The organism is Bradyrhizobium sp. CCBAU 11430 (assembly GCF_028128855.1).
GTDB lineage: Bacteria > Pseudomonadota > Alphaproteobacteria > Rhizobiales > Xanthobacteraceae > Bradyrhizobium > Bradyrhizobium ottawaense.
Window position 1 is genome coordinate 1 of sequence record NZ_LBJV01000053.1, and the last position, 57,671, is coordinate 57,671.

Annotated in this window: 45 protein-coding genes, 1 other RNA gene and 1 pseudogene (1 of these 47 running past the window's edge); 34 read left to right on the forward strand and 13 right to left on the reverse strand. The window is 65.8% G+C overall.

Going from position 1 to position 57,671, the window contains the following annotated elements:
• A pseudogene (locus XI04_RS15005) lies at positions 1-355 on the reverse strand (DUF2147 domain-containing protein); the annotation flags it as partial.
• Positions 356-737: 382 nt separating this feature from the next.
• Between XI04_RS15005 and XI04_RS15010 the strand changes: the two are divergent.
• Both XI04_RS15010 and XI04_RS15015 read left to right on the forward strand, forming a co-directional pair.
• A complete protein-coding gene (locus XI04_RS15010) occupies positions 738-1,424 on the forward strand; it encodes a DUF2147 domain-containing protein (RefSeq protein WP_271609126.1) in 687 nt (228 codons plus the stop codon).
• A 326-nt stretch (positions 1,425-1,750) separates the two neighbouring features.
• Positions 1,751-2,956, forward strand: a complete 1,206-nt coding sequence (locus XI04_RS15015; RefSeq protein WP_212475192.1) for an extensin family protein — start codon at positions 1,751-1,753, stop codon at positions 2,954-2,956.
• Positions 2,957-3,082: 126 nt separating this feature from the next.
• Here XI04_RS15015 and XI04_RS15020 read toward each other — a convergent pair whose 3' ends face one another.
• Both XI04_RS15020 and XI04_RS15025 read right to left on the reverse strand, forming a co-directional pair.
• On the reverse strand, positions 3,083-3,418 hold the full coding sequence (locus XI04_RS15020) for a DUF6665 family protein (protein ID WP_038947698.1): 336 nt from the start codon (positions 3,416-3,418) through the stop codon (positions 3,083-3,085).
• 44 nt (positions 3,419-3,462) lie between these two features.
• Positions 3,463-4,098 carry a TetR/AcrR family transcriptional regulator gene (locus XI04_RS15025; RefSeq protein ID WP_038947696.1) on the reverse strand — a complete coding sequence of 212 codons (636 nt, stop codon included), beginning with the start codon at positions 4,096-4,098 and terminating at the stop codon, positions 3,463-3,465.
• A gap of 196 nt (positions 4,099-4,294) precedes the next feature.
• Between XI04_RS15025 and XI04_RS15030 the strand changes: the two genes are divergently transcribed.
• The 5 genes from XI04_RS15030 to XI04_RS15050 all read left to right on the forward strand — a co-directional run bounded on the left by XI04_RS15030 (position 4,295) and on the right by XI04_RS15050 (position 12,443).
• Entirely contained in the window at positions 4,295-5,608 is a 1,314-nt protein-coding gene (locus tag XI04_RS15030) for an HlyD family secretion protein (protein ID WP_028145549.1), read from the forward strand.
• Positions 5,609-5,637: 29 nt separating this feature from the next.
• Complete coding sequence (locus XI04_RS15035; protein WP_271609125.1) at positions 5,638-7,221, forward strand: DHA2 family efflux MFS transporter permease subunit; 1,584 nt, start codon at positions 5,638-5,640, stop codon at positions 7,219-7,221.
• Positions 7,222-7,740: 519 nt separating this feature from the next.
• Positions 7,741-9,540, forward strand: a complete 1,800-nt coding sequence (locus XI04_RS15040) for an ABC transporter ATP-binding protein (protein WP_271609124.1) — start codon at positions 7,741-7,743, stop codon at positions 9,538-9,540.
• 67 nt (positions 9,541-9,607) lie between these two features.
• A complete protein-coding gene (locus tag XI04_RS15045) occupies positions 9,608-11,014 on the forward strand; it encodes an MATE family efflux transporter (RefSeq protein ID WP_271609123.1) in 1,407 nt (468 codons plus the stop codon).
• A 73-nt stretch (positions 11,015-11,087) separates the two neighbouring features.
• Positions 11,088-12,443, forward strand: coding sequence for an O-antigen ligase family protein (locus XI04_RS15050; protein ID WP_271609122.1), 1,356 nt, complete (start codon positions 11,088-11,090; stop codon positions 12,441-12,443).
• Between the two features lie 12 nt (positions 12,444-12,455).
• Here the strand turns inward: XI04_RS15050 and XI04_RS15055 are convergent, their stop codons facing one another.
• Positions 12,456-13,199, reverse strand: a complete 744-nt coding sequence (locus XI04_RS15055) for a sulfite exporter TauE/SafE family protein (RefSeq protein ID WP_038947689.1) — start codon at positions 13,197-13,199, stop codon at positions 12,456-12,458.
• Positions 13,200-13,425: 226 nt separating this feature from the next.
• Here XI04_RS15055 and XI04_RS15060 point away from each other — a divergent pair, with 226 nt between their 5' ends.
• On the forward strand, positions 13,426-13,689 hold the full coding sequence (locus XI04_RS15060; RefSeq protein ID WP_038971261.1) for a hypothetical protein: 264 nt from the start codon (positions 13,426-13,428) through the stop codon (positions 13,687-13,689).
• A 1-nt stretch (position 13,690) separates the two neighbouring features.
• On the opposite strand, the gene XI04_RS15065 is transcribed toward XI04_RS15060, so the two are convergent.
• Positions 13,691-15,061: an aminotransferase-like domain-containing protein gene (locus tag XI04_RS15065; protein WP_271609121.1), complete on the reverse strand. Its 1,371-nt coding sequence runs from the start codon at positions 15,059-15,061 to the stop codon at positions 13,691-13,693.
• 49 nt (positions 15,062-15,110) lie between these two features.
• On the opposite strand from XI04_RS15065, the gene XI04_RS15070 reads away from it, so the two are divergent.
• The gene (locus tag XI04_RS15070; protein WP_370154366.1) at positions 15,111-15,569 is read left to right on the forward strand and encodes a DUF983 domain-containing protein; all 459 of its coding nucleotides are present in this window, start codon (positions 15,111-15,113) and stop codon (positions 15,567-15,569) included.
• A 188-nt stretch (positions 15,570-15,757) separates the two neighbouring features.
• Here the strand turns inward: XI04_RS15070 and rnpB are convergent.
• Positions 15,758-16,183, reverse strand: an RNA gene (gene rnpB / locus XI04_RS15075) — RNase P RNA component class A.
• Positions 16,184-16,333: 150 nt separating this feature from the next.
• Here rnpB and XI04_RS15080 point away from each other — a divergent pair.
• Positions 16,334-16,687, forward strand: a complete 354-nt coding sequence (locus XI04_RS15080) for a YciI family protein (RefSeq protein WP_026202052.1) — start codon at positions 16,334-16,336, stop codon at positions 16,685-16,687.
• A gap of 22 nt (positions 16,688-16,709) precedes the next feature.
• Entirely contained in the window at positions 16,710-17,942 is a 1,233-nt protein-coding gene (locus XI04_RS15085) for an RNA polymerase sigma factor (RefSeq protein ID WP_028145541.1), read from the forward strand.
• A 149-nt stretch (positions 17,943-18,091) separates the two neighbouring features.
• On the opposite strand, the gene XI04_RS15090 is transcribed toward XI04_RS15085, so the two are convergent.
• Positions 18,092-18,874 (reverse strand): N-acetylmuramoyl-L-alanine amidase, encoded by a 783-nt coding sequence (locus XI04_RS15090; protein ID WP_038971256.1) that lies wholly within the window; start codon positions 18,872-18,874, stop codon positions 18,092-18,094.
• A 523-nt stretch (positions 18,875-19,397) separates the two neighbouring features.
• On the opposite strand from XI04_RS15090, the gene rsmH reads away from it, so the two are divergent.
• From rsmH to ligA, 19 genes are all read left to right on the forward strand, one after another.
• Entirely contained in the window at positions 19,398-20,387 is a 990-nt protein-coding gene (rsmH, locus tag XI04_RS15095) for a 16S rRNA (cytosine(1402)-N(4))-methyltransferase RsmH (RefSeq protein ID WP_271609120.1), read from the forward strand.
• A 3-nt stretch (positions 20,388-20,390) separates the two neighbouring features.
• A complete protein-coding gene (ftsL, locus tag XI04_RS15100) occupies positions 20,391-20,783 on the forward strand; it encodes a cell division protein FtsL (protein ID WP_028145538.1) in 393 nt (130 codons plus the stop codon).
• Positions 20,780-22,522: a peptidoglycan D,D-transpeptidase FtsI family protein gene (locus XI04_RS15105; protein WP_028145537.1), complete on the forward strand. Its 1,743-nt coding sequence runs from the start codon at positions 20,780-20,782 to the stop codon at positions 22,520-22,522. Before ftsL ends, XI04_RS15105 begins: the two co-directional genes overlap by 4 nt.
• An 84-nt stretch (positions 22,523-22,606) precedes the next feature.
• A complete protein-coding gene (locus tag XI04_RS15110) occupies positions 22,607-24,076 on the forward strand; it encodes a UDP-N-acetylmuramoyl-L-alanyl-D-glutamate--2,6-diaminopimelate ligase (protein WP_271609127.1) in 1,470 nt (489 codons plus the stop codon).
• Positions 24,073-25,452 (forward strand): UDP-N-acetylmuramoyl-tripeptide--D-alanyl-D-alanine ligase, encoded by a 1,380-nt coding sequence (locus XI04_RS15115; protein ID WP_028145535.1) that lies wholly within the window; start codon positions 24,073-24,075, stop codon positions 25,450-25,452. Before XI04_RS15110 ends, XI04_RS15115 begins: the two co-directional genes overlap by 4 nt.
• A 178-nt stretch (positions 25,453-25,630) precedes the next feature.
• Positions 25,631-26,734, forward strand: a complete 1,104-nt coding sequence (gene mraY, locus XI04_RS15120) for a phospho-N-acetylmuramoyl-pentapeptide-transferase (protein ID WP_018318673.1) — start codon at positions 25,631-25,633, stop codon at positions 26,732-26,734.
• 7 nt (positions 26,735-26,741) lie between these two features.
• The gene (murD, locus tag XI04_RS15125) at positions 26,742-28,139 is read left to right on the forward strand and encodes a UDP-N-acetylmuramoyl-L-alanine--D-glutamate ligase (RefSeq protein ID WP_271609118.1); all 1,398 of its coding nucleotides are present in this window, start codon (positions 26,742-26,744) and stop codon (positions 28,137-28,139) included.
• Positions 28,140-28,366: 227 nt separating this feature from the next.
• Positions 28,367-29,518 (forward strand): putative lipid II flippase FtsW, encoded by a 1,152-nt coding sequence (gene ftsW, locus XI04_RS15130; RefSeq protein WP_028145532.1) that lies wholly within the window; start codon positions 28,367-28,369, stop codon positions 29,516-29,518.
• Positions 29,519-29,727: 209 nt separating this feature from the next.
• Positions 29,728-30,828: an undecaprenyldiphospho-muramoylpentapeptide beta-N-acetylglucosaminyltransferase gene (gene murG, locus XI04_RS15135; protein WP_271609117.1), complete on the forward strand. Its 1,101-nt coding sequence runs from the start codon at positions 29,728-29,730 to the stop codon at positions 30,826-30,828.
• A gap of 121 nt (positions 30,829-30,949) precedes the next feature.
• On the forward strand, positions 30,950-32,353 hold the full coding sequence (murC, locus tag XI04_RS15140) for a UDP-N-acetylmuramate--L-alanine ligase (RefSeq protein WP_038971253.1): 1,404 nt from the start codon (positions 30,950-30,952) through the stop codon (positions 32,351-32,353).
• 210 nt (positions 32,354-32,563) lie between these two features.
• Entirely contained in the window at positions 32,564-33,484 is a 921-nt protein-coding gene (murB, locus tag XI04_RS15145; RefSeq protein ID WP_271609116.1) for a UDP-N-acetylmuramate dehydrogenase, read from the forward strand.
• A 132-nt stretch (positions 33,485-33,616) separates the two neighbouring features.
• Positions 33,617-34,603 carry a D-alanine--D-alanine ligase family protein gene (locus XI04_RS15150; RefSeq protein ID WP_271609115.1) on the forward strand — a complete coding sequence of 329 codons (987 nt, stop codon included), beginning with the start codon at positions 33,617-33,619 and terminating at the stop codon, positions 34,601-34,603.
• Positions 34,604-34,952: 349 nt separating this feature from the next.
• On the forward strand, positions 34,953-35,975 hold the full coding sequence (locus XI04_RS15155; protein ID WP_038947675.1) for a cell division protein FtsQ/DivIB: 1,023 nt from the start codon (positions 34,953-34,955) through the stop codon (positions 35,973-35,975).
• Complete coding sequence (gene ftsA, locus XI04_RS15160; RefSeq protein ID WP_271609114.1) at positions 35,972-37,294, forward strand: cell division protein FtsA; 1,323 nt, start codon at positions 35,972-35,974, stop codon at positions 37,292-37,294. The genes XI04_RS15155 and ftsA overlap by 4 nt, the downstream gene beginning before the upstream one ends.
• Before the next feature lie 87 nt (positions 37,295-37,381).
• A complete protein-coding gene (ftsZ, locus tag XI04_RS15165; protein ID WP_028145525.1) occupies positions 37,382-39,181 on the forward strand; it encodes a cell division protein FtsZ in 1,800 nt (599 codons plus the stop codon).
• 363 nt (positions 39,182-39,544) lie between these two features.
• Positions 39,545-40,507 (forward strand): UDP-3-O-acyl-N-acetylglucosamine deacetylase, encoded by a 963-nt coding sequence (gene lpxC / locus XI04_RS15170; protein WP_028145524.1) that lies wholly within the window; start codon positions 39,545-39,547, stop codon positions 40,505-40,507.
• A gap of 245 nt (positions 40,508-40,752) precedes the next feature.
• Positions 40,753-41,643, forward strand: coding sequence for an outer membrane protein assembly factor BamD (locus tag XI04_RS15175; protein ID WP_028145523.1), 891 nt, complete (start codon positions 40,753-40,755; stop codon positions 41,641-41,643).
• A 13-nt stretch (positions 41,644-41,656) separates the two neighbouring features.
• Entirely contained in the window at positions 41,657-43,327 is a 1,671-nt protein-coding gene (gene recN / locus XI04_RS15180) for a DNA repair protein RecN (protein ID WP_038971245.1), read from the forward strand.
• A 161-nt stretch (positions 43,328-43,488) separates the two neighbouring features.
• Complete coding sequence (gene ligA, locus XI04_RS15185; protein ID WP_038971244.1) at positions 43,489-45,642, forward strand: NAD-dependent DNA ligase LigA; 2,154 nt, start codon at positions 43,489-43,491, stop codon at positions 45,640-45,642.
• Positions 45,643-45,809: 167 nt separating this feature from the next.
• Here the strand turns inward: ligA and XI04_RS15190 are convergent, their stop codons facing one another.
• Positions 45,810-47,084, reverse strand: coding sequence for a multidrug effflux MFS transporter (locus XI04_RS15190; protein WP_028145520.1), 1,275 nt, complete (start codon positions 47,082-47,084; stop codon positions 45,810-45,812).
• A 187-nt stretch (positions 47,085-47,271) separates the two neighbouring features.
• A complete protein-coding gene (locus tag XI04_RS15195) occupies positions 47,272-49,101 on the reverse strand; it encodes an aminopeptidase P family protein (RefSeq protein WP_038971243.1) in 1,830 nt (609 codons plus the stop codon).
• A gap of 186 nt (positions 49,102-49,287) precedes the next feature.
• On the opposite strand from XI04_RS15195, the gene XI04_RS15200 reads away from it, so the two are divergent.
• Positions 49,288-49,467 (forward strand): hypothetical protein, encoded by a 180-nt coding sequence (locus tag XI04_RS15200; protein WP_028145518.1) that lies wholly within the window; start codon positions 49,288-49,290, stop codon positions 49,465-49,467.
• 116 nt (positions 49,468-49,583) lie between these two features.
• Here the strand turns inward: XI04_RS15200 and XI04_RS15205 are convergent, their stop codons facing one another.
• Entirely contained in the window at positions 49,584-50,471 is an 888-nt protein-coding gene (locus XI04_RS15205) for a 50S ribosomal protein L11 methyltransferase (RefSeq protein ID WP_028145517.1), read from the reverse strand.
• A gap of 163 nt (positions 50,472-50,634) precedes the next feature.
• On the opposite strand from XI04_RS15205, the gene XI04_RS15210 reads away from it, so the two are divergent.
• Positions 50,635-50,790, forward strand: a complete 156-nt coding sequence (locus tag XI04_RS15210; RefSeq protein ID WP_018322539.1) for a Flp family type IVb pilin — start codon at positions 50,635-50,637, stop codon at positions 50,788-50,790.
• A 273-nt stretch (positions 50,791-51,063) separates the two neighbouring features.
• Here XI04_RS15210 and XI04_RS15215 read toward each other — a convergent pair whose 3' ends face one another.
• On the reverse strand, positions 51,064-52,674 hold the full coding sequence (locus tag XI04_RS15215) for a phytoene desaturase family protein (RefSeq protein WP_271609113.1): 1,611 nt from the start codon (positions 52,672-52,674) through the stop codon (positions 51,064-51,066).
• 227 nt (positions 52,675-52,901) lie between these two features.
• Here XI04_RS15215 and XI04_RS15220 point away from each other — a divergent pair, with 227 nt between their 5' ends.
• Positions 52,902-55,181 (forward strand): spermidine synthase, encoded by a 2,280-nt coding sequence (locus XI04_RS15220; protein ID WP_271609112.1) that lies wholly within the window; start codon positions 52,902-52,904, stop codon positions 55,179-55,181.
• Between the two features lie 171 nt (positions 55,182-55,352).
• Here XI04_RS15220 and XI04_RS15225 read toward each other — a convergent pair whose 3' ends face one another.
• On the reverse strand, positions 55,353-56,336 hold the full coding sequence (locus XI04_RS15225) for a glycerophosphodiester phosphodiesterase (RefSeq protein WP_271609111.1): 984 nt from the start codon (positions 56,334-56,336) through the stop codon (positions 55,353-55,355).
• A gap of 67 nt (positions 56,337-56,403) precedes the next feature.
• Positions 56,404-57,198: a L,D-transpeptidase family protein gene (locus tag XI04_RS15230; protein ID WP_442868724.1), complete on the reverse strand. Its 795-nt coding sequence runs from the start codon at positions 57,196-57,198 to the stop codon at positions 56,404-56,406.
• Between the two features lie 304 nt (positions 57,199-57,502).
• Here XI04_RS15230 and XI04_RS15235 point away from each other — a divergent pair, with 304 nt between their 5' ends.
• Positions 57,503-57,671, forward strand: the 5' portion of a protein-coding gene (locus XI04_RS15235; RefSeq protein WP_028145512.1) for a hypothetical protein. 158 nt of this gene lie beyond the right edge of the window; only the first 169 of its 327 coding nucleotides appear in the window; it begins with the start codon at positions 57,503-57,505; its stop codon lies beyond the right edge, outside the window.

Here is a 57,671-nt window from a genome sequence, read left to right on the forward strand (position 1 = left end):
CGGCGGGAGCCGTGACCGCGGGCGCGGCCGGCGCGGTCGCCTGCGCCGGCGCCTGCTGCACCGGCTGCTGCTGCACCGGAGCTGGCGCGGGCTGCGCAGTCGTCGTGCTTGGCGTGGTGTCGTCATCGTCCTTGGAGCCGCCAAGGCCCTTCAGGTTGATGTTGTTCAGCTTGATCGGCTTGTCCGACAGGCCCGGCGCAACGATGGTCACGCAGTTGAGCGAGGCGCAGTTGCGCGGCGTCTCGATGCGGATGTGCTGGCCTTCGATCTGGAACGAGATCGTGTTGCCGCCGGCATGGGCGGCGGCGGTCGACGCCAGAAAGAGCGCGGTGGCGACGATGGTGAGCTTGTTCATGACAGCCTCCGAAAATGGCGTGGTCCCGATGGACTGAAGTCGCTGGTGGATGAAGCGTGGTTCGACCCTACGCCGGACTGGCCGGGCGTTCTGTGATGGGGGTCACAACGGTGCCGCGCCGTCTGGGTGAGGCAGCGCACATTCAGCCGTGCCGCCTCTGCGTAAGCTCGCGGCGGCACTCAGGGAGGTGTGGATGAAACGGCTCGCGACTTCGCTTGGCACCTTGATCGCACTGATAGCGATCACGCCCGCGGCCGTGGCCGGTTCCTATTCCTTCTCGATCGGCGGTCACCGGTTCCATGTCGAGTCACCGCGCAATTGCCGGGCGGCCTCTTGTGTTTCGGTCTCCAGCCGCAGCCTTCGATCGACAGACGATGTCAACATGACATCAGCCGCACCGCCTGCGGTCGCACCGCTGCAGCCGGCCTATCCCGGAGCTCCCGTCCGACCGGCGCAAGCAAGCATCGTCGTGCCGCCACCGGCGCCGACCGGCCCTGTTGTCGCCGCGACGACGTCGCAGCCTGTTGTGCTGCCGCCGCCAAGGGTCGAGGCGCCGACACTCGTCGCGCCGAGCCTCAATCCGCCACGGATCGACCCGCCGCGAATGGATCCGCCGCAGATCGTTACGCTCGATCCGCCGCGCATGGAGCCGTCACCCTTCCCAAGTCCCGAGATCAAGCAGACCGCAACGGTCGCACAGCGCAGCGACGATGAGCCGGCTTATATGCCACTGGGCGAATGGGAGAGCCCCGGCGCCAAGGGCACGGTTCGCATCGAACGCTGTGGCCCCGCACTGTGCGGTTACGCGCTGACGGAGGCGTCGAGCCGCGGCGAGAGCGTGCTCGTCAACATGAAGCCGAAGTCGCACGACGTCTGGACCGGCAACATCTACAGCCGCTCCAGCGGCAACACCTATTACGCGACCATGACGCTGAAGAGCTCCGGCCGGCTCCACGTCGAAGCCTGCGCGCTCGGCCGCTTCTGGTGCTCCGGCAACGACTGGACGCGGATCGAGGCGCCGCGAGAGCAAATGCTCACGACGTCGCGGCAATGGAGCGCGCGGTCGTAGTTTTTCTCCCCCTCTCCCCTTGCGGGAGAAGGGACGAAGAGCGTGTATCGGAGCGATAAGCCGCTAAATCATGCCGAGCACGATGGCGCCGACGAAGGCCATGGCGAGGTATGCGGCGACAACGCTCAGTCTCCCGGCGAACGTCATGAGGTCGCTCCCTCCATGCGCGCCGCTTTGCGCGCAGGCATCATGGTTAACAGAGAGTCTCCTTGCGAAAAAGTCAGGCTTGCTGTCGCTCAGCCTGCCGGCTCCGGGCCCGTATGGTTAAAGAACTCTGAAATCAACGTGTTGAAGAGTCTTTAAGTAAATTCACCGAACGTGCGTGCATGACGCGCGGAGTTCGTTTGTATCTCGTCGGCTCCATCGTCCTTGTTTCGCTAGCGGGTTGCGGACGCGGCTTCTTCCAGGCCGAACGCGAACCGTGGCGAGCCGAGGCCGAAGCCGCATGCCTGAAATCGGGCGCGGTGAAAGAGGGGCCGGATCTCGTCCGCATCGACCCGATCTCCGGGCCCGGCATGTGCGGCGCCGAGTTTCCGCTCAAGGTCGCCGCCATCGGCGAAGCCTCGAGCAGCTACGGCTTTGCCGACGAGGAGCTGCGCCCGCCGGGCAGCATCGGCGGCCAGCCGCGCTGGCCGGTGACGCAGCCGCGGTCGACTACGCCGCAGAGCCAGAACTATCCGGCATCGTCCTATCCGCAACGATCGAACTATCCCGAAAGCGCGGTGCGCCAACCCTCCGGCTATGGCAGCTCAAGCGGGCCGGTGTCACTGAACGCGCCCGGCGTGGCGGCGCAGGAGGACGAGATCGACCTGCCGCCCGACGGCACCGATGCCGCGGGCGCGGCGCGCTACATGAATTCGCCGAGCTATCCGGCGCGGCCGGCACCTTACTCGCAGGCGCCTGCGCAGCAGCCGCCGCCGCGCCTTGGCCCGGCGCAGGGCAATCCCGTCACGGCCGTCGGTCCGGTCGCGATCAAGCCGACCGCGACGCTCGCCTGTCCGATCGTGTCCGAGCTCGACCGCTGGCTCGCCGACACCGTGCAGCCTTCGGCGATGCGCTGGTTCGGCGTCCGCGTCGCCGAGATCAAGCAGATCTCCGCCTATTCCTGCCGCGGCATGAACGGCAATCCGCATTCCCACATCTCCGAACACGCCTTCGGCAACGCGCTCGACATTGCCGCCTTCGTGCTCGCCGACGGCCGCCGCGTCACCGTGAAGGACGGCTGGCGCGGCATGCCGGAGGAGCAGGGATTTTTGCGCGACGTACAGTCGGGCGCTTGCGCGCATTTCACCACCGTGCTCGCGCCGGGGTCGAACGTCTATCACTACGATCACATCCACGTCGATCTGATGCGCCGTGCCAGCCGCCGCCTGATCTGTCAGCCCGCCGCCGTCTCCGGTGAAGAGGTGGCCTCGCGCGCGCAGTCGCGCAGGCCGTACGCGAATGCGCGCGAGCCTTCCGTGACCGGCTCGCTCGGTGTGCGCAAGAGCACGGGGCACAAGCGCGAGGAAGACGATTACGCCGACGATTAGACGGACGCAGCTGCTCTTGTCGCCCGGATGAGCCAACGGGTCGGCGCGAAGCGCCGCCCGATGACAGGCTCCGCGATATCCGTGGATAATGGTCCCGCATGTCGCTGCACTCACGCGGGCTACGATCTACGTCCGCTTCGCCGGTGCGGGGACCAACCCCATGCAGAGCTGCACCTCGCCCGGGACATTGTAGGTGCGCATGATATGGCGGCTGTCGCGCAGGCCGGTCGCCTCACGCTGCACCACGAACATCCAGAGCGCCTGACCGGCTTCCATCACCAGCTTGCGCCTGGCCGGTTGCATCGAGGCCGGCAGCTCCGAGAGCGCGTGGGCGGCGTCGAACTCGCGCAAGCGGGTTAGCGCCTGTTCGAGTGTGCGGCCCATCCGTCCAAGCGCCGAGGCCTGTTCCTGAACGATCTCGTAATGGAGGATATCGACGGGCGGGCGAAGATCACGGGACATGACCGCAAATATAGTGCCGCCTGACGGGCCTGCGCAACGCGCAGCTACTTCGCCTTGTATGCCGCCATAAACATCCGCGTCGCACTGTCGACGACCTCGGTCATGCGCTGTTCCGACGGCGCGGGCGCGGCCTGGAACACGAAGGGCAGGAAGAGGGACGCCTTGCACAGCTCCATGAACTGGGAGGCGGCAAGGTTGCAATCGTCGATCTTGAGATGGCCCGACGCGACATGGGCTTTGAGATAGTCGGAGAGGCGGTTGATCGACTTGTCCAGCACCCGCGCATAATAGCGGCGGCCGACATCGGGCATGCGCTCGGCGATCGCCATCACGGTGCGGATCGCCGATCCGCCGCCGGGCCGGCAGAGCAGATGGATATAGGCCCGGCCGAACTCCTTCAGCGTGGTCTCGGCATCGCGCGCCGGATCGAAATTGAACACGACCTGGCCGTACTGGAGCGCCTCCTGCTCGAGGATGGCTTCAAACAGCGCGCTTTTGTCGGCGAAGTAGACGTAGAGCGTGCCCTTGGAGACCTGCGCGGCGCGCGCGATCTCGCCCATGCTGGCGCCGTCGAAGCCAAGATCCATGAACACTTTGCGGGCGCCGTCCAGGATCTGGCGACGTTTGGAGCCGTCCTCCTCCTGGATGACGTGCAGATGATCGCGGCCGGCTACAACCATTGGTTCAGGGTCTCGGCAGGTTTTTGAGTCGGGTCTGCGGCCATGAAACCCGAATAAAGGATTCTCGTCAGTAGGGTCCGGCCGGGATTATTATGTATATTGACCGAACCGTTCGGTCAATGATATTTGGATTAGCGAGAGGGAACAGGCCGCACGCCGGCTGTCTCTTTGATCGCGCTTTTTTGGGGAGGCCTTTATGGCCGTATCGAGAGACCAGGCTGCGCGCGTCCTTCGCCAGGAAACGGTGGAGGAGCACGCGGACGGTGATGCTGCGATCGAGAACGCCGCACCCCTTGCCGAGCAATTGCGCTCTCACGTGGCCGAGGAAGCCAGGCGCCGCACCGCCGAGGCGCCGGAGAAGCCCGTGACCGACAAGCCGGCCGCGCCAGCGCCGGAGGCACCTGCCGCCGGCGCTCCCAAATCCGGCAAGCGCAAGTTCGTCCTGATGGGCGTCGGCCTCGTGCTGGCGCTCGCGGCCGCGAGCTATGCCGGCTACTACACGCTGGTTGGCCGCTTCTACATCTCCACCGATGACGCCTATGTCCGCGCCAACAACACCATGCTGGGCGCGCGCGTCTCCGGCCACATCGCCTCGATCCTTGCCGGCGACAACACGACCGTGAAAGCGGGCGACATTGTCTTCCGCATCGATGACGGGGATTACAAGATCGCGGTCGATGCCGCCGCGACCAGGATCGCAACCCAGCAGGCCACCATCGATCGCATCGGCCGCCAGGTCGCCGCGCTCGACAGCCAGGTGGCGCAGGCCAAGGCGCAACTCGTCTCGGCTGAAGCCGGCCTCAAGCGCGCCGATCTCGACTATGAGCGCCAGCAGGCCCTGAGCAACAAGGGGTTTGCCTCGCGCGCCACCTTCGAGAGCTCGGAAGCCGGACGCGACCAGGGCGCCGCCGCAGTCAAGGCCGCGCAGGCCGCATACGACGTTGCAATCAGTAATGTCGATGTCGCCAAGGCGCAGCAGGCCGAAGCGCAGGCCCAGCTCGCCGAGCTCAAGACCACGCTCGCCAAGGCCGAGCGCGATCTCAGCTTCACCGCGGTGCGCGCGCCGGTCGACGGTACGTTCTCCAATCGCCTGGTCAACGCCGGCGACTTTGTCGCGGTCGGCCAGCGCCTCGGCAACATCGTGCCGCTGGACGCCGTCTATATCGACGCCAATTTCAAGGAAACGCAGCTCAAGCGCATCCGTCCCGGCCAGTCGGTGACGATCAAGGTCGATGCCTACGGCATGCGCAAGTTCTCCGGCGTCGTCGACAGCATCGCGGCGGGCGCGGGCTCGGTGTTCACGCTGCTGCCGCCCGACAACGCCACCGGCAACTTCACCAAGATCGTGCAGCGCGTGCCGGTCCGCATTCGCGTGCCAAAGTCGGTGGCGAAGCAGAACCTGCTCCGCGCCGGCATGTCGGTCTATGCGACCGTCGACACCAACAAGGGCGCGGCCGACGCCGACAGCGAGGTCGACCTCGACGATCCCACCGCGATCCACCCGCAGTAGCCACAGCCTCAGCGCTGCGAGGTCAGACCATGGCCAACGCCACCACCGCTTCACCCGCCATGATGGCGGACCGCGATTCGGAGCGCATCGCGCCGAAGCGGTTGTTCGCTTTCATCATCATGGTGTTCGGGATGTTCATGTCGATCCTGGACATCCAGATCGTCTCGGCCTCCCTGAGCGAAATCCAGGCCGGATTGTCGGCGAGCTCCAGCGAGGTCTCCTGGGTCCAGACCGCCTATCTGATTGCGGAGGTCATTGCGATCCCGCTGTCCGGATTCCTGTCGCGCGCCTTCGGCACGCGGCTGTTGTTCGCGATCTCGGCGGCTGGCTTCACCGCCTCGAGCCTGCTCTGCGGCTTCGCCACAACCATCGAGGAGATGATCCTCTGGCGCGCGCTGCAGGGCTTTCTCGGCGCCGGCATGATCCCGACGGTGTTCGCCTCGGCCTACACCGTTTTTCCGCGCTCCAAATTTCACATCGTCGGCCCCATCATTGGGCTGGTCGCGACGCTGGCGCCGACTATCGGACCGACGGTCGGCGGCTACATCACCGACCTCATGTCGTGGAACTGGCTGTTCTTCATCAACGTCGTGCCCGGCATCGGCATCACCCTGGGCGTGCTGGCGCTGGTCGATTTCGACGAGCCGCATTTCGAGCTGCTCGACCGCTTCGACTGGTGGGGTCTGTTGTTCATGGCGGGCTTCCTCGGCACGCTGGAATATGTGCTGGAGGAGGGGCCGCAATATGAATGGATGCAGGATACCTCGGTCGCGATCTGCGCCTGGATCTGCGCGATCTCGGCGATCGCCTTCTTCTGGCGCGTCTTCACGGCGGCCGAGCCGATCGTCAACCTGCGCACCTTCTCCAACCGCAATTTCGCGATCGGCTGCGTGCTGCAGTTCTGCATCGGCATCGGCCTCTACGGCCTGACCTACATCTATCCGCGCTATCTCGCCGAAGTGCGCGGCTACAGCGCGCTGATGATCGGCGAGACCATGTTCGTCTCGGGGATCACCATGTTCCTGGTCGCGCCGCTGGTCGGCCGCCTCATGGTGAAAGTCGACATGCGCTACATGATCGCATTCGGCCTCGTCGTGTTCGCGATCGGCTCCTACCAGATGACATGGATCACGCGCGACTACGATTTCTACGAGCTGCTGGTGCCGCAGATCCTGCGCGGCATCGGCATGATGTTCGCGATGGTGCCCACCAACAACATCGCGCTCGGCACGCTGGCGCCTGATAGGGTGAAGAACGCTTCGGGTCTGTTCAACCTGATGCGCAATCTCGGCGGCGCCGTGGGCCTCGCCGTCATCAACACCGTGCTCAACGACCGCACCGATTTGCACATCACTCGCCTCCAGGAGCGCGTGACCTGGGGCAATGCGACCGCGAGCGAAACCCTGACCATGTTCATGCAGAAGTTCCAGGGCCTCGGCGATTCCACGTTGATGGCGATGAAGCAGCTCTCCCAGCTCGTGCACCGCCAGGCCGTCGTGATGAGCTTCGGCGATGCCTTCTTCGTGCTGACGCTGTTCTATCTCGGCCTCACCCTGCTGGTGACGCTGCTGAGCAAGCCGGCCCCACTGACCGGGGGCGGCGACGCGCATTGAGCCCGCCACACACGCGGTGTCATCGTCCGGCTTGACCGGACGATTCAGTATTCCAGAGGCCGGCGTTGGTGAACTCGCTCTCACCACATCCGCCGCGGCGTACTGGATGCCCCGCTTTCGCGGAGCATGACGGCGGAGGGCGGGGCGGCTGTGGAGCGCACCAAGGCCGCGCGCACCAAATTGCAACACTCATCCGTGATCTCGCGCGAGCCCCGTTGCAAGTCGCGAACGACACATCTATAAAGCGCACCTCATTCGCTCGAACCGGGGAGAGATTTGCATGATTTCGTCGCATTCGCAGATCGTACGCCCGCGCTCGATGATGTTCTGGTTCGGTATGTACGCGGCCTGTTAGAGGCCTCCTCCGCCAGTTTCGATTGGGCCAAGTTTCCGACCAAGCGTCCCGATCGCTTTCTTTCCCAAGTCAAAGCCAACCTTAAGTGACGCCGTCTCGGCCCTCGCGGCCGGCCTGCGTCCATCGATGGAGCCGGCCCGCGCCAAAGGCGGCCGGATGATGTCATGACCGCTCTGTCAAAAAAGCCCGCGGCGATCCGCCTGGTGCTGCCCTTCGTGTTCCGGCACTGGCTGAAGCAGCCGGGACGGGGGCTCATCGTGGCCGGCGGCCTGCTGGGTGCGACCATCGCCGACCTGTTCATGCCGGTCTTCTCGGGCCGGCTGGTCGATGCGCTGACGCGCGGCCCGTCGGATCCCGATGCGCGGCATGCCGCTCTGGTTGCCTTCGGCGCCATCGTGGGGCTGGGCGCGGCCTCCGTGGTGCTGCGGCTGGCCGGCCTGCAGGCGATCGTGCCGTTCACGCTCAAGACCATGTCGGACGTCGCACAGGAGGCCTTCACCCGTGTGCAGCGCTTCTCCACGGACTGGCACGCTAACTCCTTCGCGGGCTCGACCGTGCGCAAGATCACGCGCGGCATGTGGGCGCTCGACCTGCTCAACGACACCATCCTGATGGCGCTAGCGCCCTCGCTGCTGGTGTTGATCGGCTCGATGGTCCTGATCGGGATGCACTGGGCCTCGCTCGGCGTGGTGATCGCGGTCGGCGCGTTCTTCTACGTCACCATCACCGTCGTGTTCTCGACGCGCTACATCGCGCCGGCCGCCCGAGTCTCCAATGCCTGGGACACCAAGGTCGGCGGCACGCTTGCGGATGCCCTGACGTGCAACGCGGTGGTGAAGTCGTTTGGCGCGGAAGCGCGCGAGGATACGCGGCTCGGCCGCGTCATCAACCGATGGCGCGTGCGGGTGCGGCGGACCTGGCTGCGCTACAACTACACGTCCATGGCGCAGCTGTCGCTGCTGCTCTGCCTCCGCACGTCCGTGATCGGCGGCGCGGTGCTGTTGTGGATGTCGGGACATGCCTCGCCTGGCGACGTGACTTATGTGCTGACCAGCTACTACATCATCCACGCCTATTTGCGTGACGTCGGCATGCACATCAACAACCTCCAGCGCTCGGTCAACGACATGGACGAACTGGTTGCGATCCATGCCGAGCCCATCGGCATCGCCGATGCGGCCGGTGCGCGGCCGATCGCGATCGAGGGCGGCGCGATCGTGTTCGACGACGTGACGTTCCACTATGGCGGCCATCGCGCGCCGCTCTATGACGGGTTGTCGGTGACGATCCGGGCCGGTGAACGTGTCGGCCTCGTCGGACGCTCCGGCTCCGGCAAGACCACCTTCGTCAAGCTGGTGCAGCGGCTCTACGACGTCACCGGCGGCCGTGTGCTGATCGACGGGCAGGACATCGCATTGGCCACACAGCAATCGCTGCGCAGCCAGATCGCGATCGTGCAGCAGGACCCGATCCTGTTTCACCGCTCGCTCGCCGAGAACATCGCCTATGGCCGGCCCGGCGCCAGCCTCGAGGCGATCGAGCAGGCGGCGCGGCTTGCGAACGCTCACGACTTCATCCTGCGCCTGCCGAAGGGCTACGGCACGCTGGTCGGCGAGCGCGGCGTGAAGCTGTCGGGCGGTGAGCGGCAGCGCGTGGCGCTGGCGCGCGCGTTCCTGGCGGATGCGCCGGTGCTGATCCTGGACGAGGCGACCTCGAGCCTGGATTCGGAATCGGAGGCGCTGATCCAGGAGGCGATGGAGCGGCTGATGAAGGGCCGCACCTCGATCGTGATCGCGCACCGGCTGTCGACGGTGAGGAGCCTCGATCGCATCCTGGTGTTCGACCGCGGCGAGATCGTCGAGCAGGGCACCCACGCCACGCTCGCGGCCAGACCCGGCGGCATTTATCGCGGCTTGTTCGAGCGCCAGGTGGTGGAGCTCGGGCATATCGCTGCAGCGGAGTGAGGCGCGCGACTGCGGGACGAAAGTCCCGCAGTCGCGCCGCCAAGGAATGCGTCAAGGATGGAATGAGATGAAAGACCTGACCAACGGCTCCATCGTGAGACACATCCTGGCCATGGCACCTCCGATCATGGCCGGCATGATATCGATCATGGTCTGCCAACTGGTCGATCTGTACTTCGTGTCGGGCCTGGGCGATGCCGCCGTGGCGGGCGTCGCCGCGGCCGGCAATGCTGGCTTTCTCGTCAACGGGCTGATGCAGGTGCTCGGTGTCGGCGCGGGGGCACTGATCGCGCATGCCGTGGGACGCAAGGACCGGCCGGATGCGAACCTGATCTTCAACCAGGCGATCGTGCTGTCGGTGCTGTTCGGACTGTTGACCCTGCTCGCAGGTGCCGCGCTGTCGCGCGCCTACATGCGCTCGATCGCAGCGGACCAGGCCACGATCGAGGCCGGGACCACTTACCTGCTGTGGTTCATGCCGGCGCTCGCGCTGCAGTTCGCCACCCAAGTCATGGGGGCTGCGCTGCGCGCGACCGGTATCGTGCGTCCCACCATGCTGGTGCAGGCGTTTGCTGTGGCCATCAATATCGCGCTGGCGCCGGTCCTGATCACGGGCTGGGGCACCGGCCATGCGCTCGGGGTCGTCGGTGCGGGGCTGGCGAGCTCGATCGCGGTCGCCATCGGCGTGCTGGTGCTGCTGGCGTATTTCCGCAAGGTCGAGCGCTATGTCGCCTTCAATCCGGCGCAGTGGCGCCCGCAGCCGCACCATTTGAAGCGCATTCTCAATGTCGGCCTGCCGGCCGGCGGCGAGTTCGCGATGATGTTCATCTTCATGGCGGTGGTCTATTACGTGCTGCGCGATTTCGGCGCGGCGGCGCAGGCCGGCTTCGGCATCGGGCAGCGCGTGCTCGGCCTGATCAACATGCCGGCGCTTGCGGTCGGGCTGGCGGCCGGGCCGATCGCCGGCCAGAACGTCGGCGCAGCCAACGCTGCGCGCGTGCGGGAAACTTTCCTCAAGGCCGCCTTGATCGTCACGATCGTGATGACCGGCTTCATGACCCTTGCGCAAGTGAAGCCGGAGCTGCTGCTCGCCGGATTCTCGAACGACCGCGAGACCATGGACATCGCCTATCTGTTCCTGCGGATCATCTCGCTCAACATGGTCGCACAGGGGCTGATCTTCACCTGCTCGAGCATGTTCCAGGCCCTTGGCAACACCAGGCCGGTGCTCTTGAGCTCGGCGACGCGCGTGTTCACCTACTCACTGCCGGCGATCTGGCTGTCGACGCGGCCGGGCTTTCGCATGGAGTATGTCTGGTATTTGTCGGTCGCGGCGACAATATTGCAGGCGGGCTTGAGCCTGTGGTTGCTGCGCCGCGAGTTCAGGAAGCGCCTGATTTCGGCGCCGAAGGAGAAGGACCCAGAGCGGGAGAGCGCCGAGCCCATTGCGCCTCTCGCCCGCGAGCCTGCGTAACGGTGGCTTGTTCCATCCTGGCTGCTCCGGCTAACTTGCCGGGCGGGGTGGATGGTGGGCTGCAGAAGGGCCAATGACCGGAGTGACGAACGAGCCGCGGGCGGCGTCATGGCTCGCCGCGATCTGGGCGGCGCGCTATCGCACGCCGGCCCGCTTCGTCGCGCTGATCGCTCTGCTGCTGCCGTGGACCACGACCGGGCTGACCTTCGCGCTCATACCCTGGCTGATCGCCTTCGCGTTTGTCGATCTGCGCGCGTTTCCGCGTTCGCTGCTTCGCCCGATCTGCCTGCTGCCCATCGCGCTGGTCGCGCTCGCCGCCGTGGGCACGCTCTGGTCGGATGCGCCATGGCCGGAGCGAATCCACGCGATCGGGCCGGCGGCGAAGCTGCTGGTCATTCCGCTCCTGATCTACCAGTTCGAGCGTTGGCCGTACGGCCATTGGGTGTTTTTCGCCTTCCTGGCGTCCTGCACGGCGTTGATGCTCTATTCCTTCGCCGTCGCAATCGACCCCGCACTCTCGCTGAAGCTCTATCTGTCGCGCGGGCCTTTCAGGGTCGAAAGCGGGATCGCGGTGCGCAACTATATCGACCAGAGCCAGGAGTTCGCGCTCTGTGTGCTCGCGCTGGTCTATCCGATCGTGGCGCTGCTGCGGCAACGCCGCGTCGCCATCGCGGCGCTGTTCGCGACGCTCGCGATCGGATTCCTCGCCAACATGATCTTCGTCGTGGTGTCGCGCACGGCGCTGGTGACGCTGCCGATCCTGGTGATGCTGTTCGCGTTGCTGTATCTGCGTCTGCGTGCGGCGCTGCTTGCCGCCGGCGCGATGGCGCTGTCGGCGGTGCTGCTCTTTGGCGTGTCGCCGCATCTGCGGACGACGGTTGCGAAATTTCAGGCCGACTATCAGACGAGCGTGCAGGACAGTCAGGTCAGCGGCATGGGTTCACGTCTGGAATATTGGCGGAAGTCCCTTCGTTTCATCGCCGATGCACCGCTGGTCGGTCACGGCACCGGCTCGATCCGCGGCCTGTTCGCAAGCGTGGCCGCCGATGCGAAGATCGATCCGCTGCGTGGCGAGATCGTCAGCAACCCACACAATCAGACCCTCAGCGTGGCCGTGCAGTGGGGAATCGTCGGTGTCCTGATCCTCTACGCGCTCTGGTTTGCGCATCTCTCGCTGTTTCGCGGCGAGGGGCTGGCCTGCTGGATCGGCCTGCTGGTCGTGGTGCAGAACATGCTGACCTCGCAGCTCAACACGCATTTGTTCGACTTCACGCCGGGCTGGGTCTACGTCCTCGGCGTCGGTGTCGCCGGCGGCATGACGCTCGCGAAGAGGGCGCGAGAGCTAGAGCATGATCCGGAAAAGTGCGCAGCGGCTTTCCGAGAAGAATGCTTAGACAACAACCTAAAGCGCGATGACGCTTCATCCTGATCGCATCGCGCTCTAGAGCGCGCCGAGACTGTTCCAGACCAGGGTCAGGCCAGACAGGAACAACAGGCCGAGCACGACATCGCCGAAATGCTTGTCGTTGAGGGCGTGATAGACGCGGGCGCCGGCCCAGGCGCCGATCAGGGTGCCCGGAAACGCGACCAGCGCGAGCCAGACCACTTTGAGCTCGACGAGACCCGATGCGGTCTGCAGCACCAGTGCTGTCGCGAGAACCGTGAAATTGAAGAGCTGAAAGATGCCGCGCCGCTCATGCTTGTTCCAGCCGCGGATGTTGGCCCACAGGATCGGCAGCGGCCCGGACAACCCGGCGAGGCCGCCAAGAATACCGCCGGCAAAGCCGATCGCGCCGTCGGCGAGGCGGCCGCCGAATTTGATGGCGAGCGGCCTCTTGTTCAGATAGAGCGCGCTCGAGAACATCAGAATTAAAATGCCGACGCTCAGCTTGAACACTTTTGGATCGGCCGAGGCGATCAGCATGGTGCCGATCGGTACGCCGATCAGACCGCCGATCAGGAACGGCCAGACCAGCGAGAGGTCGAAGCTCTTCCACATCGAGGGCAGCGTCGAGGTCTGCGCGATCACCGAGCAGATCAGCACCAGCGGCACTGCGAGCGAGGGCGGCAGTACGTAGAGCCAGATGCCGAGCGCCATCAGCGCCGTGCCGAACCCGGCCAGGCCCGAGACGAAGCCGCCGGCCAATGCGCCGAGCAGCAGCAGCGCGTAGGTGAGCGTTTCCAACAGAATGTCCTCGTCGCCGGGGCGATCTCGAACTGTTGATCGCCGTCGCCCGCATAGCATGCTTGCTGCCGTGCAAGTCAATCCGCCCTGCACGCAAGCGTGATCTGCGGCGCCGGGCGTTCGCGAAAGACATGCCTACATGACGGTCCTACTTTGATCCCGGGGCCCCCCACCGCCATCCTGCACTCGGATCGGTCGGACCCGAATGCGATGATGGAGAATGACCATGACCCGCACCAAGATCGCCGCTGCAGCCGCGCTGTTGGCGGCGACGCTGATGCCGACGATGGCCCAGGCGCAGCTTTCCGAGCCTGCAGCGTATCAGGCGGCTCATCCCGACCGCGACGTGCTGAACGGCGGCCAGCTCACGCCTGCGGCGCGTGCGGCTCTCGGCCAGCAGGGCACGCCCAGCGATGCATATGCTTTGCAGGCCTATCCGTCGCCTGGGGCGCCGGTCGTGCGCTCGACCCATCGCCGTCATCGTCGATGATCTAGACGATTTGTCTGGTGTCGGCGGGCTTCTGCAGCGCGCCGACCAGGATGCGTAGCGCTTCCGTCAATTCTGACCTGTTGCGTGCCGCGCCCAGCGAGACGCGCGCCGCGTGCGGCGGTGTCCCATCGACCGTGAAGGCCTCGCCGGCGACGACCGCAAGTCCGTTTCGCAACAGATGCGCCGCGACATCGGGCCGGTCCTCAGGCAGCCGCAGCCACAGATGATGCGCCGCGGGCTTGGCCAGGAACTGGAAGCCTTTCAATGCGCGCTGCGCGAGCTGCTGACGGCCGACCGCCTCGCTGCGGATGGCGGTGATGATACGATCGGCAATGCCGCTTTCGATCCAATGCGTCACCAGCGCGACCATCAGCGGCGCCGGCATCTGCACGGTCGCCTGCAAATATGTCCGCATGTCCCGCTGCGCCTCGCTGTCGGGCGTCGCCAGATAGGCAACGCGGAGCGCCGGCGAGATGCATTTTGACAGCGTGGTCGCAAGATAAGTCCGCTCGGGAATGAGATTGGCGATTGGCGATGCAGAGCGGTCGAGCAGGCCGTAGGCGTCGTCCTCGATCAGGATCGTGTCGGTATCGCCGATGATCTTTGCGATCGCACTGCGCCGCTCGGAGGCAAGCGTCGCCGTGGTCGGATTGTGCAGCGTCGGAATGAGATAGACGGCCTTCGGCTTGTGCGTGCGGCACGCCTTTGCCAGCGCGTCGGGCAGGATGCCGCCATCATCCATGGCGACGCCGACGAGCTTGATGCCGAGCCGCACTGCTGCGGCCTTGATGCCGGGGAATGTCAGCGCCTCCGTCAGCACGATGTCGCCGGGCCGCGCCAGATGGGCGAGCAGGTTGAACAGGATCGTCTGGGTGCCGGGAAAGACCACGAGCTTGTCGGCATGCGCGTGCGGCACCCGCGCACGCATCCAGCGCGCGGCGACGTCGCGCTCATGCGCGCTGCCGCCGGGCGGCTGATAATTGAGATACGCCGTCAGGCCCGATTGCGCGCGGATCGCTTCCATCCCGGCGATAATGCGCTCGTCGAGCTGCGCCTCCAGCGGATGCGGCGGCACGTTCATCGAAAGATCGATCGCGACGGGATGCGGCAGATCGACCGCGCGGCGCGCGCTGGTCTCCGACACGAACGAGCCCTGTCCGACCCGCGCCTCCATGATCCCGCGTCGCCGCGCCTCGGTGTAGGCGCGCGTCACCGTGGTGAGATCGACGTCGAGCGCCTTTGCAAGCGCGCGCTGCGTCGGCAGCTGCTGGCCGCGCACGAGCCGGCCGGCGGCGATGTCGGCCTCCATGGCCTCGACGATGCGCTGGTAGCGCGGCCCTGATAGCTCCGAGATTGTCGGGCTCCAATCCATGCAATTTAAGCCCATTTCCTTTGAATGTATGGATGCAAGATATTATTGTATGGATCGTCGAAAAGGAAGAGGTAGGGTCATGGCGGCAGGTTCAGTCTCTCTGGCGAAGGCGATGTGGCGCGGCTTTCGCGGCAAGTGCCCGAACTGCGGCGAAGGCCATTTGTTCAGCCGTTTCCTGAAGGTCGCAAACAGCTGTGATCGTTGCGGTGAGGAGCTGTTCCACCAGCGCGCCGATGACTTCCCCGCCTATCTCGTGATCGTCGTAGTCGGCCATCTCGTGGTGCCGGCGATCCTCGCGGTCGAGACCGCCTATGCACCGGCGGTCTGGCTGCAACTGGCGGTGTGGTTGCCGGTGACGCTGTTCGCCTCGCTCGCGCTGCTGCAGCCGACCAAGGGCGCCATCGTCGGGCTGCAATGGCAGGTCGGCATGCACGGTTTCGAGGCGAGCAAGCAGCGGCGCGAGGCGGACGAGCTTGCGCCGGTGCTGGTGAAGGCAAGACAACGCTAACCGGGCGTCATTCCGGGGCGTTCGCAGCACGAACCCGGAATCGATTCATCCACCAACTTTGCCGCCCGATGGATTCTCAGATGCGCAATTGCGCATCGTAGCTCCCGCTGCGCAAGCCCCGGAATGACAGCGGGCCAAGCCAAAATGGTGAGGGGCCCGATGCGCTAGCATCGAACCCCTCGTTGCAAGATATCAGCCGGCCTGTAAGCCGGGTTCTGTAAGGCACCGTCCACTTGCGCGAACGATACGTGACGGCCATTCCTCTGGGACCATGTTTGCACATGGCCTCGAGCAACCTACCCGGACGGCGGGCCTGACATCGCCCCGCGGCGTTATCGCTTTCGCGAACAGCCCGCTACGCCGTCCCTATTCGGTTTTGCTCCCGGTGGGGTTTGCCATGCCGGCTCCGTTGCCGGACCCGCGGTGCGCTCTTACCGCACCTTTTCACCCTTACCCCGCGAAGCCGAAGGCGAAGCGGGGCGGTTCGTTCTCTGTGGCACTTTCCCTGGGGTCGCCCCCGCCGGACGTTATCCGGCACCGTATGTCAAGGGAGCCCGGACTTTCCTCCCCGGCGGCCTTTCGGCACCTGCCGGAGCGGCCGTCCGGCCGACTGACTGACAACGCATGGGGCATTTGTGACGGTTTCGTCAAGCCGATATCGCGGCCCACGATCCGCCCGAAATAATTTATCCTGAAGATGTCGTTTGCTGCGTGCCCCGTTCGACTGGATGTCGGCGACACAGCCGAACAACAGGAGTGAAGCGATGCAATATCTGCTGATGATCTACCAGAACGAGGCCGAGTACGCGAAGATTGACACGGGAACCAGCCAGAAGATGTCGGCGGAGTATGAAGCCTTCACGCAATCCATCATCCGGAACGGCAATTTCAAGGCCGGCGATCGACTGCGGCCGACCACGACCGCGACGACGGTGCGTGTGCGCGACGGCAAGATGCTGACGACCGATGGACCGTTTGCGGAGACCCGCGAGCAGCTCGGCGGCTACTATCTGATCGAGGCCAAGGATCTCGACGCCGCGATCGAGATCGCGGCGCGGATTCCGAGCGCGCGCGTCGGTTCGATCGAGGTGCGGCCGATCTGGGTCTACGACAAGTGACGGCCGAGCCGCGCGTCGCCGCATGACCCCTGGCGAGATCGACAAGATCTTCCGCGACGAGGCGGGGCGGGCGCTGGCCACGCTGATCCGCCTCGTCGGCGATTTCGATCTCGCCGAGGACGCGCTTCAGGATGCTTTTGCCGTCGCGCTGGAACGCTGGGCCGCGTGCGAGGTCCCCGACAATCCGCGCGCCTGGCTGGTCAATGTCGCCAGGCACAAGGCGATCGATCGTGTCAGGCGCCAGGCTGTCTTCCGCGGCAAGCAGCAGGCGCTCCTGCACGAGATCGAGCTCAACGCGCAAACGGTCGACGAGCCGCCGGCAACACTCGACGACGACATGCTGCGGCTGATCTTCACCTGTTGCCATCCGGCGTTCGCGCCAGAGGTCCAAGTCGCGCTGACGCTGCGCACCGTCTGCGGGCTGTCGACCACGCAGGTCGCGCGCGCCTTTCTCGTGGGCGAGGAGGCAATGGCGCAGCGGCTGGTCCGCGCCAAGCAGAAGATCAGGCTCGCCGGCATCCCCTACGAGGTGCCCGAGCGCGACACGCTGGCGCCGCGGCTCGATGGCGTGCTCGCCGTGATCTATCTGGTCTTCACCGAGGGCTATGTCGCGACCGAGGGCGCGGATCTGATGCGGCCTGATCTTGCAACTGAAGCGATCCGGCTCGGCCGCTTGCTCGATCGGCTGATGCCGGATCGCGGCGGCATCAAGGGCCTGCTGGCCCTGATGCTGCTCCACGATGCGCGCCGCGCCGGACGCGAGACCGCGGCCGGCGATATCGTGCTGCTCGAGGAGCAGGACCGCATGCTGTGGGATCGCGCGCAGATCGAGGAGGGCCTGGGCCTGGTCGAGGATGCGCTACGCGTGCCGGGACGGCCGCAGCCTTATGCTGTGCAGGCCGCGATCGCCGCGCTGCATGCCCGTGCGCCGAGCTTTGCGCAGACCGACTGGCGTCAGATCGCCGGGCTCTACGAGGTGTTGCTGCGCATCTCTCCCTCTCCGGTGATCGAGCTCAACCACGCTGCCGCCGTGTCGATGGTCGATGGGCCGGCACGTGCGCTCGATCTCGTCGATGCGATCAGCGCCCGAGGCGGGCTGCGCGGCTATGAGCTGTTGCCCGCAGTGCGTGCGGATCTGTTGCGAAGGCTCGGCCGCAAGGATGAAGCGTGCGAGGCGTATCAGACAGCGACCGCGGCGACACAGCTCGAGCCGTTGCGGCGGCTCTATGCGCGGCGGATGAGGGAGATGGGGTAGGGGCTCGTGCCCCGGACGCAGCGCAGCGTCTCTTCGACGGTGCGCTGCAGAGCCGGGGCCCATCCTATCGAAGCGTGACGTGTCGCCGACTGGGTCCCGGCTCGCGCTTTGCGCGTCCGGGACGAGAGCGAACTGCGCGGCCATCGCCGTCACTTCGACGCGACGGTCGTCCCCTCTGCCGGCAGGCTCGCCAGCAGCGCCTGCAATGTCGACAGCGTCGAGTGGTCCGCGACACCGTCCAGCCGCGCGGGGCGGAAGTGGCGCTGAAAGGCGGTGACGACTTCCATGGTCGCGGCATCGTATTTGCCGGTCAGCGGCACGCCGTAGCCGTATCTGGCGAGCGCCTGCTGCAGGCTAAGCACTTCGTCGCTGATGGTGCCGAGCATCAGGGTCTCGCCGCGCACGACCGGGGCCGGCGTCACCCAGTGACCGACGCCGGAATTGGCCAGCGAGTGCCACGGAAACTTTTCGCCGGGGTCTTTCTTGCGCGCGGGCGCGACGTCGGAATGGCCGAGCACCCGGTGGGCCGGCACCTTGCGGCGAAGCATGATGCCGCGGCACAGCGCGATCACGGCGGCGATCTGGCGCAGCGGATATTCCGGATAGCCCCAGTCGTGGCCGCGATTGATGATCTCGATGCCGATCGAGCAGGAGTTGATGTCGTCCTCGCCCGCCCAGGACGAGACGCCGGCGTGCCAGGCGCGCCTGGTTTCGGGCACGCATTGCACGATGCGGCCGTCTTCCAGCACGACGTAATGCGCCGAGACTTCGGTTCCCGCCGTGCACAGCCGCGCCAGCGCGCCCTCGACATCGGGCATCCCGGTGTAGTGCAGCACGATCATGTCGGGCTGCCGTGCCTTGTTGCGCTCGCCATAGTTCGGCGAGGGGATGATGTCGGACACGATCGAGGAATCCGGCTCGAACGCCCTCATGCTCGCCGCGGCCTTGGGAACCGGGAGAACGCGTTGACGCTTCGAATCAGATCCAGACGGTGTGGACGAACCGGACGGCGGCATAGACAAACCAAGGTCGGACGGAGAGTGGGCCAAGCCCTTCTCTTTACTATTCCTTTACCCTCCACCGTGCGCAATCGCGCGTCGCGGTTAACGCATGCATTTTGGCGAAGTGTGTGGATGAAGCATCACCGCCTCACCAGCTTTTCGACTTGTCACGAGCCGAGCAACGCTTTCTTAACGCTAAGGGCCGTTACTGAGGGATGAAGAGCCGACCCGCGTCCGGAGGCGGCCAAAGCGTATTTTGGCTCGAAATCCCATGGCTGCCCGACAAATTCCGCTGGGAACACTGGGTTTGCCGCCCGGGACGACCGGGCTTGGTAACCATGCTGGGCGGTGCGGTCGTGGAACCGCCGCGATACGGAGTCATTCGAGGCGTCATGGGCTTGTTCGTCCCCAATCTCGCTTGGACGTCAGGCTGGGCCTCCAGCAGGTCTGGCGCATGAGCTCGGCTCCGCACATTCCCGTTCTTGGCCGTGAGGCCATCGCCCATCTCGCCCCGCGCGATGGCGGTATCTACGTCGATGCCACCTTCGGCGCCGGCGGCTATAGCCGCGCCATCCTCGACGTGCCGGGAACCCGGCTCATCGCCATTGACCGCGACCGCACCGCAGTCGCGGGCGGTGCGGAACTGGTCGAACGTTCCGCGGGCCGGTTGACGCTGGTCGAGGACCGATTCTCCAACCTCGGTGAGGTCTGCGCGGCGCAGGGCGTCGAGGCCGTGGACGGCGTCGTGATGGATGTCGGGGTGTCCTCGATGCAGCTCGACCAGGCCGGCCGCGGTTTCTCTTTCCGCCTCGACGGTCCGCTCGACATGCGGATGGGGCAGGCGGGGCCGACCGCGGCCGACGTCGTTGCCCGCGCTTCGGAAGGCGATCTCGCCGACATCATCTATCTCCTCGGCGAGGAGCGGCATTCGCGCCGCGTCGCCCGCGCCATCGTCGCGGACCGTCAGGAGGCGCCGTTCACGACCACGCGCGCGCTCGCCGACCTCATCGGCAGGGTGGTGCGCTCGAAGCCCGGCGATATTCATCCGGCGACGCGGACATTCCAGGCCCTGCGCATCTTCGTCAATGAAGAGCTCGAGGAACTGCAGACCGCGCTCGCTGCGGCAGAGCGCGTGCTCAAGCCGGGCGGACGCCTCGTCGTGGTCTCCTTCCATTCGCTGGAAGATCGTATCGTCAAGAATTTCTTCTCCGAGCGTTCGAAAACCGGCGGCGGCTCGCGGCACCTGCCGGAGGTGGCGCAAGTTCCGCCGAGCTTCCAGCTTCTGACGCGGCGGCCCGTAGTCGCCGGTGAGGACGAAGTCGCGCATAACCCGCGCGCGCGTTCCGCAAAGCTTCGCGCCGCCGAGCGCACCTCGGCGCCCGCGCATGACGATGGCGAGCCATCGTCATGGCCAAAACTCTCCGACGTGATGAGGGGAGGCTAGCGCATGCGCATCATCCACCTCTTCGTCATCGGCGCGCTGATCTTCGCGGCGGCCTATGTCTACAGGATCAAGATGGACTCCACGGCGCGCACCGAGAGGGTGCTGCGGCTGCATGCGGAGATCCGCGAGCAGCGCGACGCGATCGCTTCGCTGCGATCCGAATGGGCCAAGCTCGATGCGCCCCACCGATTGCAGGGCCTGTCCGACCGGCATCTGCAGCTCAAGCCGGTCAACGGCACGCAATATGATTCGCTGAAGAACCTGCCGGAGCGTCCGCCGCGGATGTTCAGGCCTGGCGAGCCCGATCCGATCGGAGCCATGCTCAACACCATCGAAGCCGCGAGCGATCCCGACAATGTGACGGGCTCCGTGCCTCAGCCCGAGGACAAGCAATGAGCGCTGCGACTCCGGCCAAACCTACGGAACCCTGGCGCCAGCGGCTGATCCGCAGCCTGCTCTACGGGCGCAATGTCGACCGCGCCGCGAAGGCGCGCGCGCGCGTTGGTCTCGCCATGCTCGCCTTCGCCTCGGTCTACGCCCTGATCGGCGGCCGGCTCGTGATGTTCGCCATCGGCGCCGATGCCCACGGCGCGCGCCGCGCCGCGGCGCAGGAGGTGGTGGCAACCGCACGGCCCGACATCGTCGACCGCAACGGCGCAATCCTCGCCACCGACGTCAAGGCGGCGAGCCTGTTCGGCGAGCCGCGCCGCATCATCGACAAGGACGAGGCGATCGAGCTGCTCACGGCGACCGTGCCCGATCTCGACGAGGCCGAGGTGCGCGAGCGCCTGAGGACGCGTAAGGGCTTCGTCTGGCTCAAGCGCGAGGTCACGGCCAAGCAGCAGCAGGCGATTCACAAGCTCGGCATTCCCGGCATCGGCTTCCTGCGCGAGAACAAGCGCGTCTATCCGACCGGCAACGAGGTCGCCCACCTCATCGGTCTGGTCAACATCGACAACCAGGGCATCGCCGGCATGGAGAAGTGGCTCGACAATCAGGGCCTCGCCGATCTCCACCGTGCCGGCTTTGCCACCGACCGGCTGCAGAAGCCGATCGAGCTCTCGATCGATCTGCGCGTCGAGCACGCGCTGCGCGACGAGCTGTTGAAGGCCAAGGAGAAGTACCACACCAAGGCCGCCTCCGGCATCGTCTCCAACGTCAAGACCGGCGAGATCGTGGCAATGGTCTCGCTTCCGGATTTCGATCCCAACAATCCGAAGGAAGCGCACGACCCCGACCGCATCAATCGCCTGACCACCGGCGTTTACGAGATGGGCTCGACCTTCAAGGCGTTCACGCTGGCGATGGCGCTCGATTCCGGCAAGATCAATCTGAACACGTCGTGGGATGCCCGTGGAAACCTGCACTATGGCAAGTTCACCATCCACGACAGCCATCCGCTCGGGCGTTTCATCAACACCAAGGAAGTGTTCACCTTCTCGTCCAACATCGGCGCCGCGCGGATCGCGCTCGGCCAGGGTGTCGAGGCCCACAAGGCGTTCCTCGCCAAGATGGGCCAGCTGACGCGGCTGCGCACCGAGCTGCCGGAGAGCGCGGCTCCGCTGATCCCGCGCCGCTGGGGTGAGCTGAACACGGTCACCATCGCGTTCGGCCAGGGCATGTCGGTGGCGCCACTGCAGGCGGTGATGGGCATCAACGCGCTGGTGAACGGCGGCTATCTGATTCCGCCGACCTTCATGAAGCGCAGCGAATCCGAAGCAGCGGCGATGGCCAAGCGCGTAATCAAGACGGAGACCAGCGACAAGATGCGGTTCCTGATGCGGCTCAATGCCGAAATCGGCACCGCCAAGACCGCTGACGTCAAGGGCTACTATGTCGGCGGCAAGACCGGCACGTCCGAAAAGGTCATCAACGGCCGCTATGCCAAGAAGCGCGTGCTCAACTCCTTCACCGCCATCATGCCTTGCGACGATCCGAAATATCAGATCCTGATCATGCTGGACGAGCCGCAGGCGATTCCTGAAACGAAGGGCTTCATCACCTCGGGCTGGAACACGGTGCCGACCGGCGGCAAGGTGATCGAGCGGATCGCGCCGCTTCTGGGCGTCGAGCCGCGGTTCGACCTGCCGCCTGCGGAGCGCCTTATTCTTGCAGCATCCAGGACAACCCAGTAATCAACGGGGTAGGCCTTCGCCGCGGCTGAGTCGGGATTTTCCGTGGGATTCGGCTTTCCGGCAGGGCATGTCGACTGGAAGACCATGAAGCTGCGCGACCTCTTAGGCCAAGATCTGTCAGGCAATGCCGCGATCGAGCCCGCTATCGCCGCGCTCGAGGTGACCGGGCTCGCGCTCGACAGCCGCGTCGTCAAGTCGGGCGATCTCTTCTTCGCACTCGCCGGCAGCAAGACCGACGGCGCGCGCTTCGTCGATGCCGCGGTCGCCGCAGGCGCCGTCGCTGTCGTGGGTGATCATGCGTCCGACGGTGGCAAGGTGCCGTTCATCAGCGTTGCCAATCCACGCCGCGCGCTGGCGCTGGCCGCGGCGAGTTTCTTTCCCGCCCAGCCGGCGACCATCGCGGCCGTGACCGGCACCAGCGGCAAGACCTCGGTCGCCGCGTTCACGCGCCAGATCTGGGAGCGACTGGGGCATGCCTCCGCCAGCATCGGCACCATCGGCCTCGTCTCGCCCAAGCGCACGGTCTACGGCTCGCTGACGACGCCGGATCCAATCGCGCTGCACCGACAGATCGATGAGATCGCGCGCGAGGGCGTGACGCATCTCGCTTTCGAAGCGTCCTCGCACGGGCTCGATCAGTATCGCCTCGACGGCGTACGCGTCTCCGCCGGCGGTTTCACCAATCTCTCGCGCGACCACATGGACTACCATCCGACCGTTGCGCATTACCTCGCGGCGAAACTCCGCCTGTTCCGCGAACTGGTGCCGCCCGATGGCGCCGCGGTGATCTCGGCCGATCATGATTGCTCGGCGGAAGCGATCGATGCCGCGAAGTCGCGCGGCCTGCGCGTGATGGCGGTCGGTCGCAACGGCGACGGGGCAGGCGAGGGCATTCGTCTCACTGAGGCCGTGGTCGAGGGCTTCTCGCAAAGGCTGACAGTCGAACATCGCGGCAAGCGCTATGCGATCCGGTTGCCGCTGGTCGGCGAATTCCAGATCGAGAACGCGCTGGTATCGGCCGGACTTGCGATCGGTACCGGCAGCGATGCCGCCAACGTGTTCGCAAGCCTGGAGCGTCTCGAAGGCGCCAAGGGACGGCTCGAGCGCGTCGGCGAGCGCAACGGTGCGCCGATCTTCGTCGACTACGCGCACAAGCCCGATGCGCTGGCGAAGGCGCTGCAGGCGCTGCGGCCCTATGCGAAACGAAAGCTGGTCGTCGTGTTCGGCGCCGGAGGCGATCGCGATGCCGGCAAACGTCCGATCATGGGCGAGATCGCGGCCGAGAACGCCGACGGAATCATCATCACCGACGACAATCCGCGCAGCGAGAAGCCCGAAACCATTCGCGCCGAAATCCTCGCAACCGCAAAGGGCGCCCGCGAGATCGGCGACCGTGCCGCGGCAATCCGAACCGCGATCGAGGAACTCCAGGAAGGCGATGCCCTGCTCGTCGCCGGCAAGGGCCACGAGACCGGGCAGATCGTCGGCGGAGAGGTTTTGCCCTTCAGTGATCACGAGGCGGTCGCCGCCGCATTAGCGTCGAGGGTTGCATGAGCGCGCCGATATGGACAGTTGCCGACGTCGCGCGCGCGCTGGGCGCTGCCGGTTCGTTCCCGGACACGCCGATCGACTTCGTCACCCAGGACAGCCGGCTGGTGAAGCCGGGCAGCCTGTTCGTCGCGCTGAGCGGCACGCCGAGCGGCGGCTTCATCTCGGCCTTCGCCAGCGCGCGCGACGGTTGGGAGTTCGCGGACAAGGCAGAAGCTTCCGGCGCAGTCGCGATGATCGTGCCGCACGAGATCGCGGGCATCCGCATTCCGCAGATCGTCGTCAAGGACACGCTGATCGACGGCCTCTGGGGCCTCGCGCGCGCCGCTCGCGCCCGCTTCCGCGGGCCTGTGATCGGGCTGACCGGCAGCGCGGGCAAGACGAGCACCAAGGAATTTCTGGCGGCCTATCCGAACGCCTATGCAAGTCCGTCCAGCTTCAACAATTTCTGGGGCGTGCCGCTGACTCTGTGCAATGCCAGACCCGATGCAAGTCTCTGGGTCGTCGAGATGGGCATGAACCAGCAAGGCGAGATCGCGCGGCTCAGCGAACTGACGCGGCCCACCGTCGCACTCGTCGTCAATGTCCAGCCCGTGCATCTGGAGAAGCTCGGCTCGCTCGAAGCCATCCGCCGCGAGAAGGTGTCGATCGCGCTCGGCCTGCCCGAGGACGGGGTGCTGGTGCTGCCGGCCGGGCTAAAGGCATCCGAATGGAAGGGCAAGGTGGTGCGCTTTGGCGAACATGCCGAGGTGCATGAGGTCACGCACGCGCCGCATGGCGAGAGCTGGCAGGTCGTGGCCATGATCGGCAAGAAGCAGATCGCCTTCAGCCTGACGCCGGGCGCGCCGCACCGCGTGCAGAATGCGCTGGCCGCGCTCGCCGCCATCCGCGCCGCGAGTCTCGATGCGGCGACGCTGGCGATCAAGCTCGATCGGGTCGGCATCATGACTGGCCGCGGCGTCGAGCAGGCGGTCGGCGGTATCACCGTGATCGACGACAGTTTCAACGGCAATCCGGCCAGCGTGGCCGCTGCGCTGCAAAGCCTCCAGGCGCGCAATGTGACCGGCGGCCGCCGCGTTGCCGTGCTCGGTGACATGCTGGAGCTGGGCGATGATGCACCAGGCTATCACACCGGCCTTGCCAAGCATCTCGACGGGATTGACGGAATCTACTGCGTCGGCCCTCTGATGCGCCACCTCTACGACGTGCTCCCGGCCGGCAAGGGCCTCGGCTGGCACGGCGATCCCGCCACGCTGAAGCCGAGTGAGGTCGCGAACCTGCTGAAGGCAGGCGACGTCGTGGTTGTCAAGGGCAGCAAGAAGATGTTCTGGGTCAACAAGTTTGTGCCGGGCCTGGTGGCCGCCTTGCAGGCAAAGGCGTAAACTGCTTGGAAGGCGCCGTTCCCGAATCCCACCCTTTGCGGCGCGAAGCCGTCCGGTTTCCCGGAGGTCGCGACCCATGATGAAGACCAGCGAATGCGCGTGAGGCACGTTGAGGCCAAGGTAAAGACCAAGATCAAGGCCGAGACCGCGTGTGCAAAGGCGCCATAGGACCGTCTGAATGTTTTACTGGCTGATCGAGCTCTCCAACACATTTCCGGGCTTCGGTGCCGTTCGCACCTTCCTGAACGTCTTCCGCTACATCACCTTCCGTACCGGCGGCGCCGTCGTCACCGGCGCGCTGTTCGTGTTCCTGTTCGGGCCCTGGATCATCGATCACTTGCGCATCCGTCAGGGCAAGGGTCAGCCGATCCGGACCGACGGTCCGCAATCGCACCTCGCCAAGAAGGGCACGCCCACCATGGGCGGGCTGATGATCCTGTCCGGCCTCACGGTCGGCACCGTGCTGTGGGCCAATCCGCTCAATCCCTACGTCTGGATCGTGCTGGCGGTGACGCTCGGCTTCGGCTTCGTCGGCTTCTATGACGATTACCTCAAGGTGACCAAGCAGACCACGACCGGGTTCGGCAGCAAGCTTCGCCTGCTGATCGAGGCGGCGATCGCGCTGGTGGCCTGCTATGCGCTGGTGCGGCTGAACCGCGATCCCGCATCGACCGCGCTGACGATTCCGTTCCTCAAGGACACCGTGCTGCATTTCGGCTGGTTCTTCGTCATCTTCGGCGCCTTCGTCATCGTCGGCTCCGGCAACGCGGTGAACCTCACCGACGGGCTCGACGGCCTCGCCATCGTTCCCGTGATGATCGCGACCGCGAGCTTCGCGATGATCGCCTATCTCGCCGGCAATGCGGTGTTCGCCGAATATCTGCAGATCAAATATGTCGCCGGCACCGGCGAGCTCGCGGTGCTCTGCGGTGCACTGCTGGGCGCCGGCCTCGGCTTCCTCTGGTTCAACGCGCCGCCCGCCTCGATCTTCATGGGCGACACCGGCTCGCTCGCGCTCGGCGGCATGCTCGGCGCCATCGCGGTCGCGGTGAAGCACGAGATCGTGCTCGCGGTGATCGGTGGCCTGTTCGTGCTGGAGGCGGTCTCCGTCATCGTGCAGGTGGTCTCGTTCAAGCTGACGGGCAAACGCATCTTCCGGATGGCGCCGATCCATCACCATTTCGAGCAGCTCGGCTGGACCGAGCCGCAGATCGTGATCCGCTTCTGGATCATCTCGGTGATGCTGGCGCTGGCCGGTCTCTCCACGCTGAAGCTGCGGTGATCGATCGATGATCCCCGTCACGTCCTTTGCCGGCAAGACGGTCGCGGTGTTCGGTCTCGGCGGCTCGGGGCTCGCCTCCTGCCACGCGCTGAAGGCCGGCGGCGCCGAGGTGATCGCCGCCGACGACAACGCCGAGAACGTCGCCAAGGCCGCGCAGGCCGGCTTCATCACCGCAGATTTGCGCAACGTGTCCTGGGCGAATTTCGCAGCCCTGGTGCTCGCGCCCGGCGTGCCGCTGACCCATCCGGTGCCGCATTGGAGTGTGCTGAAGGCGCGCGAGGCAGGTTGCGAGGTGATCGGCGACATCGAGCTGTTCTGCCGCGAGCGGCGGCGCCATGCGCCGGATGCGCCGTTCGTCGCGATCACCGGCACCAACGGCAAGTCGACCACGACGGCGCTGATCGCGCACCTCACGAAAGTCGCCGGCTACGATACCCAGATGGGCGGCAATATCGGCACCGCGATCCTGTCGCTGGAGCCGCCGCGCATGGGCCGCGTCCACGTCATCGAGATGTCATCCTACCAGATCGACCTCACGCTCTCGCTCGATCCCTCCGTCGGCATCCTGCTCAATGTCAGCGAGGATCATATCGATCGCCACGGCACCATCGCGCACTACGCTGCGGTGAAGGAGCGCCTCGTTGCCGGCGTGCAAGCTGGCGGCACCGCGATCGTCGGCGTCGACGACGGCTTCTGCCGCGACATCGCCGACCGGCTCGACCGCGCCGGCAAGACCGTCGTGCGCATCTCCGTCAAGAACCCGCTGGCTTCTGGCATCCATGTCGAGCACGGCAATATCGTGCGCACCGCGGGTGGCGCCCGCAGCGAGATCGCAAAGCTCGGCGGCATCGGTTCGCTGCGCGGCCAGCACAATGCGCAGAACGCGGCCTGCGCCGCCGCCGCCGCGCTCGCGATGGGCATCAGCCAGGACGTGCTGCAGAATGGCTTGCGCAGCTTTCCGGGCCTTGCGCACCGCATGGAGCAGGTCGGCCGCCGCGGCAGCGTGCTGTTCGTCAACGATTCCAAGGGCACCAATGCGGATGCCACGGCGCACGCGCTGTCGTCTTTCGCTGACATCTTCTGGATCGCCGGCGGCAAGCCCAAGGCCGGTGGCATCACTGGCCTGACCGGCTTTTTCCCGCGCATCCGAAAAGCCTATCTGATCGGCGAGGCCGCGCAGGAGTTTTCGGGAACGCTGGGCCCAGTCGCGCACGAAATCAGCCAGACGCTGGACGTCGCCGTCGAGCACGCCGCGCGCGATGCGGAAGCCTCGGGGCTCGCTGATGCCGTCGTGCTGCTCTCGCCCGCCTGCGCCTCCTTCGACCAGTACCGCAACTTCGAAATCCGCGGCAGCAAGTTCCGCGAACTGGTGCAGGCGCTGCCGGGCGTGAAGCCGGTGGTGTAGCGAGTTCTCGTGTCCCGGACGCGCGTAGCGCGAGCCGGGACCCAGAAGCTGCTGGGCCTCCGGCACTGCAGCGCACCGCAATAGCGTGTCGAAGACGCGTAAACGCGCTTATGGCGCTGCGCTGCGTCCGGGGCACGAGACTGTGCACAACTTCATCCACTTCCTTAACCCCCCGGTAACCAACCTGGGCGACCAATGGACCGACCTCTGTCCGAAAGCGGCCGCCCATGCTCTCCCGTGAAGAACGCACCCCCTTTTCCGAGTGGTGGTGGACCGTCGACAAGCCGCTGATGGGCGCCATCCTGGCGCTGATGCTGACCGGGGTGATCCTGTCGCTGGCGGCGAGCCCGCCGGTTGCGACCCGTATCGGGCTTGATCCCTTCCACTTCTTCAGCCGCCACGTGATGTTCCTTCTCCCGTCCTGCCTGGTGCTGCTCGGGGTCTCCTTCCTGTCGCCGCGCGCGATCCGCCGCTCGGCGCTGATCATCTTCGCGGCCAGCATCATCCTGATCGTGCTGACACTCGCGATCGGGCCCGAAGTGAAGGGCTCGCGGCGCTGGATCACGCTGCTCGGCGTCAACATCCAAGCCTCTGAAATCGCAAAGCCGTCGTTCGTCGTCATCGCCGCCTGGTTGTTCGCGGAATCGACCAAGCGGCCGGAGATGCCGGCGACCTCGATGGCGCTGGTGCTTCTCATGATGCTGGTCGCGCTGCTGGTGATGGAGCCGGATTTCGGCCAGACCATGCTGATCCTGATGGTGTGGGGCTCGCTGTTCTTCATCGCGGGCATGCGCATGATCTGGGTGTTCGGCCTCGCGGGTCTCGGTGCGGCCGGTCTGTTCAGCGCCTATTTGTTCGTCCCGCATGTCGCGGGCCGCATCAAGCGCTTCATGAACCCGGCCTCGGGCGACACCTTCCAGGTCGATACCGCCATGGAAGCCTTCTACAACGGCGGCTGGTTCGGGCTCGGACCGGGCGAGGGCATCGCCAAGCGCAGCCTGCCGGACAGTCACACCGACTTCGTGTTCGCGGTCGCGGCCGAAGAGTTCGGCATCATCCTGTGCCTGGCGATGCTGACGCTGTTCGCCTTCGTCGTCATCCGCACGCTGTCGCGCGCTTATGCCAATGAGGACATGTTCTCGCGCTTTGCGGCCTCGGGCCTTGCGATCCTGTTCGGCGTGCAGGCCGCGATCAACATGTCGGTGAACCTCCAACTGATCCCCGCCAAGGGCATGACGCTGCCGTTCATCTCCTATGGCGGCTCCTCGATCGTGTCGCTCGCCTATGGCGTCGGCATGATGCTGGCGCTGACGCGCCTGCGCCCACGCACCGAGGTCGAGGCCAGCGGCCACGCCGACGCGATGCGGAGTTACGCCTGACCGCTCTCGTGTCCCGGACCAGCTCCGCGAAGCGGAGCGCAGAGCCGGGACCCAGAATGCCGCACCAATCGGCCCCGGTTCAGCAGCGCACCACGCTGAACTGGACGATGCTTCGCATCGCCAGGAGCGCGCTGCGCTGTGCCCCGGGGCACGAACACCTTCGTAGCCGGCTCGCAATGACGGAAGACTCCCGGTAAAACTCCCCCACCATGAACAATTCCCCCCTGATTCTTCTCGCCGCGGGCGGCACTGGCGGCCATCTGTTTCCGGCCGAGGCACTCGGCGTCGAACTGATCCGGCGTGGCTTTCGCGTCCGCCTCGTCACGGATGAACGCGCGCTGCGTTACAGCGGGCTGTTCACCAAGGACATGATCGACGTTGTCGCGAGCGAGACCGCGCGGGGCCGCAATCCGCTGCAGCTTGCCTATGCCGGCCTCACGCTCGCTGCCGGCACGCTGTCGGCCTACGCCCTGATCAAGCGCTTGAAGCCCGTCGCCGTCGTCGGCTTCGGCGGCTATCCGACGCTGCCGCCGCTGGTCGCTGCGAAATTCGCCGGCGTGCCCGGCATCATCCACGACGCCAACGCGGTGCTCGGCCGCGCCAACCGGTTCCTCTCGAGCCGCGTACGCGCGATCGCGACGTCTTTGCCCGGCGTGCTTGACCGCGATCCGGCACTCTCCGGCAAGACCACGACGGTCGGCACGCCGATGCGGCCGGCGGTGCTCGCCGCGGCTGCCGTGCCTTACGCCGCGCCCGAGGTGAACGGCCCGCTGCGCCTGCTCGTCGTCGGCGGCAGCCAGGGCGCGCGCATCATGGCCGACATCGTGCCCGGCGCGATCGAGCGGCTCGAGCCTGCGCTGTGGGGCCGTCTTGTCCTCACCCAGCAGGTGCGGGACGAGGACATGGCGCGTGTGCGCGCTGTTTACGACAAGCTCAAGATCAAGGTCGAGCTGGCGCCGTTCTTCACCGATTTGCCGGCACGGCTTGCCTCCAATCATCTCGTGGTATCGCGCTCCGGCGCCGGGACAGTGGCAGAGCTCGCGGCGATCGGCCGGCCCTCGATCCTGGTGCCGCTGCCCGGCTCGATCGACCAGGACCAGTTCGCCAATGCCGGCGTGCTGGTCAAGGTGGATGGCGCGATCCGCATCCCGCAGGCCGAGTTCAGCTCCGACCGGCTGGCCTCCGAAATCTCCGCCTTCGCCGCCGAGCCCGCGCGCCTTGCCGCCATGGCGCAGGCCGCCCGCGGCGCCGGCCGGCTCGACGCCGCCGAGCGACTGGCCGATCTGGTGGTCAAAGTCGCGGGAATCTGACGCGAAAAAGCCCTTGTCTTCGCCTTCTAAAGCGGGGCATCCAGTAAGAACGGCGCGGCTGATTTGGCCGTGACCTTCGCCAGATACCGCCGTTTCAGGCGGCGAGGTCAGGGAACAGAGCATGAGACTGCCGCGCGAGATCGGACCCATCCACTTCGTCGGGATCGGCGGAATCGGCATGAGCGGGATCGCCGAGGTGCTGGTCAATCTCGGTTATGCCGTGCAGGGCTCGGACGCCTCCGACAATTACAATCTCGATCGTCTGCGCAAGAAGGGCGCAAAGGTCTCGGTCGGCCACAGGGCCGAGAATGTCGATGGCGCCGAGGTCGTCGTGGTCTCGACCGCGATCAAGCGTGACAATCCGGAACTGATGGCGGCGCGCGAGCGGCGCATTCCCGTGGTGCGCCGCGCCGAGATGCTGGCCGAGCTGATGCGGCTGAAGAGCTGCGTCGCGATCGCCGGCACCCACGGCAAGACCACGACGACCACGATGGTCGCAACGCTGCTCGACGCCGGCGGTCTCGATCCCACCGTCATCAACGGCGGCATCATCAATGCCTATGGCTCCAATGCGCGCCTTGGCGCGGGCGACTGGATGGTGGTGGAAGCCGACGAGAGCGACGGCACGTTCCTGAAGCTGCCGACGGATGTCGCGATCGTCACCAATGTCGACCCCGAGCATCTCGATCACTTCAAGACCTTCGAGGCCGTGCAGGACGCGTTCCGCCATTTCGTCGAGAACCTGCCGTTCTACGGCTTCGCGGTGATGTGCATCGATCACCCGGTCGTGCAGAGTCTCGTTGGCAAGATCGAGGACCGCCGCATCGTCACGTACGGCGAAAATCCGCAGGCCGATGTGCGGCTGGTCGATCTGACCCCGATGGGCGGCGGATCGAAATTCAAGGTCGCGTTCCGCGATCGCAAGACCGGCGCCGTGCACGAGATCGCCGACCTCATGCTGCCGATGCCGGGACGCCACAACGCCTCCAACGCGACGGCCGCGATTGCGGTCGCGCGCGAGCTCGGCGTGTCCGACGAAGCGATCCGCAAGGCGATCGCCGGCTTCGGCGGCGTCAAGCGCCGCTTCACCAAGACCGGCGAATGGAACGGCGTCACCGTGATCGACGATTACGGTCATCACCCCGTGGAAATCGCGGCGGTGCTGAGGGCGGCGCGCGATTCCTTCACTGGCAAGATCATCGCCGTGGTGCAGCCGCATCGCTACACCCGCCTGCAATCGTTGTTCGAGGAATTCTGCACCTGCTTCAACGATGCCGATGCGGTTGTCGTCGCCGACGTCTATGCCGCCGGCGAAGCGCCGATCGACGGCATCGACCGCGATCATTTCGTGACGGGCCTGCGCGCGCATGGCCATCGCGAGGTGATTCCACTGCCGGCATCCTCCGAGCTCGCGGGCATCGTCAAGGCATTGGCGAAGTCCGGCGATCTCGTCGTGTGCTTAGGGGCCGGCAACATCACGCAATGGGCGTATGCGCTGCCGGACCAACTGAAGGCGCTGGGATAGGGCGGTGATTTTGATTTCACTATTCACCACGGAGCACGCTGCGCTCCCTCCCCCCTTGCGGGGGAGGGCGGGGGAGAGGGGTGGCCCCGGGCGAGCTCTGAGTTCGTGGCTACCCCCCTCCCTGACCTCGAGAGCGAGCTTCGCTCGCCTCGGACCCCGCAAGGGGGGAGGGAACGGAGAGATTGTGCCTTCTTCACTTGAGGAAGTGGCATGAGCTTTCCCGACATCACGCCCGAGCTCAAAGCCGCGATGCCGGAGCTGCGCGGGCGGCTGCTGGCCAACCAGTCGCTGGCCGAGCTGACCTGGTTTCGCGTCGGCGGCCCTGCCCAGGTGCTGTTCACGCCGGCGGATGAGGACGATCTCGCTTACTTCCTCGCGCATCTTGCGCCCGACATTCCCGTCTACGTCGTCGGTGTTGGCTCCAATCTGATCGTGCGCGACGGCGGCATTGCGGGCGTCGTGATCCGGCTGGCGCCGCGCGCCTTCGGCGAGGCCAGCGCCAGCGGCGATATCGTCACTGCCGGTGCTGCCACGCTCGACAAGCGCGTGGCGGAGGTGGCCGCGTCGGCCAATATCGGCGGGCTCGAATTCTACTTCGGCATTCCCGGCACGATCGGCGGCGCGCTGCGCATGAATGCCGGCGCCAATGGCGGTGAGACCAAGGACGTGCTGGTCGAAGCGCGCGGCGTCGGTCGCGACGGCAGCAAGCACACCTTCTCCAATGCCGACATGAAGTTCGTCTACCGCAACAGCGGCGTCGATCCCTCCATCATCTTCACCTCTGCGCGCTTTCGGGGCGAGATCAAGGATGCCGATGCGATCCGCGCGCGCATGGCGGAGGTGCAGAGCCATCGCGAGACCGCGCAGCCGATCCGCGAAAAGACCGGCGGCTCGACCTTCAAGAACCCGCCCGGCCATTCCGCCTGGAAGCTGGTCGATGCCGCCGGCTGCCGCGGCTTGCGCGTCGGCGGCGCGCAGGTCTCCGAGATGCACTGCAATTTCCTGATCAACACGGGCGATGCCACCGCACACGACATCGAGACGCTGGGCGAGACCGTGCGCGAACGCGTGAAGGCAAATTCCGGAATTGAGCTACACTGGGAAATCAAGCGGATCGGGGTTTCCGTGTGAGTGTCATTCCGGGGCGCGACGCAGTCGCGAGCCCGGAATCCATAACCCCGGCTCGTGGTTATGGATTCCGGGCCTGCGCCTTACGGCGCATCCCGGAATGACGACGACTGGCTAGGATAGGTAACAAAAGACATGCGCACCACCATCCTCTTCGGCGGCTCCAACCGCGAGCGTCTGGTTTCGGTCGCCTCGGCCCAGGCCCTGCATCAGGCATTGCCCGAGGCCGATCTGTGGTGGTGGGATGCCGAGGACAAGGTGCATGTGGTGCAGTCGAAGCAACTGCTCGAACATGCCCGCCCCTTCGAGGACGAGTTCAAGCCCGGTACATCAGGCATCCCGCTGGCACATGCGCTCGATCAGGCCGAGGCCGAGGATCGGGTGCTGGTGCTCGGCCTGCATGGCGGGCGCGCCGAGAACGGCGAATTGCAGGTGATGTGCGAAGCGCGCGGCGTGCCCTTCACCGGCTCGGGTTCGGCCTCCTCGCATCTGGCCTTCGACAAGTTCGCGGCAAAGCGGTTTGCGGCGCTCGGCGGTGTGACGCCGCCGGAAAACGTTGCGCTCGACGAGATCGACGAGGCTTTTGCCGAATACGGCAGGCTGATCGCAAAGCCGGCGCGCGACGGATCGAGCTACGGCCTGATCTTCGTCAACGCCAAGCAGGATCTCGTCGCCGTCCGCAACGCGGCCAAGCACGAAGAGTACGTCATCGAGCCCTACATCGCCGGCGTCGAGGCGACCTGCGGCGTGCTGGAGCGCACCGATGGTTCGATCATGTCGCTGCCGCCGATCGAGATCATTCCGGGCGAGGGCAGCTTCGACTACGCCGCAAAATATCTCCTGAAGTCGACCCAGGAGATCTGCCCGGGCCGTTTCGCACCCGAGATCACCGCCGCGCTGAAGGCCCAGGCGATGCTGGCGCACCGCGCGATGTCCTGCGCCGGCTATTCCCGGTCGGACTTCATTGTCTCGGACAAGGGCCTCATCTATCTCGAGACCAACACGCTGCCCGGGCTGACCAAGTCCTCGCTCTACCCCAAGGCGCTGAAAGCCGAGGGCATCGAATTCGTCGACTTCCTGCGCGGCCTGGTGGAGCTCGCCGGGCAGCGCGTGCCGAAATAATTAGGACTGGTTAACGGCCGAATCGGCGAAACGGGCCGGTTTGGGGTCCAAAACCGGTAAAATGCCGGACATCACGGCATAAATGCCTCACATCGCGGGGCAAAATGCGCCGGACGTTAACGAACTTTACCTTTTGTTTACCAGGACGTCCGAAGGTTAACGCTGGCGGCGCATATGGCGCTTTGGCTGCCGGCGCGTGAGCTCTCGGGGGTGACGTCACCTCCAGCGAACGCTTTGAAGGGGAGAGGCTTCTTCTGCTGAAGACCAGCACCCGGCCCGGCACGTCGAAGACGTCATGTTCGCCAGGATCCGCGCGATGTCGCGGGCAAACTGTTGACGAGCTCGTGCAATGGATGGAGCAGGAAGCCTCACCCGGTCGCTTTTCAGATCGCTGAGGCCCCAAGCCGACCTGAAGGCGGCCGCTGTCGGAGCGGTCGTGCTTCTGCGCGAGTGGCTGCAGGACAAGCGCCAGCAAAGACTTCACGCCGCGCGTGCTGCCGCCAAGATCAAGGCCAAGGCCATCGTCGAGCGTGAGCCGCCGCCGCGCGTGGTCGCGCTGATCGAGCGCTATCTGCCGCGCCGGGTCGGGATCAGCATGACCGTGCTGCTGCTCATCGGAAGCTGCGGTTTCGGCATCGTCAAGGGCGGCCATCTCCAGGATTTCATCACCGCGGTCAGCGATGCCCGCAACGCGCTGGCCAATTCCGCGGGCTTCCGCATCACCTCCGTCGTGATCAATGGCCGCAAGCAGCTCACCCAGGACGAGATCCTGGCGATCGGCGGCGTCAGCGGCCGTTCCTCGCTGCTGTTCCTCGATGCTGACGCGGTGCGCGACAAGCTCAAGGGCAATCCGTGGATCGCCGATGCGACCGTGCTGAAGCTCTATCCGGGCCAGCTGATGATCGAGCTCACCGAGCGCAAGCCATTCGCGCTGTGGCAGGAGGCCGGCCGGCTCTCGGTGATCGCCGATGACGGCGCCGTGCTCGAACCCTATGTCTCGCGCCGCTTCCTGTCGCTGCCGCTCGTGGTCGGCAAGGGCGCCGAGAGCCAGGCCCGCGATTTCCTCGCGCTGCTGGCGCGCTATCCGCAGGTCAACTCGATCACCAAGGCCGCGATCTTCGTCGGCGAGCGGCGCTGGAACCTGAGGCTCAAGGACGGTCTCGACATCCGCCTGCCCGAGCAGGACGTCGGCAACGCGCTGGCGATGCTGTCCAAGCTCGACAAGGAGGACAGGCTGTTCTCGCGCGACATCGTCGCCGTCGACATGCGCCTGCCTGATCGTCTGGTGGTGCAGCTGTCCGAGGACGCCGCCAAGGCGCGCGAGGAGCTGTTCAAGGACAAGAAGAAAAAGAAGGCCGGGGACGCCGCATGACCGGTCTCGATCGCACCCAGACGCCGAAGACGCGCCCGATGCCGCACAAGCGCGGCGGCCTCGTCGCCTGTCTCGACATCGGCACCAGCAAGATCGCCTGCATGATCGCGCGGCTGAAGCCGTCACCGCCGAGCGAGGCGCTGCGCGGCCGCACCCATGCGGTGGAACTGATCGGTTACAGCCAGATCCAGTCGCGCGGCATGAAGGCCGGGGCGGTGATCGACCTTACCGAATGCGAGCAGGCCGTGCGCCAGGCCGTCGCGCTCGCGGAGAAAATGGCCAAGGTGCGGGTCGAGTCCGTGCTGCTCTCGGTCTCCGGCGGCCGGCTTTCCGGCCAACTGGTCGAGGCCGCCGCCGACATCCGTGGTGGCGCCGTGACGCAGGCCGATGTCAGCCGCGTCACCTCGACCGGCATGCGTCACGCCACCGGCGAAGGCCGCACCGTGCTGCACGCGCTGCCGGTCGGCTACACGCTCGACGGCGTCAGGGGTATCCGCGACGCCCGCGGCATGGTCGCCCATCAATTCGGCGTCGACATGAACGTCGTCACCTGCGACGCCACCGTGGCGCGGAACCTGATGCTGGCGGTCGAACGCTGCCACATCAATGTCGAAGCCATGGCGGCGAGCCCATATGTCGCCGGATTGTCGGTGCTGACCGACGACGAGGCCGATCTCGGCGCAGCGGTCGTCGAGATGGGCGCCGGCACCACAACGATTGCCGTTTATTCGGGCGGCCGTTTCGTGCATGCGGCGGGTTTTGCGGTCGGCGGGCAACACATCACGATGGATCTGGCGCGGGGACTCTCCGCGACCATTGCCGATGCCGAGCGAATCAAGACGTTATACGGGACCGTCATCACCGGCGGATCGGACTCGCGTGAGCTGATGTCTGTGCCGACAGCCGGTGACGAGCAGGATCTGCCGCAGATCGTCTCTCGCGCCACCATCGCCAACATCGTCAAGCACCGTGCCGAGGAAGTCTTCGAAATGGTTCGGGACAAGCTGAAGGATTCGCCCTTCGCCTCAGAGCCCAACGGCCGGGTCGTACTCTCGGGCGGCGCCTCGCAGCTGACCGGCCTCGTCGAACTCGGCACCCAGATTCTCGGCCGGCCCGTGCGGGTCGGACGTCCGCTCGGCTTCGGCCGGCTGCCCAACGAGGCGAAGAACGCCGCGTTCGCGGTGCCCGCCGGACTCCTCGTCTACCCGCAATATGTTCACCACGAACATGTCGAACCGCGGCATACGCGGCAGCAGGTCAGGACAGGGACCGGCGGTTATTTCGGAAAGGTCGGACGATGGCTACGCGAGGGCTTCTGATGATTCATTTCCGCAATTCCCGACTTTCACCAACTCCCGCGGCCGCCGGCCGGGGCGAACCCACGCGCACGTGATCGAGAGGCAAACATGACCATCAGCATCAACGTTCCTGATATTCACGAGTTGAAGCCCCGGATCACCGTGTTCGGCGTCGGCGGCGCCGGTGGCAACGCCGTCAACAACATGATCACGGCGGGCCTCCAGGGCGTCGACTTCGTGGTCGCCAACACCGACGCGCAGGCGCTGACGATGTCGAAGGCGCAGCGCATCGTGCAGATGGGCACGGCGGTCACGCAAGGCCTCGGCGCCGGCTCGCAGCCGAACGTCGGCGCGGCGGCGGCGGAAGAGGTGATCGACGAGCTGCGCGACCATCTCTCGGGCGCCAACATGGTGTTCGTCACCGCGGGCATGGGCGGCGGCACCGGTACCGGTGCAGCTCCCGTGATCGCCAAGACCGCGCGCGATATGGGCATCCTCACCGTCGGCGTCGTGACCAAGCCCTTCCACTTCGAGGGCGGCCGCCGCATGCGCACGGCGGAAGCCGGCATCAACGAGCTTCACAAGGTCGTGGATACGCTGCTGATCATCCCGAACCAGAACCTGTTCCGGGTCGCCAACGAGAAGACCACCTTCGCCGACGCCTTCGCGATGGCCGACCAGGTGCTGTACTCGGGCGTTGCCTGCATCACCGACCTGATGGTCAAGGAAGGCCTGATCAACCTCGACTTCGCCGATGTGAGGGCGGTGATGAGGGAAATGGGCAAGGCGATGATGGGCACCGGCGAAGCCTCCGGCGACAAGCGGGCGCTGACCGCCGCCGAAGCCGCGATCGCCAACCCGCTGATCGACGATAGCTCGATGAAGGGTGCCAAGGGCCTCCTCATCTCCATCACCGGCGGCAAGGACCTCACCCTGTTCGAGGTCGACGAAGCCGCGACCCGTATCCGCGAGGAAGTCGACCAGGACGCCAACATCATCGTCGGCGCCACCTTCGACGAAGCGCTCGACGGCCTGATCCGCGTCTCCGTCGTTGCCACCGGCATCGAGCAGGCCGCGATCGCCCGCAACAGCCAGGCGACCTCCGCCCCGGTTGCGAACGCGGCGCCGCAGGCGCAGCAGGCGCCCGCAGTTCCGGCCGTCGCCGCCGAGAGCCGTCTTGCCGACCTGACCGCGCGGCTCCGCGCCGACAATCAGCGTATGGCTGAGCGCGCCCAGAAGCTGGAAGGCCAGATTCCGGCCGCAGCCCCGGTCGCTGCCGCGCCGATGGCGCCCCGTCCGAATGTCGAGCGCGCCGCGCTGGCCGCCATCGCCGCCGCCGTTGCGGAGGTCCCGCAGGCGCCTGCGCCGATGCAGACCTATGGCGACGTCACCGTGCGCCCGATCGCGCAGAAGCCGACGCTGTTTCCGGAGCCCGACATGGCCCCGGTCGCGATGCAGGAGCCGATGACGCCGGAAAACTTCATCCCGCCGCAGGCCGAGCGTGCGCCGGTCCGTGCGCCGCGTATGCCGCGCCTCGATGAGCTGCCGATGCCGGCCCAGGCCGAGATTCGCCAGGCCCGCGGCGAGGTCGAGGAGGAGACTCCGCAGAAGACCCGCCTGTCGCTGCTGCAGCGCCTCGCCAATGTCGGCCTCGGCCGTCGCGACGAGGAAAGCGAGCCGCCGGTCGCGGCCCGCACCGCCGGTCCCGCGATGCCGCCGCTGCCCGAGCGCCGGCAGCAGAAGACCGTGGCGCAGCAGATCGCGTCGAGCGAGCCGGTATCCGAGTATGCCCGCCGTCCCGCGCCGCAGGGGCTGGACATGCACGGCCGTCCGGCGCCTGTTGCGCCGGCGCCACAGGGCGACGACCATCTTGATATCCCGGCCTTCCTGCGGCGGCAGGCGACCTGAGGATTGTTACAATAAGGCAGACGAAAAAAGGTCCCGGCAACAAGCTTGCCGGGACCTTTCCTTTTGTCCCGTGCATATCCGGATTGCGCAGACAAGCAACTGATTTTAAATAATTAATTACGTGTTTGGGTGTTCAGTCAAACTGCCGGAAGCGACCCGAAACCTCGGCGCAATTTGGTTAAGCCTTGGCGCGAATACGGCAGGTTTGGGGTAACAATCGGTAAAAAAGCGTGAGTTGGCGCTGTTTGAGGCAGTGACTATGGTTTGCCGTGACTTGGGGATACGGATTCGCAGGAGCTCGGCACTGGCCGGCCAAGTGGGTCTCGTATAAGTCGCAGTGGGTCGTAGTGGGGCGGGTTCCTGATGAAATTTAGCCGGCAAACAACGCTTCGTGCGCAAGCCTCCGTGGCAGGCGTGGGCGTTCATTCCGGTCTTCCCGTCACTCTCACCCTTGGGCCTGCGCCTGTCGACGCGGGTTTTATTTTTGTCCGCACCGGCCTCGAGGGAAGTGATCGCGAAGTTCAGGCGACCGCCGAGCAGGTGATCGCGACCGACTTCGCTACCGTCCTCGGCGATCGCAACGGTCCGCTGGTGTCCACCGCCGAGCACGTGCTTGCTGCACTGCGGGGTATGGGTGTCGACAACGCCACCATCGAGATCGACGGTCCCGAAGTGCCGATCATGGACGGCAGCGCGGCGGCCTTCATTGCGGCGATCGACCAGGCCGGCATCGTTACCCAGCCGGCACAGCGCCGCTTCATTCAGGTTTTGAAGCCGATCTCGGTCAAGATCGGCGACTCCTTCGGCGAGATCAGGCCCTTTGCCAACGGGTTCTGCGTCGAGGTCGAGATCGATTTCACCAATCCTGTCATCGGCCAGCAGAGCTACGCCTTCGACCTCAATCCGGAGCGTTTCCGCCGCGAAGTCGGCCGGGCCCGGACCTTCGGTCTGATGAGCGACGTCGCGCGGCTTTGGAGCGCGGGCTATGCCCTCGGCGCTTCCTTCGACAACACCGTCGTGTTCGACGACGAGCGGCTGCTCAACACCGAGGGCCTGCGCTACGCCGACGAATGCGCCCGCCACAAGGTGCTGGACGTGATCGGCGACCTGTCGCTGGCCGGCCTGCCGCTGCTTGGCGCCTACCGCTCGGTGCGTGGCGGCCACAAGCTCAACCACGCTGTCCTGACCGCGCTGCTCGCCGACCGTACCGCCTGGCGGGTGGTCGAGGGCGAGGCGGCCCGCCGCACCACGCGTCCTGTGGGCGAGGTCGGTCGCGGTATCGTCGGCGGCCGGATCGCTGCGGCCTACGGGCCGGACGTGTCCTGAACAGAGTTGTTGCCGCCGGCCTCAGGCAGCGGCTTACCCCGGGAAACTCCTGGTAACCATGATCGGCTAGGATTGCGGCACGTTCGCCTTAATCCGGGCGGAATGCCTGCCTATCCGGTTGGTTAAAGATCGCTTTTCGGATACATCGGCGTGGTCGCATGGCAGGCACCACGGTTACATTTCGCGCCCATGACGGGGTTCATGGGCTGGCGGCACCGCATCACAGGGCGTCAGGGCTTAAACTCATGTCGGCACAGCGTACGACGCGCGGATATTTCTCGGTCTCGTCGCGGGCCCGTGGGCTGCTGCAGGCCGTGACCTTCATGTTGCTCGCGCTGCCGCTGGCCGGCTGCGGCACCGGCTCGCTCTGGGACAAGTTCACCGCCAAGGACGACACCTTCGTCGAGGAGCCCGCCGACAAGATCTACAATGAGGGCCTGTACCTCATGAACGAGAAGAAGGACATGAAGGCGGCGAACAAGAAGTTCGAAGAGGTCGACCGCCAGCATCCTTATTCCGACTGGGCCCGCAAATCGCTGCTGATGTCGGCTTATGCGTCCTACCAGGGCGGCGACTTCGACGGCTGCATCGGCGCCGCCACCCGCTATGTCACACTGCATCCCGGCAGCCCGGATGCGGCCTATGCGCAATATCTGATCGCTGCTTCCCATTACGACCAGATTCCGGACATCAGCCGCGACCAGGCCCGCACCGAGAAGGCGATCGCCGCCCTCGAAGAGGTGGTGCGCAAATATCCGAACTCGGAATACGCCACGTCCGCCAAGGCCAAGATCGAGGGTGCGCGCGACCAGCTTGCCGGCAAGGAAATGAATGTCGGCCGCTATTACGCGCAGAAGCGCGACTACACGGCGGCGATCAACCGCTACAAGACCGTCGTCACGCAGTACCAGACCACCCGCCATGTCGAGGAAGCGCTGTTCCGGCTGACCGAGGCCTATATGGCGATCGGCATCGTCGGGGAGGCGCAGACCGCGGCGGCCGTGCTTGGGCACAATTTTCCTGACAGCCGCTGGTACAAGGACGCCTATAATCTTGTAAAATCCGGCGGTCTCGAACCGAGCGAGAATCAGGGGTCTTGGATCAGCCGGACCTTCAAGAAGATGGGTCTCGGCTAGGAAATTTGGTTCCATGCTGGCGCGTCTGTCGATCCGTGACATCGTCCTGATCGAACGGCTCGATATCGAATTCGCCACCGGCCTCGCGGTTTTGACCGGCGAAACCGGTGCGGGCAAATCCATCCTGCTCGATGCCTTTGCGCTCGCACTCGGCGGCCGCGGCGACGCCGGCCTCGTGCGCCACGGCGTGGAGCAGGGGCAGGTGACCGCCGTGTTCGATGTCCCCAAGAATCACCCCGCGACGAAGATCCTTGCCGAGAACGGCCTGGATGACACCGGCGAGATGATCTTGCGCCGCGTGCAGCTCGCCGACGGCCGCACCCGGGCCTTCATCAACGACCAGTCGATCAGCGTGCAGACCCTGAAGGCGGTCGGCGCCGCCCTGGTCGAGATCCACGGCCAGCATGACGAGCGCGCGCTGGTCGACGCCGCCACCCACCGCCGCCTGCTCGACGCGTTCGCCGGCCTGGAGAAGGACGTTGCCGCGGTCGAATCGCTCTGGGACGCACGCCGGACTGCCAATACCGCGCTGGAGGAGCATCGCGCCGGCATGGAGCGCGCCGCGCGCGAGGCCGACTATCTACGCCACGCCTCCGCCGAGCTGAAGCAGCTCGCGCCCAAGGACGGCGAGGAGACCTCGCTCGCCAACCGCCGCACCACCATGATGCAGGGCGAGAAGATCGCCTCCGATTTGCGCGAGGCGCAGGAGGCTGTCGGTGGCCACCATTCGCCGGTCTCGACGCTGTCGGCGGCGGTACGCCGACTGGAACGCCGCGGCGTCAATTCGCCGGCGCTGGTCGAGCCCGCCGTGAAGGCGATCGACATGGCGATCAACGCGCTGGAGGAAGCCGACCAGCATCTGCAGGCGGCACTCGCGGCGACCGATTTCGATCCGGCCGAGCTCGAACGTATCGAGGAGCGCCTGTTCGCGCTGAGGGCCGCCTCGCGCAAATATTCGACGCCGGTCGACGGGCTCGCCGCGCTGGCCGCCAAATATGCCGCCGACGTCGTGCTGATCGATGCCGGCGCCTCGCGGCTGAAAAAGCTGGAGCAGGCCGCGATCGAGGCAGATAGCCGCTATGCCGCCGCCGCCAAGAAACTGTCGCTGGTGCGGCAGAAATCGGCGGAAAAGCTCAACAAGGCGGTCAACGCCGAGCTGGCGCCGCTCAAGCTCGAACGCGCAAAGTTCATGACCCAGGTCGCGACCGATGAGGCAGCTCCGGGACCGCAAGGCTTCGACCGCGTCGAGTTCTGGGTGCAGACCAATCCGGGCACCAAGCCGGGACCGATGATGAAGGTTGCCTCGGGCGGCGAGCTGTCGCGCTTCCTGCTGGCGCTCAAGGTCGTGCTGTCCGACCGCGGCTCGGCGCCGACGCTGGTGTTCGACGAAATCGACACCGGCGTGGGCGGTGCGGTCGCCGACGCCATCGGTGGGCGCCTGGCGCGGCTTGCCGGCAAGGTGCAGGTGATGGCCGTGACCCACGCCCCGCAGGTCGCCGCCCGCGCCGACCAGCACCTCCTGATCTCCAAGGACGCCCTCGACAAGGGCAAGCGCGTCGCCACCCGGGTCAATGCGCTGGCCGCCGACCACCGCCGCGAGGAAATCGCCCGCATGCTGGCCGGCGCCGAGATCACGGCCGAGGCGAGGGCGGCGGCCGAGAGGCTGCTCAAGGCGGCAAGTTAGACCTCGTGTCCCGGACGCGCATAGCGCGGGCCGGGACCCAGAATGCCGCCGCATGGGCCCCGGCTCTGCAGTGCACCGCTGAAGAAGCGCAGCACTGCGTCCGGGGAACAAGTCCTCCGCCCATCTTTACCCTTCCGCCCGCTCCGTCGTATCCAAGCACCATGGCCAGAGCAGCAAAATCCAAAGCAACACCGCTTCGCGACGTCGCCGACCTCACCAAGGCCCAGGCCAAGGTCGAGCACATGCGGCTGGCGCTTGAGATCGAGGGGCACAACGAGCGCTACTATCAAGAGGACGCGCCCACCGTCACCGACGCCGAGTACGACGCGCTGCGCCAGCGCTTCAACGCGATCGAGAAGCGCTTTCCTGAATTCGTCACCTCGGACTCGCCCTCGCAGAAGGTCGGCGCGGCGCCGTCAGGCCGCTTCAAGAAGGTTCGGCACTCCGTTCCGATGCTGTCGCTCGACAACGCCTTTGCGGAAGAGGACGTGCGCGACTTCGTCGGCCGCATCGTGCGCTTCCTGAAGCTCGACGACGACAAGGTCAATTTCTCCGCCGAGCCGAAGATCGACGGCCTCTCGATGTCGTTGCGCTACGAGGGCGGCGAGCTCGTCACCGCGGCGACGCGCGGCGACGGTGCGGTCGGCGAGGATGTCACCGCCAACATCCGCACGCTCGAAGACGTGCCGCAGAAGCTGAAAGGGCGCAACGTGCCCGACATCTGCGAGGTCCGCGGCGAGGTCTACATGACCAAAAAGGCGTTCCTCGCGCTCAACGAGCGGCAGAAGGCGGCCGGCGACACCATCTTTGCCAACCCGCGCAATTCGGCCGCCGGTTCGCTCCGGCAGAAGGACCCGACCATCACCGCCTCGCGCCCCCTCGGCTTCTTCGCCTATGCGTGGGGGCAGATGAGCGCGATGCCGGAAGGCACGCAGAGCGGCATGATCGGCTGGTTCGAGCGCTGCGGCTTCAAGACCAATCCGCTGACCAGGCTGTGCCACTCCGTCGAGGAGCTGGTCGCGTTCCACCAGAGCATCGAGGAAGAGCGCGCCGAGCTCGACTACGATATCGATGGCGTCGTCTACAAGGTCGATCGCATCGACTGGCAGGAGCGGCTCGGCTTCGTCTCGCGCACGCCGCGCTGGGGCATCGCGCATAAATTCCCGGCCGAGCGGGCCATGACTGTGCTGCGCGACATCGAGATTCAGGTTGGTCGCACCGGCTCGTTCACGCCGGTCGGCAAGCTCGAACCGGTCGGCGTCGGCGGTGTGATCGTGCAGAACGTCACGCTGCACAACGAGGACTATATCAAGGGCATCGGCAACAAGGGCGAGGTGCTGCGCGAGGGGCGCGACATCAGGATCGGCGACACCGTGGTGGTCCAGCGCGCCGGCGATGTGATCCCGCAGATCGTCGACGTCGTCCTCGACAAGCGGCCGAAAGGCGCCAGGGAATTCTCTTTCCCGAAGAAGTGCCCGTGCCCGCTCCACACCGACGTCGTCCGCGGCGCAACCGCCGCCGGCGAAGAGGAATCCCGCGCCCGCTGCAGCGGCGAGTTCGCCTGCCCCTATCAGAAGATCGAACACCTGAAGCTGTTCGTCTCGCGCCGTGCTTTCGACATCGACGGTTTAGGGGAGAAGCAGCTGCAGTATTTCTTCGACGAGGGATGGGTCAAGGAGCCCGCCGACATCTTCACGCTGGAGAAGCGCAACGCGAAGCTGAAGCTCGAGGAGATCGAAGGCTACGGCGCGACCTCGGTGCGCAACCTGTTCGGCGCCATCGAGTCTCGGCGCACAATCGCGCTCGAGCGCTTCATTTATGCGCTCGGCATGCGTCATGTCGGCGAGACCACTGCGCTGGCGCTGGCACGCGGCTACGGCTCGTGGGACGCCTTCCACGATGCCTGCCTCAAGGTCGCCAAGGGCGACGAGGAGGCGATGGCCGAGATGGACGCGCTCGACCAGATCGGCGACACCGTGATCAAGAGCATCGCCGATTATTTCGGCGAGAGCCACAACCGCGGCATCGTCGAGCGGCTGACCAAGGAAGTCGAGATCGTCGACGCCGAGAAGCCGAAGAGCAACTCGGCCGTCGCCGGCAAGACGGTGGTGTTCACGGGCTCGCTGGAGAAGATGACGCGCGACGAGGCCAAGGCCACAGCGGAGCGGTTGGGCGCCAAGGTCTCAGGCTCGGTGTCGAAGAAGACCGATCTCGTCGTCGCCGGCCCCGGCGCGGGCTCGAAGCTGGCCGAGGCCAACAAGCACGGCGTCAAGGTGCTGACCGAGGACGAGTGGCTGACCCTGATCGGGGAGTGAGGGTTCGCGCTTTGCGCCACACACTCCGCCGTCATTCCCCGCGAAGGCGGGGAATCCAGTACGCCGCAGCCTATCCGTATCCCCGCAGCGTCTCTGGAATACTGGATCCCCCGCCTTCGCGGAGGATGACACCGAGCGTGTCGTGAAAGCCGTCGCATAGCGAAAGCTCACATCATCCCGCTCTCTTCCTCTTCCGCCTGCTCGATCAGTGCCTCGCTCACCACCACTTCGCGGCGGGGGACGACGAAGATCATCACGCAGGCACAGAGCAGCGAGATCGCGAGGACTGCGCCGGTGAGCGGCAGCGTCGTTGCGGAGTGGCCGCCGAGATAGGCGCCGAATTGCGACATCAGCGCGCCGATGCCCTGCTGGAGAAAGCCCATCGTGCCGGAGGCGGTGCCGGCGGCCTCGGGGCGGATGCTGATGGCGCCGGCGGCCGAATTCGCCATCACGAAGGCATTGCCGGCCATCACGATCATCTGCGTGCCGAACAGCCAGGCCGGGGCCTCGTTCCAGCCGATGATACTCCACAGCAGGTTCGCAAGGCTGCCGGCGAGTTGGAGGGCGAGCCCGAACCAGATCAGTTTTTCCAGCGAATGCCGCGGCGCAAAGCGTACGCAGAGCAGGTTTCCGACGAGAAACGCAAAGCCCGAGGTCGCGAACCAGGCGCCGTATTCGGCGCTGCTGCGGCCCATCTGCGTCACCACGATGTAGGGGCCGCCGCCTGCGAAGGTGAAGATGATCTGCGAGGCCAGCACCTGGCACATCACATAGCCGACGAAGGCGCGGTTGCGGATCAGGATGCCGACGTCGCCACGGAAGCCGCTGCCGGCGCCGCGACTGCGCCGCGTTTCGGGCAGCGCCACCGCGATGCCGACGGCGACAATGATCGCGGCGATGGTGATGGCGTAGAAGATCGCGCGCCAGCCGAACGCGGTCTCGATCAGGCCGCCGGTGAGCGGGGAAACCATCTGCCCGATCATCAGCGCCGCGACCACGAGGCTGATCATCGAGGCGACGCGGTCGCGCTCGTAGATGTCGCGGATGATGGCACGGCTGATCACCATGCCGGAGGCGCCGCCGAGCGCCTGGAAAAAGCGTGCGGCGATCAATTGCGGCAAGGTTTCGGCGAAGATGCACGCGACGCTGGCCACGACCATCAGCGCCAGCCCTCCGAGCAGCACCGGACGCCGTCCGAATCGGTCCGACAGCGGTCCCATGATCAGCTGCGACAGCGCGATGCCGACCATGTAGAGCGACACCGTCATCTGCGCGATCGAGATGTCGCTGCCGAAATTCGTCGCCAGCACCGGCAGTGCCGGAACCAGGATGTAGAGCGAGATCGGCGCGACCCCGGTCATCACGACCAGCAACAGCAGCACCAGGCGCGACGTCGCGAGGTTCGCCGCCGCTCCCGGCGGCTTGCTGATCATGCCGTGCATTGTGTCCGTCTTTCGAGTTCGGATCGACTGTAGCGCGCTCGCGCAAGACGGATATCGGCGTTTCGGAATGCGGCTATACGGATTCCGGGATGGTTATGCTGAAGGCGCGATATTCGCTTTAGCCTCCGTGTCGGGAAACAGCGTTGCGCATACGGCGTAGCGCCATGCGCGCTGCGGCAGGGTGACCCTACGCCTTCAGCTCCGCCGTCGCCTGATCGAGCCAGGCCTGCGTCGCCTCGTCCAGCGCGGGCCGCACCTCGGTCCGGACGCGCGCGTGGTAGGCATTGAGCCAGCCGAGTTCGTCGCGGCTCAGCATCGCGACATCGATGAGGCGGCGGTCGATCGGCGCTAGCGTCAGCGTCTCGAACGCGTTCATCGGCTTCTCGGCGCCCTTGATGTCGGCGGCCACCACCAGCTCCAGGTTCTCGATGCGGATGCCGAAACCGTCGGTCTTGTAATAGCCGGGCTCGTTGGAGAGGATCATGCCGCGCTTCAGCGGCGTGGTACCGAGCTTCGAGATCCGCGCCGGCCCTTCGTGCACCGAGAGATAGCTGCCGACGCCGTGACCGGTGCCGTGCTCGAAATCGACGCCGGCGGCCCAGAGATATTGCCGCGCCAGCGTATCGAGCTGCGCGCCCGTGGTGCCGTCCGGAAAAACGGCGCGCGCGATCGCGATATGGCCGCGCAGCACGCGGGTGAAGCGGTCGCGCATCTCAGCGGTGGGTTCGCCCACCGCCATGGTGCGCGTGACGTCGGTGGTGCCGTCTTCGTACTGCGCGCCGGAATCGATCAGCAGCAGGTCGCCGGGTGCGATCCGCCGATTGCTCTTGCGGGTGACGCGGTAGTGCACGATGGCGCCGTTCGGGCCGGTGCCGGAGATGGTCGGGAACGAGACGTCCTTCAACGCGCCGGTGTCGCGGCGGAACGTCTCCAGCGCCTCGACCGCGTCGATCTCCGTGAGCTTGCCGCTTGCGGCCTCGCGGTCGATGAAGGCGAGGAAGCGCGCCAGCGCCACGGCGTCGCGCCGATGCGCCGTCTGCGTGCCTTTGATCTCGGTGGCGTTCTTGATCGCCTTGAGCAGTGCAATCGGATCGCTACCGCGCACCGGCTTGCCGCCGGCCCCCGCGATCAGCCGGCTGAGTGCGTCGGCCGCGGTGGCGCTGTCGAGCGCAATCGATCCGCCGCTCTTGGCGAGCGCCATCAGCGTCGGCGCCATCGCATCGGGCTCGCGCACGTCGGCGGACTGCTCGAGATGGTCGCGCGTCAGGTTGGAGAGTTTTCGGTGGTCGATGAAGATGGTGGGACGGCCGTCCTTCGGCACCAGCGCATAGGACAGCGGCAGCGGGGTGTGGGCGACGTCGGCCCCGCGGATGTTGAAGGTCCAGGCCACCGCGTGGCTGTCCGACAGCACCAATGCGTCGGCGCCGAGCTTGCCGATCTCGTTTCGGATCTGCGTCAGCTTCTCGGCTTCAGTGACGCCGGCATTCTGCAGGCTGTGCACGGCGACGGGGGCGAGTGGTGGCTGCGGGCGGTCCTGCCAGATTGCGTCGATTGGATTGCTGTCGACCGCGACGAGCTCGGCGCCGGCCCTGGCGCATGCGGCGGACAGGCGCTCGGCTGCCGCAAAAGTGTGCAGCCACGGATCAAATCCGAGGCGGTCACCGGCTTTCAGATGCGCGGACACCCAGCTCTCCGGCGGCGGGTCGATCAGCGATTCCACGGCCCAGGCCTTTGCGTCGACCTGCTTGGCGGCCTGAAGCGTGTAGCGGCCGTCGACGAACAATGCGGCCTCCTGGGTCAGCGCCACCGCGAGGCCCGCCGAGCCCGTGAAACCGGTCAGCCAGGCCAGCCGCTCTTCCGACGGCGGCACATATTCGTTCTGCTGCTGATCGGCGCGCGGGATCACGAAGCCGGTCAGCTTGCGGCGGGCGAGTTCTTCGCGAAGTGCGGCGAGCCGTGCCGTCAATGCGACGCCGGCCTCCGGCTCCTCGAATGTCTGGAAGTGTGCTTCGAACATGGTGGATCACTTTAGGATCATGGGGACGAGTCCGCAATCTGGACGCATTCGCGTCGCATCTGGCATGGACTGTGCTTGAATGGTTCCATTCGAATTGAGTGGAGTAAAGGATGCGGCAGTTGCGCTTCGTCCGGATGACAGGGAAATTCGAGCAGGTGGTTCATCTCAATGGCGAGGGGACACACGATGCCAGCGTTCACGTTTGAGAAGATTACGCCGCCGGTGCGTCGCACCCCGACTGCGGCGGCTCCGAAGAAGCCGCGCGGCGTCATGCGCCAGATGATTGATCGTATCGCCGAGCGCCGCGCGAAGCGTACCTTGCAGGATGAGCGCGCGCTGCAGCGGGATGAGAAGGCAGCAGAGTAGCGGCATCGATGATGCCGTAGGGTGGGGCAAAGGCGCGTAGCGCCGTGCCCACCATCTTCTATTCGAGGGCGAGATGGTGGGCACGCTTGCGCTTTGCCCACCCTACGGCGCTTCGCTCAATCCACCTTCCGCAGCAACAGGCTGCTCCACCCCTCGATCCGCAGATGCTTCAACGGCACGAGGCCGCGCGCGCGGTAAGCGGCGATCACGGCGGGGGCCTGGTGTGTCAACAGGCCGGAGAGGATGACGCGTCCGCCGGGCGCGAGATGCCGCGCCATCGGGCCCGCCAATTGCCTGAGCGGGTTGGCGAGGATGTTGGCCAGCACCAGGTCGAACGGACCGGCCTTTCCGAAATCCGGGGCGGCGAAGCCGGTCGCGCGGATGACCCGGACCTGGTTGCCGACCTCGTTCATTACCGCGTTCTCGGCCGCCACCCGCACCGACGGCGGGTCGATGTCGGAGGCGAGCACCGCGCGATGCAGGGCCTTGGCGGCCGCGATGCCGAGTACGCCGGTTCCGGTGCCGAGGTCGAGCAGGTTCCTCGGACGGGAACTCTTAAGGACATGGTCAAGCAGCAGTAAACAGCCACGGGTGGTGCCGTGGTGGCCAGTGCCGAAGGCAAGCGCCGCCTCGATCTCGATCGCGAGCTTGTTCGGCGCCACACGATCGCGGTCATGGCTGCCGTGCACGACGAAGCGCCCGGCCGGGACCGGGACGAGATCTTCCAGGCTGGCCTTGACCCAGTCCTTGGCCTCGACCGTGTCGAAGAGAAGCGTCGCGGCGATGGCATTTCCTGCTGAAGTTGCAACGAGTTCGCGCAGCCAAGCCTGGTCGGGCGCCTCGGCGAAATGGAGCGTGACGTCCCATGGTCCGTCCGGCCGCTCGAAGGCGGCAACCGCCGCATCGCCGTCGAAAAACACCTCGGTGAGCACGTCGACGACGCGCCTGGCGTCGGCCTCGCTGCCGATCGAAAAGCTGGCGCGATGGGTGGGAGAAGGCTGCATTCAGGGTTCCGTTGAGTTCAATTTTTGGAACTTTCGTCGCCAATTTTCCGCATAAGTTGCGGTTCCCCGGTTAACCGGGCTGTAGGTTGCGCCCCGTATCTTTGCGGATGTCGAAGCCAACCAACACAGCTTGGAATTGAAACGGAGACGAGTCTTGAAGCGCATGGTTCAAAAGTTCTGGTCGGACGAGTCCGGTGCAACCGCGATCGAGTACGGCCTGATTGCCGCAGGTATCGCTCTGGCGATCATCACCGTGGTGAACAGCCTGGGCGTCACCCTGAACGACAAGTTCACTTCGATTAGCAGCTCCTTGAAGTAATTTCCGCCTCCATTTCCCAGCGGGGGCTATTTTTCTTTGAGGCTATTCCTGATCATCGCCCGCGAGGGGATACCCCTGGCGGGCGAGGTCGTTTCCGGACGAGCGTTCTCAGTGCTCTTCACAAATTGTCCACCGCCTGCCGGGACGCCGTCCACCCGCTTGTCCCGCGATTGTCCACCGGCTTTCCCCAAGTTCGGTCCCGACGTTCTGGCCCATGTATCCTCTGTCTGACCACAGGCCATTCAACAGCCAGTCCACAGCTCATCCACAGACCTATCCACGGCTTCCGAACAGCGACCGGTGATCTCTCAAGATCGCCTGCGCGGCGTTATGGCCGGGAGCACCGGTGACGCCGCCGCCGGGGTGGGCGCCGGAGCCGCAATGATAGAGGCCCTTCAACGGCCCGCGATAATCGGCATGGCCAAGCATCGGCCGCGCCGAGAACAACTGGTTCAAGGTCAGCGCGCCATGGAAGATATCGCCGCCGAGGAGGCCGAACTGCCGTTCGAGATCGAGCGGGGACAGGATCTGGCGGCCCAGCACGCTCGCCGCAAAACCAGGCGCGTATTTGTCCACCGTCGCGATCATGAGATCGGCGACCTCGTCGCGATGGTCGTCCCACGACTTTCCATCGGGAAGCTCCGGTGCGACGTGCTGGCAGAACAGGCTGGCGACGTGCTTTCCAGCTGGGGCCAACGTGTCGTCGAGGGTCGAGGGGATCAGCATCTCCACGACTGGTTCCCGGCTCCAGCCCTGCGCCCGCGCATCGAGCCAGGCGCGGTCCATGTAGCCGAGGCTTGGCGCCAGGATGATGCCGGAGCTGAGATGATCGCCCTCGCCGGGCAGCGCCGTGAAGGAGGGCAGGCGGTCCAGCGCAACGTTCATGCGGAAGGTGCCGGAGCCATTCTTCCAGTGCCGGATGCGGCCGAGGAAGTCCGCAGGAAGCGCGTCGGCCGCGACCAGCCGCGTGTAGAGCAGCTTTGGATTGACATTGGCTGCGACATATTTGGCGCGGATGGCCGTGCCGTTCTCCAGCACGACGCCGACGGCGCGGTCGCGCTCGACGATGATCTCGCGGACGCCGGCATCCGTTTCGATCACGACCCCGCGGCCCTGTGCCGCGCGCGCCATCGCCTGCGCGATCGCGCCCATGCCGCCGATGGCGTGACCCCAGACCCCCTTCTTGCCGTTCACCTCGCCGAAGGCGTGATGCAGCATCACATAGGCTGAGCCGGCGGCGTAGGGGCTGGCATAGTTGCCGACGATGGCGTCGAAGCCGAACAGGGCCTTGACCAGATCATGCTCGAAGCGCTCGTCCAGCATCTCGCCGGCAGAGCGGGTGAAGAGATCAAGCAGGCTGCGGCTCTGTTCCAGCGTGAGACCGCGCAGGATGTTGGCCGTCTTCCAGGCGTTGACGCCTTCGCGAACGGCTGCCGCGCCAAAGCCGTCGACGAGGTTCGGCGGCGCGCGGAGCACGAACTGCCGCAGCACGTCGGCGATGTCCTCCAGCTCGCGCGAAAATCCGTCGAGCGCGTCTGCGTCATGCGCGCTCAGCCGCGCGACTGATGCCTTCGTCCGCCCTTCGCCGGTGAGGAGATAGCTGGCATCCGGCGAGGGCAGAAAGTTCTGGGCGCGCCGTTCGACGATCCGGAGGCCCTGCTCGGCGAGCTTGAGATCGCGGATCACTTGCGGATTGAGCAGGCTCACAGTGTAGGCCGCGACCGAATTGCGGAATCCGGGGTGAAACTCCTCCGTGACCGCGGCGCCGCCGACCACCTTGCGGCGCTCGACCACGCGCACGCGCAGGCCTGCGCCCGCGAGATAGGCCGCGCAGGTGAGGCCGTTATGCCCCGCGCCGATGATGAGGACGTCGGTTTCGCTCATGATTCCCTGGTGTCTTTCCGGGGCGCGCGAAGCGCGAACTATGGTGCGGGCTCCGCACCGGAGAATATCGAGGTTCCGGGTTCGATGCTTCGCATCGCCCCGGAACGACATCTCTATATCAAGCATTCCTCGCTGCAACATCACGAGCGCCTTTATTGCCCGTTCAGGCGCCTTGTGCTCCATTGCGCGCGTCCGGCGCCCGCCGGGGAATGTAGGCTGGAGCTTCCATGGATTCGATCGTGCAACCTGCCGCCACGGAGCAGCCGTCGTCCTCGCGCAACCGGTTGCTGCTGACGGTCTACACCGCTGCGATCTTTGTCAGCGCGCTGCTGCTATTCTCGGTGCAGCCGCTGTTCACGAAGATGGTGCTGCCGCGGCTCGGCGGCTCGCCGGCGGTGTGGTCGGTGGCGATGGTGTTCTTCCAGTCGCTGCTGCTGGCGGGCTACGCCTATGCGCATCTGTTGATGCAGGCGAGGAGCCGCGTCGTGCCGGTGGCCGTGCATCTGGTGTTGCTGGTGCTGGCCTTCGCCACGCTGCCGCTCGGAATAGCGTCCGCCTATGGCGAGCCGCCCGCTTCGGGCTATGCGTTCTGGCTGCTCGGCCTGTTCGTGGTTTCGATCGGCCTGCCGTTCTTTGCGCTCGCCGCCAACAATCCGCTGCTGCAGGCCTGGTTCGTCCGCACCGGCCATCCCGCTGGGCACGATCCCTACTTCCTCTACGCTTCCTCCAACATCGGCAGCTTCCTCGCGCTGTTGTCCTATCCGTTCCTGCTCGAGCCGATGTTCACGCTGCACACGCAGAATCGGTTCTGGACCGGTGGTTATGGCCTGCTGATCCTCCTGATCGCCGCCTGTGGCGTGCTGTTGTTGCGCTCGCCGAAGCTCGCAATGGCCGATGCGCGGACCGAGGAGATCAATGCGCCAGCGCCTGATATCGTGACGCGGCTGCGCTGGATCTTCCTCGCCGCGGTGCCTTCGGGTCTGCTCATCGCGGTCACCGCGCACATCTCGACCGACGTCGCGGCGGCGCCGCTGCTGTGGGTGCTGCCACTGTCGCTGTACCTGCTCACCTGGGTCGTGGTGTTCCAGTCGCGACCGCTGCTGCCGCACAAATGGATGCTGATGCTGCAGCCGGTCGCGATCGCGGGCGTCATCGTCCTGCTCGCCTTCGGCGGCGAGCAGAATTTGCTGCTGACACTCGGTGGCCACCAACTCTGCTTCTTCGTCATTGCCATGGCCTGCCACGGCGAGCTGGCGCGGACCCGGCCGGCGGCCAGATATCTCACCGGCTTCTATGTAGCATTGTCGTTCGGCGGTATGGTCGGCGGTCTCTTTGCTGGCCTCGTTGCTCCCTTCACCTTCTCGTGGATCGCCGAATACCCGATCCTGATCGCGCTCGCCGCGCTGTGCCGGCCGTCCGCGAACGAGCGTCTCGCAGGTGTCGTCAAATGGTACTGGCTGGTGCTTGCTGCGCTCGCGATGGCGCTGGTTGCGCCGTCCTATACCACCGGCGGTCTCCCGACCTGGTTGGAGGATCACCGCGTCTGGGTCGCCGGCGCCGTCGGCGGGCTCGCCGCGCTGCTCGCTCTGGCGCTCAATGCCGGCCGCTGGAAGATCTTCGCCACCGTCGCACTCGCGCTGGCGTTGATCCGCGTCTATCCGGCGGACGAAGGCCGGGTCACGACGGTGCGCAGCTTCTTCGGCGTGCACAAGATCGTGGTGACGCCCGGCGGCTATTTCCACGTGCTGATGCACGGCACCACCATCCACGGCGCCGAGCGCTTCCGCAACAATGACGGTACGCCGGTCGCCGGCCGGCCCGAGCCGATCACCTATTATCACAAGGACGGCGGCATCGGTCAGGCCGTCAGCGCGATCCGCGAGCGCAAGGGCGCGCCGCTCAAGGTCGCCGCGATCGGCGTCGGATCGGGCACGCTCGCCTGCGCCGCCGAACCTGGCGAGGACTGGAAATTTTTCGAGATCGACCAGTCGATGGTGGATGCCGCGCGTGACCCCAAAAATTTCCGCTACATCTCGAGTTGTCTGCCGGACATGAAGCCGGTGATCGGCGATGCGCGCCTCACCTTCGCAAAGGAGCCCGACGGAGCCTACGACCTCATCATCGTCGATGCCTATTCGTCGGATGCGATCCCGATTCATCTCGCCACCGAAGAGGCGATGAAGATCTACAAGGACAAGCTCGCGCCGAACGGGGCTGTGGTGATGCACGTCTCCAACCGGCATCTCGATCTCGAGACCGTCGTGGTCGGCATCGCGGACGCCAACGATCTCAAGAGCTGGGTCTTCAACGAGGATTCCGGGCGTGATGGCGACTACATCTTCTCGACCGACGTCGTCATCTCCGCGCGCGAGGAGGCCGACGTCGGTCGGCTCGCGTCCTCCAAGGTCTGGGAGCAGACCGAAGCCGACGACAGGGTACGGGTCTGGACCGACGACTATTCCAACATCCTGGGCGCCCTGTACCGGCGTTTGAAGAATGGAGAGTAGGGCGGCACCCGTCTCCATCCCCCGGACGCAGCGCAGCGCTTCCCCGGCGATGCGAAGCATCGTCCAGTTCAGCGGTGCGCTGCAGAGCCGGGGCTGATGGCGCGGCGCTCTGGGTCCCGGCTCTGCGGAGCAGCGTTGCATGCTGACCGCGTCCGGACACGAGACCGACGGTTACGGCGCGATCGGCGTCCCCGCCGGCAGCACAATGCCCTTCTCGCCGGCAACCTCGCGCAGCAGATCGGGCCTGTCGGAAATGATCCCGTCGACGCCGAGCTCCATCATCCGCGCCATGTCTTCGCGCTTGTTGACCGTCCACACCACGACGCGTAATCCGAGCTCGTGGGCTTCCGCGACCAGCGCGGAGGTCACATCGCCGAAATAGGGCGACCAGACTGCGCCGCCCGCCGCCTTGATCGTCCGTGGCAGCGAGCTGCCGTGCTCGGCCGGGCTGAAGCCTGCCGTCCAGTTGGTGGCTTTGTCCAGCACGACTGTCTGGCCTGTGCCGCGCTGGAGCGTCAGGTACACCGTCGGTATCTTCGGCGCCTGCTGCTGGACGAGCTGCAGGGTCCTCCAGTCGAAGGATTGGATCATGACCCTATCGGAAAACGTTTCGGCGTCGATCAATCCCAGCAGCTTCGCGACAAAGGCCTGCGGATCGAGCGTTTCGTCCGGATGGTTCGGATCGATCTTGGTCTCGATGTTAAGGCGCACACGCGAGTTGCCGGATTTCCGCACCAGCGCGAACAGCTCGCTCAGGGTGGGAATGCGTGTCCCCGGCACGGCGCGCTGGTCGGGGAATTGTTTCGCATAGGCACTGTCCGGCCGGATCTGGCCGACGTCATAGGTCCTGACCTCGTCCAGCCGCAGTTTTACGAAGGGCGTGCCGGGCGGAGCAATGTAAGTCCTGCCAGCACTGCGCGCGAGATCCGGATTGAGCCCGCGCTCATGCGAGACGACGACTTCGCCGTCAGCGGTCACGCCGACGTCGAGCTCCAGCGTGTCCACGCCCATCGACAGCGCGTTGGCGAAGGCCGGCAGGGTGTTTTCCGGCAACAGCGCTCGCCCGCCGCGATGCGCCTCGATATCAAAGGCCATGACCCGCCCCGTTATCAGAACTGAGAGCACAGTCAGAATGGTCGTGGCACGTGACGGCATGGTGCCTCGAATAGCTATCCTGTTGTTCGCGCTGACGACTGACGACGGTGACGGAGCTGCGGCCGCGTCAGTTCTGGTAGTAATAGCCGCGCGGCTGGTAAACCTGCCGCGGCTGCGGTTGATAGTAATAGCCCTGCTGGCCGGAGCCTTGGTCGTAATAGGGACGCGGCTGCTGCTGGTAAACCTGCGCATCATAGAGCGGGCGTGTGCCGCGCGGTGCCGGATACCGGGCGCCGGTGTCGCTGCCGTCGGCCGGATAGATGTAATTGTCGTCCTGCGGCATGTGGCGGCGGGCGGGCTGCGCCGGCGGCGTCAGATTCACGGGATCGCCCGTGGTCGCGTACTGCTCTTCGGCTGGCTGCTGCGGCGCGCGGGCGACGGCATTGTTAGTGCGGCCGCGCGGATTGCGCGCCAGCGCCACCTGCGCCGAGCCGGTCAGCGTCACCGTGGTGTTGAGCACGCCCTGCTGCTGCACCAGCGCATAGAGTGTCGAGGCATTCTGGCGCGACAGCCGCACGCAGCCGTGGGACGCCGGCGAGCCGAGACGGCCGACCGAGTCGGTGCCATGGATGGCGTGGCCGACCTTGGTGAAGAAGATCGCGTGCGGCATCGGCGCGTCGTCGAATTCCTTGGAGTAGTGATCCTCTTCCATCCGGAAGGTGCGGAACGCGCCGTTAGGCGTTTCGCGCGAGGGGATGCCGGTCGACACCGGCCAGTGGTAGCGCGCGACGCCGTCGACCGCGACGGTCATCTGCTGATTGTCCTTGTCGACGGTGATCTCGACCTTGGCCTGCGCGCTGCCTGCGCTCAAAAGCATCAGTGAGGTGAAAGCGATAAAAAATGAACGCATCTGGAAACGCATTTGAATCCTGGCCTCCGGCCTGTTCACGCTAGGCGCCGCGGCTCTCCGTCCCCGACGTGCAATATGCCTGCAATCCGGCTTTCGTTCCAGCGGCCTGCCCGCCCATCGTTAACGCGGCGCCGGGCGTAAGCAAGGCCGCTTTGTGCCGCGCCGCGCGCGGTGGCGCTGACATTTTCGCGAGCGGCGCGCCGTTCATAACGCCGACAATTCGTCACAAAGGCGCAACCATTTGGCCGCCCAGTGCGTTGACGATCACCTGCCTCGACAGGCGGCGCTCGCCGCCATTCACCGTTTGGGATCGAAGATGAACAAAGCCCGCATCGCCGCCGCGCCGTCGCCGGCCGGTTTAGCCTTCCGCCTGGTGTTCGCAGCCGCCGCCATCCTGCTCGCGCTGTTGTCGCTACCGCAGGCCGGCCACGCCCAGGGCATCGTCCGCGGCGCCCAGGAAGGCTCTTACGAGGGCAACCGGATTG

What these genes read in the sequence shown, in the direction of transcription:
- ftsA (WP_271609114.1), top strand. Translation starts at nt 35,972, where the DNA reads ATGACCGGTCTCGATCGCACCCAGACGCCGAAGACGCGCCCGATGCCG.
- mraY (WP_018318673.1), top strand. Translation starts at nt 25,631, where the DNA reads ATGTTTTACTGGCTGATCGAGCTCTCCAACACATTTCCGGGCTTCGGT.
- XI04_RS15155 (WP_038947675.1), top strand. Translation starts at nt 34,953, where the DNA reads ATGGATGGAGCAGGAAGCCTCACCCGGTCGCTTTTCAGATCGCTGAGG.
- XI04_RS15085 (WP_028145541.1), top strand. Translation starts at nt 16,710, where the DNA reads ATGACCCCTGGCGAGATCGACAAGATCTTCCGCGACGAGGCGGGGCGG.
- murG (WP_271609117.1), top strand. Translation starts at nt 29,728, where the DNA reads ATGAACAATTCCCCCCTGATTCTTCTCGCCGCGGGCGGCACTGGCGGC.
- ftsZ (WP_028145525.1), top strand. Translation starts at nt 37,382, where the DNA reads ATGACCATCAGCATCAACGTTCCTGATATTCACGAGTTGAAGCCCCGG.
- XI04_RS15195 (WP_038971243.1), bottom strand. Translation starts at nt 49,101, where the DNA reads ATGTTCGAAGCACACTTCCAGACATTCGAGGAGCCGGAGGCCGGCGTC.
- XI04_RS15220 (WP_271609112.1), top strand. Translation starts at nt 52,902, where the DNA reads ATGGATTCGATCGTGCAACCTGCCGCCACGGAGCAGCCGTCGTCCTCG.
- XI04_RS15210 (WP_018322539.1), top strand. Translation starts at nt 50,635, where the DNA reads ATGGTTCAAAAGTTCTGGTCGGACGAGTCCGGTGCAACCGCGATCGAG.
- XI04_RS15105 (WP_028145537.1), top strand. Translation starts at nt 20,780, where the DNA reads ATGAGCGCTGCGACTCCGGCCAAACCTACGGAACCCTGGCGCCAGCGG.
- lpxC (WP_028145524.1), top strand. Translation starts at nt 39,545, where the DNA reads ATGAAATTTAGCCGGCAAACAACGCTTCGTGCGCAAGCCTCCGTGGCA.
- XI04_RS15110 (WP_271609127.1), top strand. Translation starts at nt 22,607, where the DNA reads ATGAAGCTGCGCGACCTCTTAGGCCAAGATCTGTCAGGCAATGCCGCG.
- murC (WP_038971253.1), top strand. Translation starts at nt 30,950, where the DNA reads ATGAGACTGCCGCGCGAGATCGGACCCATCCACTTCGTCGGGATCGGC.
- XI04_RS15115 (WP_028145535.1), top strand. Translation starts at nt 24,073, where the DNA reads ATGAGCGCGCCGATATGGACAGTTGCCGACGTCGCGCGCGCGCTGGGC.
- XI04_RS15150 (WP_271609115.1), top strand. Translation starts at nt 33,617, where the DNA reads ATGCGCACCACCATCCTCTTCGGCGGCTCCAACCGCGAGCGTCTGGTT.
- XI04_RS15025 (WP_038947696.1), bottom strand. Translation starts at nt 4,098, where the DNA reads ATGGTTGTAGCCGGCCGCGATCATCTGCACGTCATCCAGGAGGAGGAC.
- XI04_RS15190 (WP_028145520.1), bottom strand. Translation starts at nt 47,084, where the DNA reads ATGCACGGCATGATCAGCAAGCCGCCGGGAGCGGCGGCGAACCTCGCG.
- XI04_RS15020 (WP_038947698.1), bottom strand. Translation starts at nt 3,418, where the DNA reads ATGTCCCGTGATCTTCGCCCGCCCGTCGATATCCTCCATTACGAGATC.
- XI04_RS15225 (WP_271609111.1), bottom strand. Translation starts at nt 56,336, where the DNA reads ATGCCGTCACGTGCCACGACCATTCTGACTGTGCTCTCAGTTCTGATA.
- ligA (WP_038971244.1), top strand. Translation starts at nt 43,489, where the DNA reads ATGGCCAGAGCAGCAAAATCCAAAGCAACACCGCTTCGCGACGTCGCC.
- XI04_RS15080 (WP_026202052.1), top strand. Translation starts at nt 16,334, where the DNA reads ATGCAATATCTGCTGATGATCTACCAGAACGAGGCCGAGTACGCGAAG.
- XI04_RS15015 (WP_212475192.1), top strand. Translation starts at nt 1,751, where the DNA reads ATGACGCGCGGAGTTCGTTTGTATCTCGTCGGCTCCATCGTCCTTGTT.
- XI04_RS15230 (WP_442868724.1), bottom strand. Translation starts at nt 57,198, where the DNA reads ATGCGTTTCCAGATGCGTTCATTTTTTATCGCTTTCACCTCACTGATG.
- murD (WP_271609118.1), top strand. Translation starts at nt 26,742, where the DNA reads ATGATCCCCGTCACGTCCTTTGCCGGCAAGACGGTCGCGGTGTTCGGT.
- rsmH (WP_271609120.1), top strand. Translation starts at nt 19,398, where the DNA reads ATGAGCTCGGCTCCGCACATTCCCGTTCTTGGCCGTGAGGCCATCGCC.
- XI04_RS15060 (WP_038971261.1), top strand. Translation starts at nt 13,426, where the DNA reads ATGACCCGCACCAAGATCGCCGCTGCAGCCGCGCTGTTGGCGGCGACG.
- recN (WP_038971245.1), top strand. Translation starts at nt 41,657, where the DNA reads ATGCTGGCGCGTCTGTCGATCCGTGACATCGTCCTGATCGAACGGCTC.
- XI04_RS15070 (WP_370154366.1), top strand. Translation starts at nt 15,111, where the DNA reads ATGGATCGTCGAAAAGGAAGAGGTAGGGTCATGGCGGCAGGTTCAGTC.
- XI04_RS15010 (WP_271609126.1), top strand. Translation starts at nt 738, where the DNA reads ATGACATCAGCCGCACCGCCTGCGGTCGCACCGCTGCAGCCGGCCTAT.
- XI04_RS15175 (WP_028145523.1), top strand. Translation starts at nt 40,753, where the DNA reads ATGTCGGCACAGCGTACGACGCGCGGATATTTCTCGGTCTCGTCGCGG.
- XI04_RS15205 (WP_028145517.1), bottom strand. Translation starts at nt 50,471, where the DNA reads ATGCAGCCTTCTCCCACCCATCGCGCCAGCTTTTCGATCGGCAGCGAG.
- XI04_RS15090 (WP_038971256.1), bottom strand. Translation starts at nt 18,874, where the DNA reads ATGAGGGCGTTCGAGCCGGATTCCTCGATCGTGTCCGACATCATCCCC.
- XI04_RS15045 (WP_271609123.1), top strand. Translation starts at nt 9,608, where the DNA reads ATGAAAGACCTGACCAACGGCTCCATCGTGAGACACATCCTGGCCATG.
- XI04_RS15035 (WP_271609125.1), top strand. Translation starts at nt 5,638, where the DNA reads ATGGCCAACGCCACCACCGCTTCACCCGCCATGATGGCGGACCGCGAT.
- XI04_RS15215 (WP_271609113.1), bottom strand. Translation starts at nt 52,674, where the DNA reads ATGAGCGAAACCGACGTCCTCATCATCGGCGCGGGGCATAACGGCCTC.
- XI04_RS15200 (WP_028145518.1), top strand. Translation starts at nt 49,288, where the DNA reads ATGCCAGCGTTCACGTTTGAGAAGATTACGCCGCCGGTGCGTCGCACC.
- murB (WP_271609116.1), top strand. Translation starts at nt 32,564, where the DNA reads ATGAGCTTTCCCGACATCACGCCCGAGCTCAAAGCCGCGATGCCGGAG.
- XI04_RS15050 (WP_271609122.1), top strand. Translation starts at nt 11,088, where the DNA reads ATGACCGGAGTGACGAACGAGCCGCGGGCGGCGTCATGGCTCGCCGCG.
- XI04_RS15065 (WP_271609121.1), bottom strand. Translation starts at nt 15,061, where the DNA reads ATGGATTGGAGCCCGACAATCTCGGAGCTATCAGGGCCGCGCTACCAG.
- XI04_RS15040 (WP_271609124.1), top strand. Translation starts at nt 7,741, where the DNA reads ATGACCGCTCTGTCAAAAAAGCCCGCGGCGATCCGCCTGGTGCTGCCC.
- ftsW (WP_028145532.1), top strand. Translation starts at nt 28,367, where the DNA reads ATGCTCTCCCGTGAAGAACGCACCCCCTTTTCCGAGTGGTGGTGGACC.
- XI04_RS15030 (WP_028145549.1), top strand. Translation starts at nt 4,295, where the DNA reads ATGGCCGTATCGAGAGACCAGGCTGCGCGCGTCCTTCGCCAGGAAACG.
- ftsL (WP_028145538.1), top strand. Translation starts at nt 20,391, where the DNA reads ATGCGCATCATCCACCTCTTCGTCATCGGCGCGCTGATCTTCGCGGCG.